This window comes from Rhizobium sp. 10N427 (assembly GCF_056394605.1).
Window position 1 is genome coordinate 1 of record NZ_JBFTID010000010.1, and the last position, 57,671, is coordinate 57,671.

At 61.5% G+C, this 57,671-nt stretch carries 44 protein-coding genes and 1 pseudogene (1 of these 45 running past the window's edge); 25 read left to right on the plus strand and 20 right to left on the minus strand.

Annotated features, from left to right (window positions below; translation table 11 throughout):
• From AC1DIJ_RS20235 to AC1DIJ_RS20245, 3 genes and pseudogenes are all read right to left on the minus strand, one after another.
• Window positions 1-1,609: pseudogene (locus AC1DIJ_RS20235) on the minus strand (hypothetical protein); the annotation flags it as partial.
• A 735-nt stretch (window positions 1,610-2,344) separates the two neighbouring features.
• Window positions 2,345-2,482, minus strand: coding sequence for a hypothetical protein (locus AC1DIJ_RS20240; protein WP_199628999.1), 138 nt, complete (start codon window positions 2,480-2,482; stop codon window positions 2,345-2,347).
• A 137-nt stretch (window positions 2,483-2,619) separates the two neighbouring features.
• On the minus strand, window positions 2,620-4,299 hold the full coding sequence (locus AC1DIJ_RS20245; RefSeq protein WP_112385545.1) for a sulfatase-like hydrolase/transferase: 1,680 nt from the start codon (window positions 4,297-4,299) through the stop codon (window positions 2,620-2,622).
• Between the two features lie 264 nt (window positions 4,300-4,563).
• On the opposite strand from AC1DIJ_RS20245, the gene AC1DIJ_RS20250 reads away from it, so the two are divergent.
• Window positions 4,564-4,761 (plus strand): CrpP-related protein, encoded by a 198-nt coding sequence (locus AC1DIJ_RS20250; RefSeq protein WP_112385546.1) that lies wholly within the window; start codon window positions 4,564-4,566, stop codon window positions 4,759-4,761.
• 177 nt (window positions 4,762-4,938) lie between these two features.
• The gene (locus AC1DIJ_RS20255) at window positions 4,939-5,466 is read left to right on the plus strand and encodes a hypothetical protein (RefSeq protein ID WP_112385547.1); all 528 of its coding nucleotides are present in this window, start codon (window positions 4,939-4,941) and stop codon (window positions 5,464-5,466) included.
• Between the two features lie 5 nt (window positions 5,467-5,471).
• Here the strand turns inward: AC1DIJ_RS20255 and AC1DIJ_RS20260 are convergent, their stop codons facing one another.
• Window positions 5,472-6,161 (minus strand): hypothetical protein, encoded by a 690-nt coding sequence (locus AC1DIJ_RS20260; protein WP_112385548.1) that lies wholly within the window; start codon window positions 6,159-6,161, stop codon window positions 5,472-5,474.
• A 167-nt stretch (window positions 6,162-6,328) separates the two neighbouring features.
• Between AC1DIJ_RS20260 and AC1DIJ_RS20265 the strand changes: the two genes are divergently transcribed.
• Together AC1DIJ_RS20265 and AC1DIJ_RS20270 are read left to right on the plus strand one after the other, a co-directional pair.
• Window positions 6,329-6,886, plus strand: coding sequence for a fused DSP-PTPase phosphatase/NAD kinase-like protein (locus AC1DIJ_RS20265; protein WP_112385549.1), 558 nt, complete (start codon window positions 6,329-6,331; stop codon window positions 6,884-6,886).
• A 60-nt stretch (window positions 6,887-6,946) separates the two neighbouring features.
• Window positions 6,947-7,453 (plus strand): MgtC/SapB family protein, encoded by a 507-nt coding sequence (locus AC1DIJ_RS20270; protein WP_112385550.1) that lies wholly within the window; start codon window positions 6,947-6,949, stop codon window positions 7,451-7,453.
• Window positions 7,454-7,502: 49 nt separating this feature from the next.
• On the opposite strand, the gene AC1DIJ_RS20275 is transcribed toward AC1DIJ_RS20270, so the two are convergent.
• Both AC1DIJ_RS20275 and AC1DIJ_RS20280 read right to left on the minus strand, forming a co-directional pair.
• Window positions 7,503-7,667: a hypothetical protein gene (locus AC1DIJ_RS20275; RefSeq protein ID WP_477831531.1), complete on the minus strand. Its 165-nt coding sequence runs from the start codon at window positions 7,665-7,667 to the stop codon at window positions 7,503-7,505.
• A 61-nt stretch (window positions 7,668-7,728) separates the two neighbouring features.
• Complete coding sequence (locus AC1DIJ_RS20280; protein ID WP_310297013.1) at window positions 7,729-7,965, minus strand: hypothetical protein; 237 nt, start codon at window positions 7,963-7,965, stop codon at window positions 7,729-7,731.
• Window positions 7,966-8,364: 399 nt separating this feature from the next.
• Between AC1DIJ_RS20280 and AC1DIJ_RS20285 the strand changes: the two genes are divergently transcribed.
• Entirely contained in the window at window positions 8,365-9,462 is a 1,098-nt protein-coding gene (locus AC1DIJ_RS20285) for a DUF475 domain-containing protein (RefSeq protein WP_112385552.1), read from the plus strand.
• Between the two features lie 102 nt (window positions 9,463-9,564).
• Here AC1DIJ_RS20285 and AC1DIJ_RS20290 read toward each other — a convergent pair whose 3' ends face one another.
• From AC1DIJ_RS20290 to AC1DIJ_RS20315, 6 genes are all read right to left on the minus strand, one after another.
• Window positions 9,565-9,732: a hypothetical protein gene (locus tag AC1DIJ_RS20290; RefSeq protein WP_310297006.1), complete on the minus strand. Its 168-nt coding sequence runs from the start codon at window positions 9,730-9,732 to the stop codon at window positions 9,565-9,567.
• A 178-nt stretch (window positions 9,733-9,910) separates the two neighbouring features.
• A complete protein-coding gene (locus AC1DIJ_RS20295) occupies window positions 9,911-11,740 on the minus strand; it encodes a HAMP domain-containing methyl-accepting chemotaxis protein (protein ID WP_112446133.1) in 1,830 nt (609 codons plus the stop codon).
• Between the two features lie 273 nt (window positions 11,741-12,013).
• A complete protein-coding gene (locus AC1DIJ_RS20300; RefSeq protein WP_112385554.1) occupies window positions 12,014-13,531 on the minus strand; it encodes a tripartite tricarboxylate transporter permease in 1,518 nt (505 codons plus the stop codon).
• A gap of 12 nt (window positions 13,532-13,543) precedes the next feature.
• Window positions 13,544-14,035 carry a tripartite tricarboxylate transporter TctB family protein gene (locus AC1DIJ_RS20305; RefSeq protein WP_112385555.1) on the minus strand — a complete coding sequence of 164 codons (492 nt, stop codon included), beginning with the start codon at window positions 14,033-14,035 and terminating at the stop codon, window positions 13,544-13,546.
• Complete coding sequence (locus AC1DIJ_RS20310) at window positions 14,032-14,976, minus strand: Bug family tripartite tricarboxylate transporter substrate binding protein (RefSeq protein ID WP_112385556.1); 945 nt, start codon at window positions 14,974-14,976, stop codon at window positions 14,032-14,034. Before AC1DIJ_RS20310 ends, AC1DIJ_RS20305 begins: the two co-directional genes overlap by 4 nt.
• A 314-nt stretch (window positions 14,977-15,290) precedes the next feature.
• Window positions 15,291-17,219: a HAMP domain-containing methyl-accepting chemotaxis protein gene (locus AC1DIJ_RS20315; RefSeq protein ID WP_112385717.1), complete on the minus strand. Its 1,929-nt coding sequence runs from the start codon at window positions 17,217-17,219 to the stop codon at window positions 15,291-15,293.
• A 418-nt stretch (window positions 17,220-17,637) separates the two neighbouring features.
• Here AC1DIJ_RS20315 and AC1DIJ_RS20320 point away from each other — a divergent pair, with 418 nt between their 5' ends.
• Window positions 17,638-18,669, plus strand: a complete 1,032-nt coding sequence (locus AC1DIJ_RS20320; protein ID WP_112385557.1) for an acetylxylan esterase — start codon at window positions 17,638-17,640, stop codon at window positions 18,667-18,669.
• On the opposite strand, the gene AC1DIJ_RS20325 is transcribed toward AC1DIJ_RS20320, so the two are convergent.
• A complete protein-coding gene (locus tag AC1DIJ_RS20325; RefSeq protein WP_112385558.1) occupies window positions 18,584-19,648 on the minus strand; it encodes an ABC transporter substrate-binding protein in 1,065 nt (354 codons plus the stop codon). The two genes, AC1DIJ_RS20320 and AC1DIJ_RS20325, sit on opposite strands and share 86 nt — an antisense overlap.
• Before the next feature lie 134 nt (window positions 19,649-19,782).
• Here AC1DIJ_RS20325 and AC1DIJ_RS20330 point away from each other — a divergent pair, with 134 nt between their 5' ends.
• The 14 genes from AC1DIJ_RS20330 (at window position 19,783) to AC1DIJ_RS20395 (ending at window position 43,786) form a co-directional block, all read left to right on the plus strand.
• The gene (locus AC1DIJ_RS20330) at window positions 19,783-21,648 is read left to right on the plus strand and encodes an adenylate/guanylate cyclase domain-containing protein (RefSeq protein WP_112385559.1); all 1,866 of its coding nucleotides are present in this window, start codon (window positions 19,783-19,785) and stop codon (window positions 21,646-21,648) included.
• 70 nt (window positions 21,649-21,718) lie between these two features.
• A complete protein-coding gene (locus AC1DIJ_RS20335; RefSeq protein WP_112385560.1) occupies window positions 21,719-22,396 on the plus strand; it encodes a response regulator transcription factor in 678 nt (225 codons plus the stop codon).
• Window positions 22,393-23,775: a sensor histidine kinase gene (locus AC1DIJ_RS20340; RefSeq protein ID WP_112385561.1), complete on the plus strand. Its 1,383-nt coding sequence runs from the start codon at window positions 22,393-22,395 to the stop codon at window positions 23,773-23,775. The genes AC1DIJ_RS20335 and AC1DIJ_RS20340 overlap by 4 nt, the downstream gene beginning before the upstream one ends.
• Window positions 23,776-23,884: 109 nt before the next feature.
• Window positions 23,885-27,208, plus strand: coding sequence for a transglutaminase family protein (locus AC1DIJ_RS20345; protein WP_112385562.1), 3,324 nt, complete (start codon window positions 23,885-23,887; stop codon window positions 27,206-27,208).
• Window positions 27,209-27,219: 11 nt separating this feature from the next.
• Window positions 27,220-29,634, plus strand: coding sequence for a circularly permuted type 2 ATP-grasp protein (locus AC1DIJ_RS20350; protein WP_112385563.1), 2,415 nt, complete (start codon window positions 27,220-27,222; stop codon window positions 29,632-29,634).
• 4 nt (window positions 29,635-29,638) lie between these two features.
• Window positions 29,639-30,520: a transglutaminase family protein gene (locus AC1DIJ_RS20355; RefSeq protein ID WP_477831532.1), complete on the plus strand. Its 882-nt coding sequence runs from the start codon at window positions 29,639-29,641 to the stop codon at window positions 30,518-30,520.
• Between the two features lie 195 nt (window positions 30,521-30,715).
• A complete protein-coding gene (locus AC1DIJ_RS20360) occupies window positions 30,716-31,918 on the plus strand; it encodes a TadE/TadG family type IV pilus assembly protein (protein ID WP_112385719.1) in 1,203 nt (400 codons plus the stop codon).
• Window positions 31,919-32,192: 274 nt separating this feature from the next.
• Window positions 32,193-34,655: a glycogen/starch/alpha-glucan phosphorylase gene (locus AC1DIJ_RS20365; RefSeq protein WP_112385564.1), complete on the plus strand. Its 2,463-nt coding sequence runs from the start codon at window positions 32,193-32,195 to the stop codon at window positions 34,653-34,655.
• Window positions 34,652-36,859, plus strand: coding sequence for a 1,4-alpha-glucan branching protein GlgB (gene glgB / locus AC1DIJ_RS20370; protein ID WP_112385565.1), 2,208 nt, complete (start codon window positions 34,652-34,654; stop codon window positions 36,857-36,859). The genes AC1DIJ_RS20365 and glgB overlap by 4 nt, the downstream gene beginning before the upstream one ends.
• Before the next feature lie 22 nt (window positions 36,860-36,881).
• Window positions 36,882-38,144, plus strand: a complete 1,263-nt coding sequence (gene glgC / locus AC1DIJ_RS20375; RefSeq protein ID WP_112385566.1) for a glucose-1-phosphate adenylyltransferase — start codon at window positions 36,882-36,884, stop codon at window positions 38,142-38,144.
• Between the two features lie 4 nt (window positions 38,145-38,148).
• Window positions 38,149-39,591, plus strand: coding sequence for a glycogen synthase GlgA (glgA, locus tag AC1DIJ_RS20380; protein WP_112385567.1), 1,443 nt, complete (start codon window positions 38,149-38,151; stop codon window positions 39,589-39,591).
• A 6-nt stretch (window positions 39,592-39,597) separates the two neighbouring features.
• Window positions 39,598-41,229: an alpha-D-glucose phosphate-specific phosphoglucomutase gene (locus tag AC1DIJ_RS20385; RefSeq protein ID WP_112385568.1), complete on the plus strand. Its 1,632-nt coding sequence runs from the start codon at window positions 39,598-39,600 to the stop codon at window positions 41,227-41,229.
• Between the two features lie 10 nt (window positions 41,230-41,239).
• Window positions 41,240-43,210, plus strand: coding sequence for a glycogen debranching protein GlgX (gene glgX, locus AC1DIJ_RS20390; protein ID WP_112385569.1), 1,971 nt, complete (start codon window positions 41,240-41,242; stop codon window positions 43,208-43,210).
• Window positions 43,211-43,300: 90 nt separating this feature from the next.
• Window positions 43,301-43,786: a MaoC family dehydratase gene (locus tag AC1DIJ_RS20395; RefSeq protein ID WP_112385570.1), complete on the plus strand. Its 486-nt coding sequence runs from the start codon at window positions 43,301-43,303 to the stop codon at window positions 43,784-43,786.
• A gap of 14 nt (window positions 43,787-43,800) precedes the next feature.
• On the opposite strand, the gene AC1DIJ_RS20400 is transcribed toward AC1DIJ_RS20395, so the two are convergent.
• From AC1DIJ_RS20400 to AC1DIJ_RS20425, 6 genes are read right to left on the minus strand one after another with little or no spacing between them, the layout of a single operon-like run.
• Window positions 43,801-44,199, minus strand: coding sequence for a VOC family protein (locus AC1DIJ_RS20400; RefSeq protein WP_112385571.1), 399 nt, complete (start codon window positions 44,197-44,199; stop codon window positions 43,801-43,803).
• A gap of 13 nt (window positions 44,200-44,212) precedes the next feature.
• Window positions 44,213-44,761, minus strand: a complete 549-nt coding sequence (locus AC1DIJ_RS20405; RefSeq protein WP_112385572.1) for a sarcosine oxidase subunit gamma — start codon at window positions 44,759-44,761, stop codon at window positions 44,213-44,215.
• A complete protein-coding gene (locus AC1DIJ_RS20410) occupies window positions 44,754-47,747 on the minus strand; it encodes a sarcosine oxidase subunit alpha (protein ID WP_112385573.1) in 2,994 nt (997 codons plus the stop codon). The genes AC1DIJ_RS20405 and AC1DIJ_RS20410 overlap by 8 nt, the downstream gene beginning before the upstream one ends.
• The gene (locus AC1DIJ_RS20415) at window positions 47,744-48,103 is read right to left on the minus strand and encodes a sarcosine oxidase subunit delta (protein ID WP_112385574.1); all 360 of its coding nucleotides are present in this window, start codon (window positions 48,101-48,103) and stop codon (window positions 47,744-47,746) included. Before AC1DIJ_RS20415 ends, AC1DIJ_RS20410 begins: the two co-directional genes overlap by 4 nt.
• Window positions 48,104-48,115: 12 nt before the next feature.
• On the minus strand, window positions 48,116-48,517 hold the full coding sequence (locus tag AC1DIJ_RS20420; protein ID WP_112385575.1) for a hypothetical protein: 402 nt from the start codon (window positions 48,515-48,517) through the stop codon (window positions 48,116-48,118).
• Window positions 48,517-49,770: a sarcosine oxidase subunit beta family protein gene (locus AC1DIJ_RS20425; protein WP_112385576.1), complete on the minus strand. Its 1,254-nt coding sequence runs from the start codon at window positions 49,768-49,770 to the stop codon at window positions 48,517-48,519. The genes AC1DIJ_RS20420 and AC1DIJ_RS20425 overlap by 1 nt, the downstream gene beginning before the upstream one ends.
• A gap of 244 nt (window positions 49,771-50,014) precedes the next feature.
• Between AC1DIJ_RS20425 and AC1DIJ_RS20430 the strand changes: the two genes are divergently transcribed.
• Complete coding sequence (locus AC1DIJ_RS20430) at window positions 50,015-51,070, plus strand: FecR domain-containing protein (protein ID WP_112385577.1); 1,056 nt, start codon at window positions 50,015-50,017, stop codon at window positions 51,068-51,070.
• Window positions 51,071-51,072: 2 nt separating this feature from the next.
• On the opposite strand, the gene AC1DIJ_RS20435 is transcribed toward AC1DIJ_RS20430, so the two are convergent.
• Window positions 51,073-53,244, minus strand: coding sequence for an adenylate/guanylate cyclase domain-containing protein (locus tag AC1DIJ_RS20435; protein WP_112385720.1), 2,172 nt, complete (start codon window positions 53,242-53,244; stop codon window positions 51,073-51,075).
• 278 nt (window positions 53,245-53,522) lie between these two features.
• On the opposite strand from AC1DIJ_RS20435, the gene rpsU reads away from it, so the two are divergent.
• The 4 genes from rpsU to AC1DIJ_RS20455 all read left to right on the plus strand — a co-directional run.
• Window positions 53,523-53,735, plus strand: coding sequence for a 30S ribosomal protein S21 (rpsU, locus tag AC1DIJ_RS20440; RefSeq protein ID WP_003585885.1), 213 nt, complete (start codon window positions 53,523-53,525; stop codon window positions 53,733-53,735).
• A 137-nt stretch (window positions 53,736-53,872) separates the two neighbouring features.
• Window positions 53,873-54,745 carry a tetratricopeptide repeat protein gene (locus tag AC1DIJ_RS20445; protein WP_112385578.1) on the plus strand — a complete coding sequence of 291 codons (873 nt, stop codon included), beginning with the start codon at window positions 53,873-53,875 and terminating at the stop codon, window positions 54,743-54,745.
• A 24-nt stretch (window positions 54,746-54,769) separates the two neighbouring features.
• Window positions 54,770-55,834: an FAD-dependent oxidoreductase gene (locus tag AC1DIJ_RS20450; protein WP_112385579.1), complete on the plus strand. Its 1,065-nt coding sequence runs from the start codon at window positions 54,770-54,772 to the stop codon at window positions 55,832-55,834.
• 209 nt (window positions 55,835-56,043) lie between these two features.
• Window positions 56,044-57,671, plus strand: the 5' portion of a protein-coding gene (locus AC1DIJ_RS20455; RefSeq protein WP_112385580.1) for a sensor histidine kinase. The gene runs 31 nt beyond the window's last position; only the first 1,628 of its 1,659 coding nucleotides appear in the window; its start codon is at window positions 56,044-56,046; its stop codon lies off the right edge, out of view.

Genomic DNA, 57,671 nt, shown 5'->3' on the forward strand with positions numbered 1-57,671 from the left:
GAGGAGCACCGACCTGGGCCGCCGTCAGTGCGCCAGCCTGAGCAACGCTCAGACCTTCGAGCTGCGTGTCGCTCATGCCGCTGATCTGCGATGCCTTCAGACCGCCGACAGCAGCGTTGCTGAGCTTGCCGATCTGAGCAGCCGAGAGACCGGTGATCTGCGCGTCGGAGAGAGAGCCGACCTGGGCTGCCGTCAGAGCACCCATCTGATCGTCGGTGAACTTGCCGAGCTGGCCAGACGTGAAGGCAGTAACCTGCTTCGGCGTCATCACCTTGATCTGGTCGACGCTGAGCTTGCCGATCTGGCTGTCGCTGAGGACGGCAATCGCTTCGTTCTTCAGGCTCGGGAGAGCCTTCGTGGTCAGGCCAGCAACCGCATCGTCGGTCAGCTTCGTCACGTTCGTGGCGCTGAAGCCCGCAACCTGCGCAGCCGTCAGCAGAGCGCTCTGGCCTGCAGTGATACCGGCAACCTGGTCTGCAGTCATCGCCGTGATCTGCGTGGCCTTGAGACCGGCGACAGCAGCGTTGCTGAGCTTGCCGATCTGACCGGCAGTCAGACCACCAATCTGGTCGTTGGTGAGCGCGCCGACCTGGGCAGCCGACAATGCGCCGATCTGATCATCGGTGAATTTGGCAAGCTGGCCAGACGTGAAGGCAGTGATCTGCTTGGTCGTGACCTGCTTGAGCTGGTCGGTGCTGAGCTTGCCGACCTGGCTTTCGCTGAGAACGGCGATTGCTTCGTTCTTCAGACCAGGGATTGCCTTGGCGGCCAGACCAGCAACTGCATCGTCGGTCAGCTTGGTGATGTTCGTGGCGCTGAAGCCCGCAACCTGCGCGGCGCTCAGCAGAGCGCTCTGACCTGCAGTGATACCGGCAACCTGATCGGCAGTCATCGCCGTGATCTGCGTAGCCTTGAGACCGGCGACAGCAGCGTTGCTGAGCTTGCCGATCTGACCGGCGGTCAGGCCGCCGATCTGATCGTTGGTGAGTGCGCCGACCTGGGCTGCCGACAATGCGCCGATCTGATCATCGGTGAGCTTGGCAAGCTGGCCAGACGTGAAGGCGGTGATCTGCTTGGTCGTGACCTGCTTGAGCTGGTCGGCGCTGAGCTTGCCGATCTGGTCATCGCTGAGCACGGCGATGGCTTCGTTCTTCAGGCCGCCGATTGCCTTTGCGCCGATGGCGCCGACTTCGTCAGCCGAAAACTTTTTGATGTCGTCAGCGCTGATCGAGCCGATCTGCGTCGCGTTCAGGCCCTTGATCTGGTCGGCTGTAAGGCCTTCGATCTGATCAGGGGTAAGAGCAGCAATCTGCGTGGCGCTGAACGCCGCGATCTGGGCGTTTCCGAGAGCACCGATCTTCGTGGCATCGAGTGCAGCGAGCAGTTCCGGCTTCAGGCCTGCGATAGCGGTCGTCGAAATCGCGCCGAGCTGTGTGGAATCGAGCGCTTCGATATCTTCGGCCTCGAGGGCAGATATCTGGTCTTTATTGAAAATCTTGAGCTGATCTGCGGAAAGCGTTGCGACATCCTCAGCCGAGAACGCCTTGATGGTCTTTGCAGACAGAGCTTTGATCTGGGTATTAGAAAGAGAGGAAACGATCGAGGTCATGAAATTGCCCTTGCACTGGCGTTAGCGGTGACGGTGTCTTTCGTCTCGCATCCGGGTAGCAAAAGCTGGCGCGCTCCAAGCCATAGCCGGAGGGTTCGCGCCGTGCACACTGCATGGCCGAGACGCATAGACAAAATATTTCGGAAGACATCGCTCGAGGGAGCTAATGTTTAGGACAAGGCATCATGCGCACGGTGCTTAAAGCAACCGTTTCCTAAACCTCGACATTCGACAGGACCAAACCCGAACATCGTTGAGCCTAGACGAAGGGATTCGTCATTGACCGAGGGAAGAATTATGCTGGAAGCACTAATTATAAGTTAATGTACCATTATTGCCGTTAAGTTATGTGTCGTTTCGAGATACAAGAAAGCGGAAAATCACCCTTTATTCACGGCGCGGTCCCAGAACAGACAGATCGCTGCCGGCAGCAGCTACGAATCAAAACCAGGCAAGACCTTATTCTGCGTGGATTGCTGATGATCTCGGAGAAAAACGCACCGCGCTTACCCGCGAAGCAGCAAATGACTTGAATAACAGCCATTTCAACTATCCGCGGAAGTCTATCGCGCTGTTTGTGAAGGCGCGCCCAAGGCGCGCTTGCAGTGCCGCCAGCGCCACTGAAGAATTGTGCCCGATGCCAGCACAATAAAAACCCACCCCGCAGGGCAGCGTATCATTTACGCCACCACCCTGCATAAAGGCTTGCCCCCAAGCCTGCCCTTTACGCCCAACTCACTTCGTAAGCGATGCGTCTTCGGTTATCGTCGTTGCTGCGGTTTGCAGGTACGGGGTCTCAGGAATGGATGCGATGAAGAACATCGTAAACGCATAGACTGAGAACAGCGTCAGAGCCGCGGTCAATCGAATCATGCACTATCTCCTTATTCACAAGGAGGAGTGTGCGCCACTCTGTGCTTTTCCCAAACAGTTTTCTGAACGGCAGATGAACAAAAACTTGTTATGGGCAATTTTAACGATATTTTTACAACATTAGAGATGAAGAAAACTCACCGCAAAACCAGCATTCCGGCGTTCGCCCGCATGCTGAGATGGGCATCGACAAGGCTTCTTTCCGGGCAGGTATGATACCGCCCGCCACATGTCTTACGCAGCGATTGCAGGTCCCGGATCAATGGCGACGACGGCAATTGCGCTGCTTCTGCAAGCGCTGACGACAGAAAACCGATATCGAGCGGCCGCGCGAACGGCGCCATATCAACGGGCGTGCCGAAGCCGTGAATGCTGACGAAGGTGCGGTAGGCGATCGAGCGGAAGTCGGAGAGCATGGGCTCACCCGCAAGTGATTCTTCGACGAAGGGGCGGGTCGCTTCGGATTGGTGATCGCCATATTCCATAACCACAGTGCCGCGGTTGCCCGGGGAGACGCGCAGACTTTCGATGAACGATGCGACTTCCTTGCGTGCGGCAATGACGCGCCGAACATATTCGTTCGCCTTGGCATCGTCGGAATACTTCGCCTCGGCGACCAGGGAAGACGGCACGATCGGCTTGTCGTAGGGACCATGCGTCATCATCGTCTGAATCGCGATCAGCAGCGGCCGGTCGTCCTTCGCGCGCTCCTCGGCGATGATCTTCCGGGCAAAATCGAAATACGGCCGGTCATCCTCCGCTTCGGCTCTGGTGCCGATCGCCTTCATGTCATAAATATCCTGGAAGCCGATCGACGTCAGGAAGGGTCCTTCGTTGACGAAGTTGTATTCCATCGGCATGACGGTCACGGTGCGGTAGCCGCATTTGGCGAGCGTCTCGGGAAAGCTGCCCTTGATCTTGCCGGCCATCAGCTGCGTCACATAGGATGACTGCCAGCCGAAATCCGTCGCCGAAAGCCCGGTCATCACAGCAAAGTTGGTAACCCAGGTGCCGCCGCCATAGGTCTCGACATAAAGCGGACGAACAACGCCGTCCTGCGAGCGGAACGACGCCAGCGTCTCTGCCGGGGCTTTTATCTGCGGAAAGTTCGCGAGGTCCGTCTGGCTTTCGCTGAGAACCAGAACGACGTCGGGGCGCTTCGTGCCGCAATCCACGGAGGCATCCATCGCCCGCATCTCGGCTGCTTCCACGTGATTGGAAAGCTCAATCCTGCCGAATGGATAGCGGATGTCAGCGAGCGAGATGAAAAAAGACGATGCGTTGTAGCCGGAAATGTAGGGCAGGTAGGCCGGCTGATCGGCGACCGCAGGCGGGAAGGTCAGATAGGTCAAGGGCAGAACCGCCGCCAGACCAGCCGCCCGCCACCTGACCTTCAGCCGTAGAGGCCTGTCTAAAGCAAAGATCAGGGCAAGGCCTGCGATGACCGCGAGAAGGATGCAGATCGCCGAGATCAGAATGCCCGTGTAGTTTGACGCGAGGAAACTCACCGCGGATTTGTCGGCGCCGGTGAAGATCAGATCATAGTAGTGAAGCGCAAAACCTTTGAGGTCGTATTTGACCAGCGAAGCCAGCGCGATCAGCACAACGACCGAACCCGCCGCATAGAGCGAGAATGCATATCGCCGCGAGACCAGAAATAGGGCCGCAGCAATGACGAGCGTCATCGAAAACGTATAAGGCATGAAGCGCCAGCGCGTGTCGAGATAGCGGACCAATGCGAAGAAGAGCGCGGCCGCCATCAGCAGGCAAACCGGGTGCAGGATAAGCCGGACGGCTTTCGCAAATATACCGCGCATCGAAACCCCTCATATAAGCACTCTCGGATTTATAATTGCGGTACGCGCGTGTATCCATTCGATTGTCGCGTTAGGGTTAAATTCGGGAATGAAATAGCTGCCAGAAGTAGCACTGATCCGCTCGCGCGTGCGCATTTCGCGTCAAGAGACCGTCCTGATTAATCCTGTGAATAATGGGGATGACGCTGGCATTTCTGGACATTAGCAAATGGAAATGTTTCCTTAACCCTGTCGGCTGAGGGGCCGGCGGTTGAGGGCGCGCATATGGAAATCGAAGAGCTGCTGAACATGCAGGAGCGTGGCATTCGTGACCGCATCCTGGGCTACAGGCTGAGCGACAACCCTATGTCACACCCGGAATTCATGCCCATTTGGGACGCTGCGGCCCTTGAAGTCTGGTATGCGCGTTATGAGGCGTGGCGTTTCGGCTGGTCGATGGAAGACGCCAACCGGCGGCACTGAGAAGATAAAGAGGGCGGCTGCCGCCAAGGCGCCCCCGCTTCCTGGAACGGGCCGCGATCCCCTGTAGCGGCCCGTTTCACTTTTTGGGGCGCTTCAGGGTTGCGCGCGGCAAAATTCCGACACACAACCATGCCAGTCACAAAGTCTGACCAGCAGCATGACAGGACCCCTGAACTCATGAGACGACTGATTATTGCCGCAGCAGCACTGTCTGCAGCGACCCTTTCTTCTTCAGCCTACGCCCAAACGCAGAACTTCCCGAGCGCCGGTGTGACGACCCTTGCCGGACGATGCTCCAAGCTCGTCGTCGGCAAGCTCGATGTGTCCAAACCCTGCAAGAACGAGCTGGCCGCCGTGGCGCTGCCGAATGGCGATGTCACCTTCATCTTCACGGCGCAGGGCAAGATGCTGGGCTTCCAGGGCGACGGCAAGGCGATCAAGCCGGCCTCCAACGGAAATGCACGAATCCCTTTGACCATGGTGACGACGGGCGTCGGCCAGAAGATGACGGGTGAGGTCAAGGTCGCGGGCAGCTGCACCTTCGGCAATCCCTACGGCGGCAAGCCGGTTGCCATCGAATGCACCGCCGAGAGCAAGGACAGCACCTTCGCTGCGACCTTCCAGACCAATGGCAAGACGCCCGTGCAGCCGGCACCTGCCGCGGCACCCGCAACGCCGCAGCCAAAGCCCGCCAAGCAGAAGTGATCAGATCAGGCGCACCAGGCGCCGTTTGCGCCTGGCTTGCGCGCCAGCCCCTCGGTGGTCAGCTGCGCGCCGAAGGAACGTCCATCGCGTGAGATGACCCTTGGAGCGCCGCCATTGGCGCCCTTGCCGGCCGCGTTCATGGCGAACGGCCCGGCGTTCAAAAGCTTGAAAAGCCGCGATTTGGCAGCAAAGCCGAGGCGCCGCTCGTTTTCGCAGCGCGCCGCCGAAACGTCCGGCAGAACGGCATCGGCAACGACGATCTTCTCGCCCTTGTACCAGAAGACGCCGCCGTCGCCGACGCAATTGACGTGTTCGCCCTGCCCGCAATAGCCGAAGGTGGCACTGCCGTTCAGCACGTCGGCGGGCGATGCCTTGACCGGCTGGGCCGCCGGCACGGGAATGGCTGCCGGTGGCAAGGGACGCTGCGGCTGCACCGTTGTCATCGCCATCTGTTTCGGCTCAGGCTTTGCGGCAGGCGCCTTCGGCGCATCCGGGCGGATCGCCGCCGTGATCATCGAAGCGTCAGGAGCCTTTGCCAGCATCGGCTTGACGCTCTTCCAGTTGTCGTAGGTGGCAATACCACCGACGGCGAGAAGACCGATCACCGCCCATGGCATGATGCCGCCGCCGCGGCTCGCGCCCCTGCCCCGTCCCGAAGGTTTGCGGCTGCGGCCGCGCGTCGCTGTCTTCGCCATAGATCCGAATCCCGTGAGGCCCGGATTATTGGACGGCAATCCTTTCCGAAAGGTTGGCGCCGGGAGCCCGTGGCTTCCACTGCACATTTTTTCCGGGTAGGGTGGCGCCCGTCACATAGAGCCCCCATTTGGATGGTTGGACGGACGCCAGATCGATCGGTGTAAGTATGCGTTATTTTCGTTTTATCGCTTGGCCAGCTTCTGTGGCACTCGGATTGGCAGCCCTGATCGGCGCCCATGCGGCGCTCGGACAGGCAACCGGCAATTTTCACGAGGTCATCGCAGGCGAGCTTTACCGGTCGGCACAGCCAAGCGGCGAAGACATCCAGGCATACGCGTCGCGCTATCACATCCGTACGATCCTCAATCTTCGCAACGAAAAGCGCACTGGCTGGTACCTCGATGAATCGGCCGCCGCCGCAGACCGCGGCATCACGCTGATCGATTTTCCGATGTCATCATCCAAAGAACTGCCGATCGAGGAGGCGCAGAAGCTCGCCAAGATCATGGCAGATGCGCCCAAGCCGCTTCTCATTCACTGCGAACACGGCGCCAACCGCACAGGCCTCGCCTCGGCGATCTATGTCGGCGCGGTCAAGAAGATGAGCGAATCTGCCGCTGAGTTCCAGCTCAGCCCCTACTACGGAAACTTCGCCATCAAGGGCCTCAGCCGCTACGCGATGTATAGCTCCTGGGACAAATACGAAGAAACGATCGGCTTTTGACGCGAACAAAGCAGCGGCGGTTGCGTTAGTCAGCGAATTCACCGCTGGAGAACCGCTTCCATGGACCTCGTCCTCGCCGATATGTTTCCGGAATCCCGCATCCACTACCCCGTCATCTTCGCCCGCCTTTTCGGTGCCATTCTCCTCGGCGGCCTGATCGGCTTCGAACGCGAAGCCCGCGATCACCCGGCCGGCTTTCGAACGCATATTCTCGTCAGCCTTGCGGCCGCTCTCTTTGCGATCATCTCGATCGAGGCTGTGCACATGCCGGGCTTCACCGATGATCCGCAGGTTCGCATCGACCCATTGCGCGTCATCGAGGCGGTCACGGCAGGTGTTGCCTTCCTGGCTGCCGGGATGATCGTATTCTCCCGCGGCCGGGTCAAAGGCCTGACGACGGGTGCCGGCATGTGGCTTTCGGGCGGAATCGGCCTTGCGACGGGTTTCGGCTATTGGCCGATCGCGGTCTTTGCGACGGTTGCCGCCGTCTGTGTGCTCTACGCCTTCGGTAAGATCGAAAAGAAACTTGGAAGTGATCAGGGTTCAAAGAGCAACGGCGAGCAATAAGAACGCAAAAACGCCCGGCAATACCGGGCGTCTGATCGTCTTCCATGAATTATCGCGCGTTTACGGATTCGGAACGCGAGGGTTTCGACTCTGCAAATGCTGCGTTCCAGCTCTTGGATTCACGCTTGCCGTCCTTCTCCGAGGCTGTGCGGACTGCCTGCCATTCTTCTTCGTGCTTGAGCGAAATGTCCTGCGGCACAAGATTTGTCTTCATTCGTGTCTCACCTGTCGTTCTTGAAAACTGTTCGCCAAGTCGCAAATTCCGGTAGCCCGGCCTATTTGTCTTTGGCCTTTGCGGCGTCGGCTGCGATCTCGGGACCGCCGCGCGACAGATCGCTGCCGCTCATATGGGCTGGCACATGAACGTCGTGCCTCGGGGATTGCGGCAGCGTCAGATCGACCTGATGCGGTGGCAGCACCTGCGCCTTTTGCATCCGGTTCGGCTTCGCCCGCTTCATGCGGTCGGCAGCCTCGGTTCGCTTGTCGGGGGAGTGGGTCGAAGTCTGCATCATCGGCCTCCTTTTTGATCGCGCCCGCGATCATCCTGATCGCTCAACCTCATCCAAACGGGCGAGCCTGGGGATGGTTCCAAAGAAAGTCAGGCTGCAATCATCCCCTCCCTCTTGACTGCCTGCATAAGTTGATTACCTAAGCGCTTGTCCGTCGTCGCAGAGATGTGCGTGGTTGCCCCCCATGCGAAAACATCGGCAACGGATAAACACTGGTGCCGGGCCCCTCTGGCGAGAGTTTTTACGGCGCTCTCGTGATGTCGGTACCGCCTGCAAAGAGCCGGCGGATTTTCAATCGATGAAAAAGCTCCCCATGCCTTTCGCGCATGCCCGTTCTGGCATGCCGCGTTCTTCCACCACACCCACGTTCAAAAACGATGTCCGCGCCAAAGAGGTGCGGCCATGAACCAGTCTCCCAGTCAAACTTCGACCCTCGGATATTTCCGCTGGTCCTTCATCGTCACTGCCATCGGCCTGGCACTCGGCGCCATTCTCGGCTGGCAATCGACGGGCACGATCGGCGGCATGGCGACCGTCTTCTTCATCTGCGCGGTGCTTGCCGTGCTGGAGATTTCGCTTTCTTTCGACAACGCCATCGTCAACGCCAACAAGCTGAAGGAAATGACGCCAGAGTGGCAGCATCGCTTCCTGACCTGGGGTATCGTCATTGCCGTCTTCGGCATGCGTATCGTCTTCCCGCTGGCAATCGTCGTCATCGCAGCCGGGATCGGCCCGATCGACGCGATCATCCTCGCGGCCCGCGAACCGGCCGAATATGCCCGCATCATGAATGACGCCCACCTGCCGATCGCAGCCTTCGGCGGCACATTCCTGATGATGGTCGGCCTCTCCTACTTCTTCAATCACGAGAAGGACATCCACTGGATTTCCTCCCTCGAGCGGATGATGTCGCGCGGTGCGGCGATCAAGGGCATCGAGATCGCTGTCGTTCTCCTGCTCATCCTACTCTTCTCGTCGCTTCTGGAAGGCGAGGAAGCCACCACCTTCGTGTATAGCGCGATCTATGGCCTGGTGACCTTCCTGGCTGTCGAAGTCATCGGCGGCCTGCTGGATGCCTCGCAGCGGGCTATGAGCGAAGCCGCCCGCGGCGGTCTCGGCGCCTTCATCTATCTGGAAGTGCTGGATGCGAGCTTCTCGTTCGACGGCGTCATCGGCGCCTTCGCCCTGACGCAGAACCTGTTTATCATCGCCATCGGCCTCGGCATCGGCGCCATGTATGTGCGCTCGATGACCATCATGCTCGTCGAAAAGGGCACGCTGACGGAATACCGCTATCTGGAACACGGCGCATTCTACGCGATCCTGATCCTGGCGGTGATCATGTATGTGCAGACGCTGTATCACATCCCTGAGGTCATCACCGGCCTTGGTGGCGCGACGCTGATCGGCATCTCGCTCTGGTCCTCGATCCGTCACAACCGCAGGGAAGCGGCGGAAGGACATGCTCCCAGCCATCACGCCAAGAGCGTAGAGGCCTGACAGCAGGGCTGCGGCGGGGCATCGGCCGCAGCCATCAAGACAAAAATAAAGCCCGCGACCAACCGGTTGCGGGCTATTTTCATGCGGGGGTTTCAGCGGCTGTTAGCGGCGGATGTGATCGAACACATCGGCATCGATACCGAGCACCTTCAGATGACGGCCCTGCGGACGGCGGCCTGCATCGACTGCGGCGCTGACTGCATTTGCGGCACCGATAACGGCGAAGGCGCGACCGAGGAAACCTTCACGAATGGACTTCACGTAAGACATTGTCTTTCTCGCTTTAGCTTCATTATTGACTACTCACATATGATGCAGCGCAGCATCTACCACAAGTCGCGCAAATTCAGCGCTGCCATGCAAAAACGCCTGAGCAGGGGGCAAAACGCAAAAGCCCGGCCTTGTCAGGACCGGGCTCGCTTCATCTTTAAGCTGTCTTATGAGCGCGTCAGGCGGCGCGGGCGCGCCCAGGCATATAGCCTTGCTGGACGCCTGATTGCCCAAGCTTGAAGCGGGCGATCAGATCGCGAAGGCGGCCGCTTTCATGGGCCAGCGTGGCACCGGCCGCACTCGTTTCCTCGACCATCGCCGCATTCTGCTGCGTGACCTGATCCATCTGGTTGACCGCAGTATTCACTTCCGTGAGGCCAAGCGACTGCTCGCGGGTCGATGTCGCGATCGCTTCCATGTGCTGGTTGATGGTGACGACATAGTCACCGATCGCCGTCAGCGCATTGCCCGTTTCGCGAACCAGACGGACACCTGCTTCGACTTCGCCGGTCGAGGCGCTGATCAGCGCCTTGATCTCTCGCGCGGCCTGCGCCGAGCGCTGCGCCAGTTCACGCACTTCCTGCGCGACAACCGCAAAGCCCTTGCCGGCTTCACCGGCACGCGCCGCTTCGACACCGGCGTTCAGCGCCAGAAGGTTGGTCTGGAAGGCGATATCGTCGATGACGCCGATGATGTTGGAGATCTGGCTCGAAGACTGTTCGATCCGCTCCATCGCATGGACCGCATCCGACACGACGGCGCCGGACTTGGACGCGCTCTGATTTGCCTGAACCGCAACCGCCCTCGCCTCATCCACACGCTTGGACGAGTTGGCAACGTTGGTGGTGATCTCGTCGAGAGCCGCCGCCGTCTCTTCGAGCGACGAAGCCTGACGCTCCGTGCGCTGCGACAGGTCATTGGCGCTTTGGCTGATCTCGCGGCTGCCGCTGTCGATCGACGAGGCGCTGGAGGATACGGAACGCAGCACATCGGCAAGCTGCGTGATCGAGGTGTTGAAGTCCTGACGCAGAGCTTCGAAATCCGGAGCGAAGGGCTGGTCCAGCTGGAACGACAGATCGCCCGCCGCCAGATGCTTGAGACCGTTTCCGAGGCCGGAGGTCGCTTGGCGCATCTGCTCGGCCTTCACACGGTCGCTTTCGGCTGCGCGAAGACGCTGCTCTTCCGTCAGGTGGCGCTGTTGCTCGCCTTCGCGTTCGAGGCGCTTGTTGGCAAGCGCGTTGGTGCGGAACACTTCGACGGCCGACGCCATGTCGCCGATTTCGTCCGAGCGTCCCGAGAAGGGGATGGCCGCCTCATCATTGCCACCCGCGAGAACCTTCATCGACGTCGTAATGGCTTCGATCGGCCGGGCAATGCCGGTAATCGCAAAGATAACGGCCGCAATCAGAATGGCAGCGCATCCAGCGATCAGCGCGAAGGTCATGAACAGAGTCGACTGGAACAGGCTGGCGCCTTCTAGGTGGATTTTTTCCGAGCTCGCGGTGTTGAAGTCGAGAAGGTCGTTCAGGTATCCGGCCGCCTTGGCCATCTTGGCCTGCATATCGCCCGAAAGCAGTGCTTTCGCTTCGCCATCCTTGCCGGCTGCCGAAAGCGCCACCATCTGCTGCGCGGCCTGCTTGTAGTCGGCAATGCCGCCTTCGATCGCCTTGATCAGTTCCGCGCCCTTGGCGGTGGTGATCAGCGGCCGGTATTTGTCGATTTGCTTGGCCAGCGCGTCGTTACGCTCGGCGATCAGCGCCTCGGCTGCCTTCATCTCCTCAGGCGTGCCTGCAAGAATATGTGTCGAATAGGCATTGTCGAGACGGTAGAAAGCGCTCTCGATGCTCTTGCCGGTCGCGATTTTCGGGATCCAGTTGGAAGCGATCACCTCGGTCTGGCCATTCAGCGTGCTCATGCCGCTGATCGACATCCAGGCAAGCAATCCGAACATGAGGGCGATAACAGCGAAGATCGCTGACAATAGCATTTTGATGCGGGGGCGTTTCATCTCGGTATCCTGAAAATTTAAAGTCGCAAGTATTCGATTTGAGCAAGACGCAAAGACGAAGCCGTCATGCATCAAACCCAATACAATTGTCTCTAGATACGCATCGACGGATTAAAGCCCTATTAACCCAACGAAACACTTTTCATCTACTAATTGTAAAAACAACGGATGCGCGAACTTATTAAACACTCCGCATTTCAGCCCGATCAAACGGAAAAACCGGCCCGCTTTCACGGGCCGGCTCGCAGGTAGGGGTTGGATGCCGTCTTTTTGTTAGTCTTCGTTTGCGGCAAGCTGGGAAAGGACCTGCCCCCGTCCGCGCAAGCGAAGGATCAGCGGAATGATGAATGCCGCGGCGGCGACAAGCAGCAGGCCGGCTGCGATCGGCGACATGACGAGGGTCGTCAGATCGCCCTGGCTGATCGCCAAGGCCCGGCGCAACTGCTGCTCGGCAAGCGGCCCGAGGATCAGGCCGACGACGACAGGCGCGATCGGATAGCCGAACAGGCGCATGACGTAGCCGAGGATGCCGAAGGCCAGGAGCATGCCGAGCTCGAACACCGACGGATTGGCGCCGATCGTACCGAGCGTCGCAAACAGCAGGATGCCGGCATAGAGCCATGGCTTCGGGATAGTCAGCAGACGCACCCAGAGGCCGATCAGCGGCAGGTTGAGAACCAGCAGCATGGCATTGGCGAGCAACAGGCTGGCGATAAGACCCCAGACGAGTTGCGGATTGGTGGCAAACAACAGCGGACCCGGCTGCAGACCATACTGCTGGAAACCGGCGAGCATGATCGCGGCGGTCGCCGAAGTCGGCAGGCCGAGCGTCAGCAGCGGCACGAGCGTACCGGCAGCCGAAGCGTTATTGGCGGCCTCAGGACCGGCGACGCCCTCGATGGCACCCTTTCCGAACTCTTCCGGGTTCTTGGAAAGGCGCTTTTCGGTGGCGTAGGACAGAAAAGTCCCGATTTCAGCGCCACCGGCCGGCATCGCGCCGATCGGGAAGCCGATGATCGTCCCGCGCAGCCAAGCCTTCCACGAGCGGCTCCAGTCCTGCGCGGTCATCCAGAGCGAGCCCTTCACGGCCTCGACCTTGTCGGCCACCTTGTCACCCTGAGCGGCGATATAGAGCGTTTCGCCGATGGCAAACATGGCGACAGCAAGCGTCGTCACTTCGATGCCGTCGAGAAGATCCGGGATGCCGAAGGAGAGACGCGCTTGGCCGGTCTGCTGGTCGATGCCGACCATGGCAAGCGCAAAGCCGATGAACAGCGACGTCAAACCGCGCAACGCCGAGTCGCCGAAGGCGGACGAGACGGTGACGAAGGCGAGGATCATCAGCGCGAAATATTCGCGCGGACCGAAGACCAGCGCCAGCTTGACGATATAAGGCGCGATGAAGGCGAGGCCGAGAGTGGCGATCAGGCCGGCGACGAAGGAGCCGATGGCAGCCGTCGCCAGTGCCGGGCCGCCGCGTCCGGCGCGAGCCATCTTGTTGCCCTCGAGCGCGGTGACGATCGACGAGCTTTCGCCCGGCGTGTTGAGAAGGATCGAGGTCGTCGAGCCGCCATACATGCCGCCGTAATAGATGCCGGCGAACATGATCAGCGAGCCGCCCGGATCGAGCTTGTAGGTGGCCGGAAGCAGCAGCGCGACGGTCAGCGCCGGGCCGATGCCCGGCAGAACGCCGACGGCAGTGCCGAGCATGACGCCGATGAAGGCGAAGAGCAGGTTCATCGGCTGAAATGCGACAGCCAGGCCCTGCAGAAGGAATTCGAAAGTGCTCATGGGGGCTGCACCTTAGAAGAACAGATGTTCAAGCCAGCCGGCAGGCAGCGTCAGCTGCAGCAGCTTGGCGAAGATCACCCATACGATGAAACTCAGGATGATGCCGACCGGGATCGAGATCCACAGCTGGCGCTTGCCAAAACCGCGCGCGGTCAAGGCGAAGAGCAGACCCGTCGCGATCGAAAACCCTGCGATACGCAGGAAGATCATCTGACAGGCAAGACCGGCAATCACCCAGAGAACGGGCGGCACTTCCTGCTTTTCGCGCTCGGGAAATTCACCGCGCCAGGCTTCGGCAACGGTCCAGAGACCGAGAGCCGCCAGGCCGAAGGCGACGAATTCCGGCACGGTCGACGGGCCGATACGATCGTACTGCGCGATGGCGCTGAGATGAGAGGCATCCCAGAACATGATGCCAGCAATGGCGAAAAGAAACACGGCAATAGCCAGCGCCGCCCAATCAGGGCGGCGCTTCGTTGCCGAGGGGGTGTTGCCCTCAATCATTTTACCAGTCCGATATCTTTGAGGATGCTTTCGGTCGAAGCGACGTCCTTGTCGAGCTGAGCCTTGAAGTCATCGCCCGAGAGGTAGGTGTCGGCCCAACCCTTGGTCTTCAGCACTTCCTGCCAGGCAGCAGACTTGTGCAGCTTTTCGACGTCAGCCGAAATCGCCTTGACTTCTTCGTCCGTCAGACCGGGAGCCGCGGCAACCATGCGCCAGTTCTGGATGGTCACATCGGTACCGGCTTCCTTCAGCGTCGGTGCATCGATGCCGTCGAGGCGGGCATCGCTCGAAACGGCGAGAAGGCGCAGCGTGCCGGCCTTAACCTGCGATTCGAATTCGCTGTAGCTGGAGATACCGGCGGTGACCTGACCACCGAGGATAGCAGCAAGCGCTTCGCCGCCACCCGAGAAGGCAACGTAGTTGACCTTGGTCGGATCGACGCCCGAAGCCTTGGCGATCAGGCCAGCCGTGATGTGGTCGGTACCACCGGCAGAACCACCGCCCCAAGACACAGCGCCGGGATCGGCCTTCAGCTTAGTGACGAGATCGGCAAGCGTCTTGATGTCAGACGAGGCAGGAACGACGACGGCTTCGTATTCGCCGGTCAGACGGGCGATCGGCGTAACGTCCTTGAGGGTCACGGCCGACTTGTTGGTTAGCAGCGCGCCGACCATGACATAGCCGCCGACGATCAGGGCGTTCGGGTTACCGGCGCTCTGGTTGGCAAACTGCGCGAGGCCGATGGCGCCGCCAGCGCCCGGAACGTTCTGAACCTGAACGTTGCCGGAGATGCCTTCCTGCTGCAGCACGGTCTGCAGCGAACGGGCCGTCTGGTCCCAGCCGCCGCCCGGTGCTGCCGGAGCGATGATGGTGTAATCGGCCGCAGCGGCCGGCAGCGCGATGGCGGCTGCGAAGAGAGTGGCAATAAATGTATGTTTCAAGACGTGTCCTCCTTGAGCGCGGATAGATGCCGCGTCATTGCTGTCAGGGATCGGGGAACACGCCACTGGCGAACGAGCGATCGATCGCGCGTGAACGGCAAGTCCTCCCGAAACTTCCTCCGCCTCCACGGAGAAGAAGTGTCCGAACGCACCACAAGAAGCTGTCATTTAGCTGACACCGGCCACACATCCAGAGGCTGATGACACTTTTTTGCCGCAATTTCGCTCGGCATCGCCGGAAACGAAAGCGGCCGGTCCGCATTTACGCGGACCGGCCGTAAGGTCATCCTGTGCTGAAAATCTGCCTTTGCGTCTTAGAATTCAGACCATTCCTGTTGCACGGCAGCGTTGCCGTGGCTGCGATAGACCGGCGCCGGTGCCCGCGGAGCACTACGAGCCATCGCAGACGCGGTGCGGCGCAAGGCTTCCACGTCCGAAGACGAGGCATGATGGCTTTCGCCCGACAGCTTGAAATTGGCGATCAGGTCGCGAAGGCGCACGGCTTCGGTGGCGAGTGTCGCGCTGGCCGCATTGGTTTCCTCGACCATCGCGGCGTTCTGCTGGGTCACCTGGTCCATCTGGTTGACGGCACTGTTGACTTCGCTCAGTCCGGTGGACTGCTCACGCGAGGACGTCGCGATCGCATCCATGTGCTGGTTGATCGAGACGATCAGGTTCTCGATCGTCTTCAGCGCATCGCCGGTTTCGCGAACCAGCTGAACGCCGCCCTGCACTTCGACCGAAGAATTGCGGATCAGATCCTTGATCTCCTTGGCAGCTTCCGCCGAGCGCTGGGCGAGCTCGCGCACTTCCTGTGCAACGACCGCAAAACCCTTGCCCGCTTCACCGGCACGCGCCGCCTCGACACCGGCATTCAGAGCCAGAAGGTTGGTCTGGAAGGCAATCTCGTCGATGACGCCGATGATGCTGGAGATCTGGTTCGAAGACTGCTCGATCTTCTGCATGGCGTTGACGGCGTTGGCAACCACCTGCCCAGATCGTGCCGCACTCTCGTTCGCCTGGATAGCGACCTGGCGAGCTTCGTCAGCGCGCTTGGAGGAGTTCGAGACATTGACCGTGATCTCGTCGAGTGCAGCAGCGGTTTCTTCGAGCGAGGCGGCCTGCTGTTCGGTGCGCTTCGACAGATCGTCGGCGCCGCTGCCGATTTCGCGGGTGCCCGTGTCGATCGCACCGGCCGACGAAGCGATGGACTTCATTGTGTTTCCGAGCTGCATGACGGCATCGTTCAGATCCTGACGCAGCGGCTCGAAATCAGGCGCGAAGGCGTCATTGAGCTGAAAGCTCAGATCGCCGGCGGCCAGCCGCTTGAGCCCGGAAGCCAGACCGGCAGTCGCCTCGACCAGGCGTGTCTGTGCGGCGGCTTCGGCTTCGCGGGTCAGGCGGGCGCGGTCGGCCTCGGCCTGCACGCGGCTTGCTTCCGCATCGCTCTGCAGCTTGATGTTCTCGATCGCCGCCTGACGGAAAATCTCGACGGCCTTTGCCATCTCGCCGATCTCATCGCCGCGATGGGCATCAGCAATCGTCAGATGCGTGTCGCCATTGGCAAGCGAACGCATCGCGCCGGTGATGCGGCCGATGGCATTGGCGATACCGGCAATGCCGAAATAGGCTGCACCGCAGACGAGCAGCGCGCTGACGCCGAGAATGACGCTGAGCAGCAGAAGCGTGCGGCTGAACTCCGAACGGTTTTCGGCAGCGGCGCTGGCAGCCAGGGCCTGGTTGGACTTCACCACCTTGTCGACGCTTGCCGCCAGTTCGTCGGCGATCGGACCGAGATCCTTGTCGAAGGCATCGATTGCCTTCTGCTTTTCGCCGGCCTTAACGAGAGCGATCAGATTGTCGCCAGCCGCAACATATTTCGAGGACGTATCGTCGATCGAGGTGAAGGCCTCACGCTCGGCGTCGGTATTGACCTGATCCTTGAAGTCGGCGACGGCTTTCAGGAGAGCCGCCTGCTTGGTCTTGATCTTCTTCACGAAGCCATCGGCACCACCTTCCGTACGGCCCATGACGTAATCGCCGTATGAACCACGCAGCGAGTAACGTGCGAGCTGGATGTCGTTTGCCTTGGACACGCCGGGCAGATAGCTGGTCGCAAAATCGTCGGCGTTCTCGTTGAACGTGCTCAGGCTGCGCAGCGAAATATAGCCCGTCAGGGCAAACAGGATGGCGATCAGCGAGAATATGCCGATCATCGATGCTTTGACGTTGGGACGCTTCATGAAAAGAACCTCTGAAAAGGGGAACCGGGCATCCACGATGCATAGCTCCTGGCAGTGTGGTGAGAATTGGCTTGCAGCATCATGCCGCCCGCACGGCCGTTCGGGACGACGCCGCGCCTGTCGTTTCATAGTGAGAATAACCACCGGTTTTCGATTAATTTTCGCTAAATGCCGACTAGAAAATTTGACAATGAAAACAACGAAATTTGTAAAAACAGATGTAAAGAACAGCATTTTCGGATGATTTCAGATGAACTAAGTTTTTCTTACTTCATGAGTAAAATTTTCTTCTGCAGAAACAGCATCAACATTTCATATTTCGAATACTCTCAAGTAGTGTCGAGGCAGCGGAAAGAAGCCTCGCTGCCACAACGAAACCACGCTTGCGCCGCCGCCGCTTTCGGGAAAAGAATGTCGCATGACCATCCCGCGCGCGCACCCGTTTCATTTCGACCCAACCTATGGCGCCACTTTGCCGGCGCTGGAATCGATCCGTCCGCCGGCAGCGCCGGATGGTTTCGATGCGTTCTGGAATGCGCGATACGCAAAGGCGATCAACGCCGATCCCAAACCCTCGCTCTCCCGCAGCGAGCTGCAGCATGCGGACTGGAATGTCCTCGATATCTCCTATGCATCGACGGACGGAGTCGCGATCGGCGGCTGGCTGCTGCTGCCGAAGCGAAGCGCGATCAAGCGCGGCCTGGTGGTTGGCCATGGCTACGGCGGACGCGATCAGCCGGAATTCGACGTGCCTGTGGAAGAGACCGCCGTCCTGTTCTTCTGCGCCCGCGGCATGTCGCGAAGCGCCCACCCGCCAATTCCCTCAGAGGCCAGCGGCCATGTGCTTCATGGCATCGAGAGCCGCGACAGCTATGTGATCGGCGGCTGCGTCGAGGATATCTGGCTGGCCGTCTCGGCGTTGATCGAACTCTATCCTTGGCTGGAAGGCCGCATCGGCTATTCAGGTGTCAGTTTCGGCGGCGGGCTGGGTGCCCTGGCGATCCCGTTCGACACGCGGATCGATCGTGGCTTTCTCGCCGTTCCGACCTTCGGGAATCGCCCGCTCTGGCTGCGGTTGCCGACGGTTGGCAGCGCTGATTCCGTGCAGCAATATCAGCGCAAGCACGGCAGTGTGCTTGAAACGCTGCGCTTCTTCGATGCGGCAACGGCTGCAACACGCATCAAGGTGCCAATGCTGGTCGCCGCAGCGCGTTTCGATCCCGCCGTCGCGCCACCCTGCCAGTTCTCGGTTGCCAATGCCTTGGCTGGATCCAAGGAGATCTTCGTTCTCGATGCCGGTCACTTCGACTATGACGGTGCCGCCGAACAGAACGAAGAGCTGCGCGCCAAGGTCGCCCTATTCTTCACTGCCGGCGCAGAACCTCATTCCAATGCGCAATCAGCCGCGCCCGCTTCACCTGATCGAGATAGACCATCAATCCCGGACTGACAGGAACCGGCTTCAGCTGGGCGCCAAGCAGTTCCTGCATCGTATTGGCGGTATTGTCGCCGGCAACTTCTGGACTGACGGCCGGGATTTGCAGTTCGCGCGCCATGATCGTCTGCCCCTGCTTCGACATGAAGAAGGACAGATATTGCCGCCCAAGTTCCGGATCGGCAGCGGCCTGCGGCACAAGACCGATGCGCGACATGACGACCGTATAGTCCTTCGGCAAAACGATGCCGACATCGGGATGGCGCGCCGCCCAGTCCGCCGCATAGGAGCCGAGGATATTGTACCCGAGCACGAAGCGGCCGTCAGCGACGCGCTCCAGGATCGCCGAGCTTGTGGAATAGAGCTTGACGCCCGCCGCCCCCATCGCCCCGATCACCGACCATATATCACCGAACTGTTCCTGGTCGCGCGCCATGAACAGGAAGCCGACGCCGGAGCGCTCAATGTCATAGGTACCGATCCGGCCATAGACGCTGTTTCCCTTGCGCTTCAGGTAATCGACGAACTCGGCTCGCGAGGATGGCACCGGCTCATGTACGAAACTCGGCTTGTGATAGACGAAGACGGCCGGCTCGAAGGTCAGCGCATAGGCGGTATTGCGCCAGTTCGCCCATTTCGGCCACTGCCCGCTCATCGGCAGGTTGCTCACCTGCGCATAGCCGTCGTTCGACAGCTTTACCTGCAGGTCCATGGCGGACGAGAAGGCAAAGTCGGCAGTCTTCTTGCCGGCATCGGTCTCCCGCACGATGCGATCGTAGATCTCCCCCGTCAGCATGTCCTCATAGCGGATCGCCACATCGGGATTGCCATCCTGGAAGCCTGTGATCATCGGCTTGGCCAAAGGCTCGTCGAGTGACGAATAGACGGTCAGCACCCGCGCATCCGCCTTTCCGGATTTCGACGGGTAGAAGGTCTGGTTGCCATAGGCAAAGCCCGGACAGAGCATCAGTAAAAGTATGAAAAGTCTCCTCATCCGAAAAGGATTGCATGCGTCGAAAGGAGGAGCAAGCGTGAGCCTCGCCGCAGCTCAAGCAAAATTGCCGGCCTACCGCGACAAAAACTATAAAAGAAGTTAAGCTAAATTAGACCGTTTTCATGGAGGGGATATTGGAACGACGGCTGAGCGCAATTCTCGCTGCCGACGTCGTAGGCTACAGCCGTCTGATGGGGGTCGATGAATCCGGAACTCTTCAGGCGCTCAATCGTCACCGCTGTGAACTGATCGATGTCAGGATCTCCGACTACAAGGGCCGGACTTTCAAGCTGACAGGCGACGGAATGCTTGTCGAGTTCCAGAGCGTTGTGAATGCCGTTGCCTGCGCCGTCGAGATCCAGCGAAACATGGCGGCCCGCAATGAGGGCGTGCCGAAGGAACAGCGCATCGAGTTCCGCATCGGCATCAACCTTGGCGACGTCGTTCTCCAGGACGGCGATGTCTTCGGCGATGGTGTCAACGTCGCGGCTAGGCTGGAAAAGCTTGCGCAGCCAGGTGGCATCTGCGTGTCGAGCTCCGTCCGCGACCAGGTCGGCACGCGCCTTAATGTCGGCTTCGACCTGCAGGGCGAGCATGCACTGAAGAACATCAAGCAGCCAGTGCAGGTCTATACCATCGACATCAACAAGGGTGCCGGCAGCAGCCGCGCGGCAACCCAGCGCCGCAACACCTGCTTCATCGCCGTTCTGCCCTTCACCAACATGAGCGGCGATGCCGATCAGGACTATTTCTCCGACGGCATTACCGAGGACATTATCACCGACCTCTCGAAGGTATCGAGCCTGCATGTCGTGTCACGCCACACCGTCTTCACCTACAAGGGGACGTCGGTCCGCATCAAGCAGCTCGCTCAGGAGCTCGGCGTCCGCTATGTGCTAGAGGGAAGCGTGCGGATGGCAGGCAACCGCGTGCGCATCTCCAGCCACCTTATCGACACCAGCAACGGCGACCACCTCTGGGCCGACCGTTACGATCGCAATCTGACGGATATCTTCGCCATCCAGGACGAGATCGCCAATTCGATCGTCGGCCAGCTGAAGATCCGGCTGCTGCCCGAAGAAAAGAAGGCGATCGCCGAAGAGCCGACGGCCAATGTGGAGGCCTATACCTATTACCTGCGCGGCCGGCAGCTCTCCCACACCTGGACGAAATCATATCTGCTGCTTGCCCGCCGCATGTTCGAAAAGGCCGTCGAGCTCGACCCCGATTATGGCCGCGCCTATGCCGGCATCGCCGATTGCGATGCGGCGATCCGCGATTGGGATCCGGGGAAGGTCTCGGTGCAGCAGATCCTGACGGCGAGCGCCCGGGCACTCGAGCTCAACCCCGACCTTGCCGAAGCCCATGCCTCGCGCGGCCTTGCGCTGCACCAGAACGGTCAGCGGGAACAGGCAATCGAAGCTTTCGAGCGAGCCTTGAGCCTGGATCCGAACCTCTATGAGGCGAACTTCCACTATGCCCGCTTCTTCTTCATGCATGGCGACTATGCCAACGCCGCGCATTATTTCACCCGCGCCGCCCATATCCGGACCGACGATTACGTCTCGCCGATCCACCTGATGAGCGTCTACCGGTCGATGGGGCGTCCTGCCGATACTGAGAACTGGGCGAAGCTCGGCATTCTCCGGGCCGAACGCGCCGTCAGCCTCAATCCGGAGAATTCCGGCCCGTCGCATCGCGGCGCGCTCGCGCTCGCCCATCTAGGCGACAGGGCACGCGCCCGCAACTGGGCAGCGCGCGCGATTGCCATCGATCCGAACGACATCGTCGCGCAATACAATCTCGCCTGCGTCTATTCCGTCCTTGGCGATACCGACGAGGCCCTTGCCCTGCTGGAAAAGCTGCTGCCGCGCAGTTCGGTCTATCACATCATGTGGTTCGAGAACGATTCCGACCTCGACAACATCCGCTCGGACCCGCGATTCCACCGGCTGCTGGATGCCGCCCGCAAGGAGCAGGAGGCTGCACGTACAGCGTGAGAATGAGCACGGCCGATGATGACAGCGGCGCACCCGCCCTGTAATCTCGTTTGCCAACAAGGAAACATCCGTGCGCATCCTGCTGACCGAAGACAATGTCGCGCTTGCCGATGGCCTGTCTGCGATCTTGCGCGGGACCGGTCATGCCGTCGATGTCGTGCATGACGGCGCGTCTGCGAATGCCGTCATCGCCGCCGAAAATTTTGATCTGGTGATTCTCGATCTCAACCTTCCCGAGATGGACGGGCTCGAAGTGCTGCGAAACATGCGCGCCCGGCAGAGCAAGGCCGCCGTGCTAATCCTGACGGCCCGCGGCACGCCGGAAGAGCGGGTCCGCGGCCTCGATCTCGGCGCTGACGACTATCTGATCAAACCCTTCGACATCGCCGAATTCGAGGCCCGTGTTCGTGTCCTGCTGCGCCGTCAGGCAGGGCTGCATTCGGCAACCGTCATGTACGGCCCTGTTTCCTTCGATCTCAATTCCCGCACGTTTTCCGCAGCCGGCATCCAGATCGATATCCCCGCCCGCGAACTCGGCCTGCTCGAAATCCTCTTCATGCGCGCCGGCAAGGTGGTTGCCAAGGAAGCGATCATCCAGTCGCTGACCGCCTTCGACGACGACATCTCGGCCAATGCCATCGAGCAATATGTCAGCCGTCTGCGCAAGCGGCTCGCGCCTTACAGTCTGACGGTGAAGACCGCCCGCGGTATCGGCTACTATCTCGACAAACTGACCGAGGCTGCATGAGGGCCGCCTATTCGCTGCGCCGCAGGCTGCTCTTCTGGTTGCTGATCTCCACCGCCATCATCGGCACGCTGGCGCTCGCCGACACCTATCGGGAAGCAATCCAGACATCCAATATCGTCTCCGACCGCGTGCTCGCAGGTTCCGCACTGGCAATCGCCGAACGCGTCGTCGTGGCCGAAGACGGTACGCTTGAGGTCGATATCCCCTATGTGGCCCTGGAAATGCTGACCTCGGCCGCCCAGGACCGCGTTTTCTACCGAGTCGATGGACCACCCGGCGAGTTCATCACCGGCTATCAAGCCTTGCCCGCACTCGCCGATACGCAAGGCGAGGTCGCGGGCTTTGCAGACGACACGTTCCGCGGCGAGCCGATCCGCGTCGCCACCTTGAGGCGGTCGGCCTCCACCGGCATCCGCTCCGTTCCCTTCTCGGTGACGGTTGCTGAAACCACCATCGCCCGCCGCCAGCTTGCCCGCGCCATCCTGTTCCGCTCGGCGCTGCGCCTTCTCTTCATGATCGCGGGCGCCGCCGTCATCGTCTGGATTTCGGTCACCGTCGCGCTCCGCCCGCTCTACAAGCTCCGCGATGCGATCGGCGAGCGCAGCCCCGACGACCTGCACCCAATCGAGCAACTGGTACCGAGCGAAGTCGAACCGCTGGTCGATACCGTCAACAGCTTCATGGTCCGCTTGCAATCGGCGCTCGAAGCCCTGCGCAATTTCACCGGCAATGCCAGTCACCAGCTGCGCACGCCGCTGGCGATCATCCGCACCCAGCTTGCGCTCTCGGTGCGCGCTGTAACGCTTGACGAGGCCCATCGATCGGCCCTGAAGGGCGATCAAGCCGTCGCTCACGCCGAACGCATTCTTGCCCAGCTGCTGCTGATGGCAAAGATCGACGCAGCGGCAGCAAAAGAAGCACTCACGGCCACGGCCATCGATCTCACCGCGCTCGCTCAGGAAATCACCGGCGAACTGATCCCGACCGCCGCCGAAACCGGTATCGACCTGGGCTTCGAGGGTGACGGCGCTGCGGTGATCCGGGCAGAGCCCCTGTTGATCGGCGAACTCTTGCGCAACCTCGCCGGCAATGCCATCGCCTATTCCGGCAAGGGCGCTGAAGTCACCGTCCGCGTTTCCCGGGGCGGCGATACCGTCACGCTTGAAGTCGAGGACAACGGCCCCGGTATTCCGGCGGAGAAGCTGGATGCCGTGCGCCAGCGCTTTTCGCGCGGCAACGAATCGGGCGCGCCGGGCGCTGGCCTCGGCCTGCCGATCGTCGAGGAGATCGCCAATCTCTTCAACGCCAGCCTGACGCTCGCCAACGGCCCTGATGGAAAGGGCCTCAAGGCTTCAGTCGCTTTCGCAAAACTGTCGTAAAGCCTTTCAGCCGTTAACCTTTGCGCCTTGCATTCTTTCGCTGCATTGCACACTATCCCCTTGGGAACAGCAAAGCCGTGCAACGACGCGGCGCCGGATAAGGCGAAATATGTCGATCAAGGCCAGCATCTATCATTTGACGCACTATAAATATGACAAGCCGGTCCGCCTCGGGCCGCAGGTCATCCGCCTCAAACCGGCCTCGCATTCGAAGACCCGCGTCCTCAGTCATTCGCTGAAGGTTACGCCTTCGAACCATTTCGTGAACCTGCAGCAGGACCCATACGGCAACTATCTGGCTCGCTACGTTTTTCCGGACCCGGTCACCGAATTCAAGATCGAAGTCGACCTCGTCGCCGACATGACCGTTTACAATCCCTTCGACTTCTTCGTCGAAGAGGAAGCGACGAAGTGGCCTTTCGACTATCCGGAAACGCTGCGCGAAGATCTCTCGATCTACATGAAGCCGGAAGAGCCCGGGCAGCGGCTGAAGGCCTTTCTGGAAACGCTCGACTATACGCCCGGCCAGCCGACGGTCGATATGGTCGTTGGCCTCAATGCCCGCCTGCAGCAGCAGATCGGCTATGTCATTCGCATGGAAACCGGGGTGCAGACGCCCGAGGAAACGCTTGGAAGCGCGCTTGGCTCCTGCCGCGACACCAGCTGGCTGCTCGTACAGATCCTGCGCCATCTCGGCCTCGCCGCCCGCTTCGTCTCCGGCTATCTGATCCAGCTGGCGCCTGATCTGAAGGCGCTGGACGGCCCGTCCGGAACCGAAGTCGATTTCACCGATCTTCATGCCTGGGCGGAGGTCTACCTCCCCGGCGCCGGCTGGGTGGGCCTCGACCCGACCTCGGGATTGCTGACCGGCGAAAGTCATATCCCTCTGGCCGCGACACCGCATTTCCGCAATGCCGCGCCAATCTCCGGCGGCTATTTCGGCGAGGCCAACACCGAATTCGGCTTCGACATGAACGTGTCCCGCGTTGCCGAGCATCCGCGCATCACCAAGCCTTTCTCCGATGAAAGCTGGGACGAGCTGAACGCGCTCGGCGAGACAATCGACCGCGTCCTTCAGGCGCAGGACGTTCGCCTGACCATGGGCGGAGAGCCGACCTTCGTCTCCATCGACGATTTCGAATCCGAAGAATGGAATACCGACGCCGTCGGGCCGACCAAGCGCGAAAAGGCCGATGTGCTGATCCGCAAGCTCCGCGAGCGCTTCGCCCCCGGCGGCTTCCTGCACTATGGCCAGGGCAAGTGGTATCCGGGCGAGAGCCTGCCGCGCTGGACCTTCTCGCTCTACTGGCGCAAGGACGGCCTGCCGATCTGGCAAAATCCCGATCTCATCGCAACCGAAGGCATGGATGCCGGCGTCACCGCCGACGACGCCGGAAAGCTTCTGACGGCGATCGCCCGGGAACTGGCGATCGAACCGGAGATGGTTCTGCCCGCTTACGAGGACCCGGCCGAATGGATCGTCAAGGAGGGCAGYCTCCCCGAAAATGTCGATCCGTCCAATTCCAAGCTCAAGGACCCCGAAGAACGCAACCGCATCGCCCGCGTCTTCGAACGCGGCCTGACGGTCGCGACCGGCTACATTCTCCCGGTTCAGGCCTGGAATTCCAAGGCATCGGGCCAGCGCTGGGTCAGCGAAAAGTGGCGCACCCGCCGCGGCAAGATCTTCCTCGTCCCGGGTGACAGCCCGGTCGGCTACCGGCTGCCGCTCGGCACCCTGCCCTACGTTCCGCCGTCACGCTATCCCTATATCCACACCGCCGACCCCTCGATTCCACGCCAGCCGCTGGCAGATGTCGTGGTGCCCGCCGGCCGGGCAATGCCGGAAGCCTCGCGCCAGACGGATGACAGCAGCCAGGCACGCGTCGAGCAGACGATCGGCGAGATCGGCGGCGCAGTGCGCACCGCCATGTCGGTCGAACCGCGCGACGGCAGGCTTTGCGTCTTCATGCCGCCGGTCGAGCGCATCGAGGATTATCTCGAACTGATCGCCGCGGCGGAAAATGCCGCCCGCGACTTGAACCTGCCTGTTCATATCGAGGGTTACTCGCCGCCGCAGGACGAACGCATCAACGTCATCCGCGTCGCCCCTGACCCTGGTGTCATCGAGGTCAACATTCATCCGGCCGCGAACTGGCAGGATTGCGTCGACATCACCACCGCCGTCTACGAGGAAGCGCGCACCACAAGGCTTGGCGCCGACAAGTTCATGATCGACGGCCGCCACACCGGCACGGGTGGCGGCAACCATGTCGTGGTCGGCGGCGCGAACCCCGGCGACAGCCCGTTCCTGCGCCGTCCCGATCTGCTGAAAAGCCTGGTCCTGCACTGGCAGCGGCATCCCTCGCTGTCCTACCTCTTCTCCGGCATGTTCATCGGCCCGACCAGCCAGGCGCCGCGCATCGACGAGGCCCGCCACGACAGCCTCTACGAACTCGAAATCGCCATGGCGCAGGTGCCGATGCCGGGCCACGGCGTTACGCCGCGGCCATGGCTGGTCGATCGCCTCTTCCGCAACCTGCTGATCGACGTCACCGGCAATACCCATCGCGCCGAAATCTGCATCGACAAGATGTTTTCGCCCGACGGCCCCACGGGGCGGCTCGGCCTCGTCGAGTTCCGCGGTTTCGAGATGCCGCCGAACGCCCGCATGTCGCTTGCCCAGCAGCTGCTGGTCCGCGCCCTGATCGCCCGCTTCTGGAAGAACCCGGCCGATGGCGGCTTCGTGCGCTGGGGCACCTCGCTGCACGATCGCTTCATGCTGCCGCATTTCGTCTGGGCCGACTTCATGGATGTGCTGGCGGATCTGAGAGAAAACGGCTTCGATCTCAGCTCTGAATGGTTCAAAGCGCAGCTCGAGTTCCGCTTCCCCTTCTGCGGCGAGGTGGAATACGAAGGCTCGAAGCTCGAAGTTCGCCAGGCGCTGGAGCCGTGGCACGTGATGGGCGAAGAAGGCGCGATCGGCGGCACGGTCCGCTATGTCGATAGCTCGGTCGAGCGTCTGCAGGTTCGTCTCGAAACCAGCAACAGCGCCCGCTACGCCGTGACCTGCAACGGCCGCACCCTGCCGCTGACGCCAACCGGCACGTCGGGTGTTTCCGTCGCTGGTGTCCGCTACAAGGCCTGGCAGCCGTCGTCGGGCCTGCATCCTGTATTGCCGGTCAATACGCCGCTGACCTTCGACATTTATGATACATGGTCGAAGCGTTCGATCGGCGGCTGTATCTACCATGTTGCCCATCCGGGCGGCCGCAACTATGACACCTTCCCAGTCAACGGCAACGAAGCGGAAGCACGGCGGCTTGCCCGGTTCGAGCCGTGGGGACATACCGCAGGCGGCTTCATTCCGCGTGCCGAAACGGGTTCGCAAGAATTCCCTCTGACGCTGGATCTCCGGCGTCCGGCAGGGCTTTAGGCTAGGTTTTAATGGGCAAGAAACCGGCAACGGAACGCAAGGCAATCGATCCCCGCAGCGCCAGCGATGCGGCTCTCGACTATGCGCCATTGCCTGGTGTTGCCGACGAGATGGTCGACAACACCGGTGCGATCCGCCCCGTCTGGCAGCGCTTCCTCTCCGCCTTCGGGCGCGTGCCCAAGCCCGAACTCGCCGAACGCTTCGCCCGTGCCGACCGCTATCTGCGCGATGCCGGCGTCTTCTACCGGGCCTATGGCAGCAAGGGCACCGGCGAACGCTCCTGGCCGCTGTCGCATATTCCTGTACTCATCGACGAACGCGAATGGCAGCAATTGTCCGCGGGCCTCGTCCAGCGCGCAGATCTGCTGGAAGCAATCGTTGCGGATATCTACGGCAAGAACACGCTGGTGCAGGAAGGCTTCCTGCCGCCCAGCCTGATTGCCTCGAACCCGGAATTCCAGCGGCCGCTGGCGGGTGTGAAGCCGGCCACCGGCCACTACCTGCATTTCTGCGCCTTCGAAATCGGCCGCGGCCCGGATGGAAACTGGTGGGTGCTGGCAGACCGCACGCAGGCGCCGTCAGGCGCCGGCTTTGCGCTGGAAAACCGTGTTGCGACGACCCGCGCCTTCTCCGACGTCTATGCCGAAACGCCGGTGCACCGCCTGGCCTCGTTCTTCGGCGCCTTCCGCGACACGCTGCAGACGATGAAACATTCCGGCGACGACCGCATCGCGGTCCTGACGCCGGGCCCGGCAAACGAGACCTACTACGAGCACGCCTATATCGCCCGCTATCTCGGCTTCATGCTACTTGAAGGCGAGGACCTGACCGTCGTTAACGGCCGGATCATGGTACGCACCGTCGCCGGGCTGAAGCCGATCGGCGTGCTCTGGCGCCGCCTCGACAGCGCCTATGCCGATCCGCTCGAACTGAACCAGAATTCGCATATCGGTACGCCCGGGTTGCTCGATGCCCTGCGTGCCGAAACGGTGACGATCGTCAACGGCCTCGGCACCGGCATTCTTGAAACCCGCGCGCTGCTGGCCTTCATGCCCACCATCTGTCGCCGGATCCTCGGTGAGGACCTGCAGCTGCCGTCGATTGCCACCTGGTGGTGCGGGCAGAAAAGCGAGCAGGAGCATGTGGCCAAGCATCTCGAAAAGATGGTCATCGGCCCTGCCTTCTCGCGCGCCCCCTTCTTCGACGACGACGGCGAATCCGTGCTGGGGTCATCCCTGCGCGCGACGGCGAAGGATTCGATCTCCGACTGGCTGAGCACCGATGGCCCGAAGCTCGTCGGCCAGGAAGTCGTCACGCTCTCCACCACGCCGGCCTGGGTCGGCGGCAAGCTGACGCCGCGGCCTATGTCGCTGCGCGTCTTTGCGGCACGCACCGCAAACGGCTGGCAGATCATGCCCGGCGGCTTTGCCCGCATCGGCGCCAGCGACGATGTCGCCGCCATTGCCATGCAATCCGGCGGTGCGGCCGCCGACGTGTGGATCGTCAGCGACAAGCCGGTCGAGCGCCACACGCTGCTGCCCGCCGAAGGCAGCTTCACACGCAACATGCCGGGCAGCCTGCCGAGCCGCGCGGCCGACAATCTCTTCTGGCTCGGACGCTATATCGAGCGCGCCGAAGGGGCGCTGCGCATCCTGCGCGCCTGGCACGCCCGCTACGCCGAAGCTGCCGACCCGGACCAGCCGCTGCTGGCCGACGTCTCGGAATATCTGGCGGCACTCGACATCGACACCGAGGAACCGGTGCCGGAAACGCTGCTGCGCAACATCGACAGCGCCGTCTATTCCGCCAGCAACATCCGCGACCGTTTCTCGCCGGACGGCTGGCTGGCGCTGAACGACCTCGCAAAAACCGCCCGCCGCTTCCGCATGACCGTTGCCGCCGGCGACGACGCCAGCCACGCCATGACCATCCTGCTGCGCAAGCTCGCGGGCTTTGCCGGTCTGGTGCACGAAAACATGTACCGCTTCACCGGCTGGCGCTTCCTGTCGCTCGGCCGCTACATCGAGCGCGGCCTGCATCTGACCCGGCTGCTCGGCCACATGTCCGGCCCCGAAGCGCCCGACGGCGCGCTCGACATGCTGCTTGAGATCGGCGACAGTGTCATGACCCATCGCCGCCGCTACAACGTCAACACCGCGCGGCTGACTGTCACTGACCTTCTGGCGCTCGATCCGCTCAACCCACGCTCGATCCTCTTCCAGGTGAACGAGATCCACCGCGAAGTGGAGCAGCTGCCGAATGCCTTCATCAACGGCCAGATGTCGCCTTTCTACCGCGAAGCGATGCGCCTCCATTCCGGTCTTGCCGTGATGACGCCGGAGACGATGAACGGCGACGTCTACAAGAAGCTCGAGCGCGAGCTAGAAGCGCTCTCCGATCTTCTCGCACAAACCTATCTGGGGTGACGCCGTGCTTTACGACCTCACGCTTCACATGGGTTACAGCTACGACAGCCCGGCCTCCGGCGCCCGCCACATCATGCGCCTGATGCCCCTGTCGCTGCCCGACCGGCAGCGCCTGATCGCCGGCTCGATCACCATCTCTCCGTCGCCGGACGAGCAATCGCATTTCACCGATTTCTTCCGCCATCCGTCGACCTCCTTCCTGCTGCGCTCGCCGCATGAGACACTGGATATCCGCATGCAGGCCCGCGTGCAGGTGGAGAGCCATTCGATCTCGGCCGATTTCTCGCCGACGCTGTCAGGCCTGCCGGAAGAAGTTGCCGGCATCTGGTCCATCGAACCGGAATCCCCCCATCATTTCCTGGGCGACAGTCCGCGTCTGACGGCAACCCGCGCGATCTCCGACTATGCCCGCGAGAGTGCAGCGCCAGAGCGCACCGTGCTGCAGATCGCCACGGCGCTCTGCGCACGCATCAACAAGGATTTCACCTACGACACCGAAGCCACAACGGTGGACTCGACGCCGCTCGATGCCTTCAAGCTGAAACGCGGCGTCTGCCAGGACTTCTCCCATGTGATGATCCTGGCGCTCCGCAGCCTCGGCATCCCCGCAGGCTACGTCTCCGGCTTCCTGCGCACCATCCCTCCCGCAGGCAAGGAGCGGCTGGAAGGCGCCGATGCCATGCATGCCTGGGTGCGTGTCTGGTGTGGCGAAACGCTCGGCTGGGTCGAACTCGACCCCACCAACAACATCCCCGCCAGCACCGACCACATCGTCGTCGCCTACGGCCGCGATTACAGCGACGTGGCGCCCGTGATCGGCGTGCTGAAGAGCTATGGCGGGCAGAGGGCGTTGCAGGCGGTCGATGTAGTGCCGCTGAAGCAATGAGATCCGCCGACCGCCACAGATGTTAATGGGCGGAAGTCACGAAAGCCTTGTCCCCAATATCGACAATGCATTGAAGCGCGCAAATTCTGTGCCGAAATCGTGAGTTGTATAAAATTTTACAATTTCACTTAAGGAGTACGGTAACAATCGGGCTGTAAACCTTCATGTTAACGCAACCCCTTTGCAGGTGACATGATGTCTCCCAAATCTCATTTTTTGAGCCACGTGACGCGCCTGCTGCACGACCGCTCCGGTAATTTTGGCATATTCACGGCGATCCTCGTTCCGATCCTCATCGGATCGGCGGGTGTCGCCATCGACGTTTCAAACATGGTCGCTTCACAGCGGCAGCTTCAGGAAGCTTCGGATTCTGCCGCACTCGCGGCCGCAAGCGCGCTTGCAGACGGAAAGGTCGCGGATGCCACCGCCGCCCAGCAACTCGCTAAGGACTTCGTTGCAGGCCAGATGGCGAACTACCTCAGCGCAAGCGACGCAGCCTATTTGAAAAACAACGTCACCGTGAACGTCGTGACGACGACGACGGCCACCGGCAAAAGCTACAAGGTCAATGTCAGCGCGGCTTATAACATGGGCCTTACACCGCTGATGAGCGTCTTCGGAAAGAAGAGCGTTTCTCTTGCTAGCAACAGCGCGACGACAAGCGGCACCAACGACACAAAGACCGCGTTGTCGATGGAACTGGTTCTCGATCAGTCCGGATCGATGGGCTACGACACGACGACATGCGCGAAATACAAAAGCGACAACAAGACTTGCAAGACCTATGTGATCAAGATTGACGCGCTGAAGGCCGCCGCCGGCAAGCTCTTCGATGCCCTGGATAAGGCCGATCCGCAGCATGCGCTGGTTCGCACTGGCGTCGTTTCCTACAACAACGGCATCCTGCGCGACTCCTCAAACAAGATCATTGGCGTCAGCCCAATGAATTGGGGAACATCCGTTGGACGCACCTATGTTTCGACCCTGCAGGCGACAGGCGGAACTGACGCAACGGAGCCAGTGCAGGTCTCAACCGCTGCGATCCAGAAGAGCACCGACGGCTCGGACGCAGAAAGCAAGGAACACGCCAAGAAAGGCAACACCACGGTCGATCGCTACATCGTGCTTATGACCGACGGAGAAATGACCGGCAACAGCAGCACATGGAACAGCACCAAAGACAAGAATGTCCGCGATGCTTGCGATGCTTCCAAGAAGGCAGGCGTTCAGATCTTCACCGTCGCCTTCATGGCGCCGGACAAGGGCAAGAGCCTGCTGCAATACTGCGCATCATCGAGCAACACTTACTTCGAAGCCGAGACGATGGAAGACCTCGTCGATGACTTCGATAGCATTGCTCAGACAGCGACGAGAGCCCTGACGCTGCTCACCAACTAACCAGCCAATTACCCCAAAACAAAAGCCGCTCCGGAACAAACCGGGGCGGCTTTTCGTTGTGTGCTAATCCCCTGTATCAAATCGGGAAAATCGATTGAAATCAAGTCCCGGGGTGAGGGCGAAGGTGAAGGTTCCGCAAATTTTTGCTTTGGTTAAATCCTTTGTTGCAAGTGCTTGGTAACGGTGCATAAACTGACAGTATTCGTGTGTGCGACAAAGCGATTACCTCAGGCATAACATACTGAAATCAAATCAAAATTGGCGAGACCTGACGATGACAACAGCTTCCAAGCCGACCATCCCCTCCCCCGCTCCTCGCAGCTCCCGGCCTGAAATTCTTGCGGAAGAAATTATTGAGCGCCTCACCTACCGCATCGGCAAGGATGCCAAAGTTGCCAAGCCGCACGACTGGCTGACCGCCACCATCCTCGTCGTCCGTGACCGGATCATCGACAAGTGGATGGAATCCACGCGCAAGGTCTATTCCACCGGCGACAAGCGCGTTTACTACCTATCCCTGGAATTTCTGATCGGCCGCCTGATGCGCGATGCCATCTCCAACATGGGATTGATGGAGGAAGTCAGCGACGCGCTGACCTCGCTCGGCGTCGATGTCAACGTCATTGCAGGACTGGAACCGGATGCAGCACTCGGCAACGGCGGCCTCGGCCGTCTCGCCGCATGTTTCATGGAAAGCATGGCAACGGTCGATGTCCCTGCCTATGGCTACGGCATTCGCTATGTCCACGGCCTGTTCCGCCAGCAGCTTGCAGATGGCTGGCAGGTCGAGCTTCCGGAAAGCTGGCTCGCCCACGGCAATCCGTGGGAGTTCGAGCGCCGTGAAAGCGCTTACGAAATCGGCTTCGGCGGCACCGTTGACGTCGTCGGCGATCATGACGGCGAGCCGCGTTATGTCTGGAAGCCGGCAGAGCGTGTCATCGCCGCCGCCTTCGACACGCCTGTTGTCGGCTGGCGCGGAAAGCGCGTCAACACGCTGCGCCTCTGGTCGGCCCAACCGATCGACCCGATCCTGCTCGATGCCTTCAATGCTGGCGATCACATCGGCGCGCTCCGTGAAAGCAACAAGGCCGAAAGCCTGACCCGTGTTCTCTACCCGGCCGATGGCACGCCGGCAGGACAGGAGCTGCGCCTGCGCCAGGAGTTCTTCTTCTCCTCCGCTTCGCTGCAGGATATCCTGCGCCGCCATCTTCAGCAGTACGACGACTTCACGTCGCTGCCGGACAAGGTGGCGATTCAGCTGAACGACACGCACCCTGCCGTCTCGGTGGCTGAGCTGACGCGTCTGCTTTGCGATGTGCATGGCCTCGATTTCGAGCAGGCTTTCGAGATCGTCCGCGGCACGATTTCCTACACCAACCACACGCTGCTGCCGGAGGCTCTGGAAACCTGGCCGATCCCGCTCTTCGAGCGCCTTCTGCCGCGCCACATGCAGCTGATCTACGCAATCAACGCCAAGGTTCTTCGCGAAGCCCGCCGCGAGAAGAATTTCTCCGACACGGAAATCCGCTCGATCTCGCTGATCGACGAAAGCGGCGACCGCCGCGTGCGCATGGGCAACCTTGCCTTCGTCGGCTCGCACTCGATCAACGGCGTCTCGGCCCTGCATACCGACCTGATGAAGGTCACGGTCTTCGCAGACCTGCACAAGCTCTACCCTGACCGTATCAACAACAAGACAAACGGCATTACGCCGCGCCGCTGGCTGCAGCAGTGCAACCCGGGTCTGACGGGCCTGATCCGCGAAGCGATCGGCGACGAGTTCCTGGACGATGCCGAGAAGCTGAAGCCACTCGAGAAGTTTGCCAGCGATCCGGCATTCCAGCAAAAGTTCGCGGCCGTCAAGCGCGCCAACAAGGTGGCTCTGTCCAACCTCGTCGCCAGCCGCATGGGCGTGAAGCTCGACCCGTCTGCGATGTTCGACATCCAGATCAAGCGCATCCACGAGTACAAGCGCCAGCTGCTCAACGTCATCGAAGCCGTGGCGCTCTACGACCAGATCCGATCGCATCCCGAGATGGACTGGACCCCACGCGTCAAGCTCTTCGCCGGCAAGGCGGCGCCGAGCTATCACAACGCCAAACTGATCATCAAGCTGATCAACGACGTCGCCCGCACGATCAACAACGACCCGGCAGTCCGCGGCCTGCTGAAGGTCGTGTTCGTGCCGAACTACAACGTCTCGCTGGCCGAAGTCATGGTTCCCGCGGCCGATCTGTCCGAGCAGATCTCGACCGCCGGCATGGAAGCCTCCGGCACCGGCAACATGAAGTTCGGCCTCAACGGCGCGCTGACGATCGGCACGCTTGACGGCGCCAATGTCGAAATGCGCGACAATGTCGGCGAAGACAATATCGTGATCTTCGGCCTGCAGGCCGATGAAGTGGCGAAGGTGCGCAGCGACGGCCACAATCCGCGTGCGATCATCGAAAGCTCGCGCGAGCTGTCGCAGGCGCTTGCTTCGATTGCCGGCGGCGTGTTCTCGCCGGACGACCGGAACCGATATGCCCAGTTGATCGACGGCATCTATTCGCACGACTGGTTCATGGTCGCTGCCGATTTTGATGCCTATGCAGCCGCTCAGCGCGAGGTGGACCAGATCTGGAACAACAAGTCCTCCTGGTACACCAAGACGATCAACAATACGGCGCGGATGGGTTGGTTCTCGTCTGACCGCACGATTCGGCAATATGCCGAGGAAATCTGGAGAGCTGGATGAAAACGCCGAAAACTGCCCCTGAGGTAAAGCGTCCCTGGGAAATTTCGGCAGACGAAATCGCGGCGATCCTCGCTGGTTCGCACGCAAATCCATTCGCCGCGCTCGGCGTCCATCAGGCCGGCGATGGTTTCGCAGCCCGTTGCTTCATTCCCGGTGCGGAAGAAGTGACGGCGATGACACTCGACGGCACCGCCGTCGGCGATCTCAAGCAGCTTCATCCGGACGGCTTCTTCGCCGGACCGGTGAAGCTCACCAAGCAGCAACCGGTCCGCTACCGCGCCCGCCGCGGCGATGCCGAATGGGCGGTGACCGATCCTTACAGCTTCGGTCCCGTGCTCGGGCCGATGGACGATTATTATGTCCGCGAAGGCTCACATCTGAGACTTTTCGACAAGATGGGCGCGCATTGGATCAAGCATGAAGGCGCGCAGGGCATCCACTTCGCGGTCTGGGCACCGAATGCGCAGCGCGTCTCCGTCGTCGGCGATTTCAACAACTGGGACGGCCGGCGCCACGTCATGCGCTTCCGCTCAGGCGCCGGCATCTGGGAAATCTTTGCGCCCGACGTACCGACAGGCGTTCCCTACAAGTTCGAAATCCGCGGCAACGACGGCGTATTGCTGCCGCTGAAAGCTGACCCCTTCGCACGCCGCAGCGAGCTGCGTCCGAAGACGGCCTCCGTCACCGCCCCTGAGCTGCTTCAGGATTGGGACGACGAAGCCCATCTCAAGCACTGGCGCGAAACCGACAAGCGCCGCCAGCCGATCTCCATTTACGAGGTGCATGCCGGTTCATGGCAGCTTCGCCAAGACGGCACGTTCCTGTCCTGGGACGAGCTTGCTAACACCCTGATCCCCTATGTCGTCGATATGGGCTTCACCCATATCGAATTCCTGCCGATCACCGAACATCCCTATGACCCCTCGTGGGGCTACCAGACGACCGGTCTCTATGCGCCCAGCGCCCGCTTCGGCGAGCCCGAAGGCTTTGCCCGCTTCGTCAACGGCTGCCACAAGGTCGGCATCGGCGTCATCCTGGATTGGGTGCCGGCCCATTTCCCGACCGACGAACATGGCCTTGGCTGGTTCGACGGCACGGCGCTCTACGAGCATGAGGATCCGCGCAAGGGCTTCCATCCGGACTGGAACACGGCGATCTACAATTTTGGCCGCACCGAAGTCCTGTCCTATCTCGTCAACAATGCACTTTATTGGGCCGAGAAGTTCCATCTCGACGGCCTGCGCGTCGATGCCGTCGCCTCGATGCTGTACCTCGACTATTCGCGCAAGCATGGCGAATGGATTCCCAACGAATATGGTGGCAACGAAAACCTCGAGGCGGTTCGCTTCCTCCAGGATATGAACACCCGCATCTATGCCGAACATCCAGGCGTCATGACCATCGCCGAGGAGTCCACCTCCTGGCCAAAAGTCTCCCAGCCTGTCCATGAGGGCGGCCTCGGCTTCGGGTTCAAGTGGAACATGGGCTTCATGCACGACACGCTGAGCTACATGAAGCGCGAGCCGGTTCATCGCCAGTTCCACCACAACGAGCTGACCTTCGGCCTGCTCTATGCCTATTCCGAAAATTTCGTCCTGCCGCTGTCGCATGACGAAGTGGTGCACGGCAAAGGCTCGCTGATCGCCAAGATGCCGGGCGACGACTGGCAGAAGTTCGCGAACCTGCGCGCCTACTACGCCTTCATGTGGGGATATCCCGGCAAGAAGCTGTTGTTCATGGGCCAGGAATTCGCGCAGTGGAGCGAATGGAGCGAGGCGACGTCGCTCGACTGGAATCTCCTGCAGTACCGCATGCACGAAGGTATGCGCCGCCTCGTCCGCGATCTCAACTTTACCTACCGCTCGAAGCCGGCGCTGCATGCCCGCGATTGCGAAGGCGAAGGTTTCGAGTGGCTGATCGCCGACGACCAGGAAAATTCGGTCTTCGCCTGGCTGCGAAAGGCGCCGGGACAGAAGCCTGTTGCTGTGATCACCAACTTCACACCCGTTTATCGCGAGAACTACGCTATCCGCCTGCCGCTCGAGGGCCGCTGGCGGGAAGTTCTGAACACCGATGCCGACATCTACGGCGGCAGCGGCAAGGGCAATGGCGGGCGCGTGCAAGCCGTCAATGCCGGCGGCACCATCGCCGCCACGATCACCTTGCCGCCATTGGCGACGATCATGCTTGAACCTGAGACTTGAAGACTGGTGGGAGGAGTAGACTATGGTAGAAAAGCGCATTCAGCCACTTGCCCGCGATGCAATGGCTTACGTTCTGGCGGGCGGTAGAGGAAGCCGTCTTAAGGAACTCACCGACCGCCGCGCCAAGCCCGCGGTTTATTTCGGCGGCAAGGCCCGTATTATCGACTTCGCGCTGTCGAATGCGCTGAATTCAGGTATCCGCCGCATCGGCGTCGCCACCCAGTACAAGGCGCATTCGCTGATCCGCCACATGCAGCGCGGCTGGAACTTCTTCCGCCCGGAACGCAACGAGAGCTTCGACATCCTGCCGGCTTCCCAGCGCGTTTCCGAGACGCAGTGGTATGAAGGCACGGCGGACGCCGTCTACCAGAACATCGACATCATCCAGGATTACGGCGTTGAGTACATGGTCATCCTCGCCGGCGACCATATCTACAAGATGGACTACGAATACATGCTGCAGCAGCATGTGGATTCAGGCGCCGACGTGACCATCGGCTGCCTTGAAGTGCCGCGCATGGAAGCCACCGGCTTCGGCGTCGTGCATGTCGACGAGACCGACCGGATCATCGACTTCGTCGAAAAGCCCGCCGATCCGCCAGCCATTCCCGGCAAGCCGGATAGCTCGTTTGCCTCGATGGGCATCTATGTCTTCCACACGAAGTTCCTGATCGATGCTCTCAAGCGCGATGCGGCCGATCCGAATTCCAGCAAGGATTTCGGCAAGGACATCATCCCCTACATCGTCAAGAACGGTAAGGCCGTCGCCCATCGCTTCGCCAATTCCTGCGTCCGCTCAGACTTCGAGAACGAGCCCTATTGGCGTGACGTCGGAACGATCGAAGCCTACTGGCAGGCCAATATCGACCTGACGGCGATCGTTCCCGATCTCGATATCTACGACAAGTCCTGGCCGATCTGGACCTATGCGGAAATCACCCCGCCGGCGAAGTTCGTCCATGACGACGAGAACCGCCGCGGCTCGGCAACCTCCTCGGTGGTTGCGGGCGACTGCATCATCTCCGGTGCCAGCCTCAACAAGAGCCTTCTCTTCACAGGCGTGCGCGCTAACTCCTATTCGAAACTCGAGGGTGCCGTCGTTCTGCCGAGCGTCAAGATCGGCCGCCGCGCGCAGCTGAAGAATGTCGTGATCGACCATGGCGTCGTCATTCCGGAAGGCCTCATCGTCGGTGAGGATCCGATCCTGGATGCCAAGCGTTTCCGGCGCACCGAGAGCGGCATTTGCCTGATTACGCAGCCTATGATCGATAAGTTGGATCTTTAAACATATGAAAGTCCTTTCGGTTTCGTCCGAAGTCTTCCCTTTGATCAAGACAGGGGGGCTCGCCGATGTGGCGGGCGCCCTTCCCATCGCCCTCAAGCGGTACGGCGTCGAAACGAAAACCCTCATGCCCGGCTACCCCGCCGTCATGAAGGCCATTCGCGATCCCGTCGTCCGCCTGCAGTTCGATGATCTCCTGGGAGAGCCAGCGACGGTTCTGGAAGTGCAGCACGAGGGTCTCGATATCCTCGTGCTCGACGCTCCCGCTTATTACGATCGCCCGGGTGGTCCCTATCTGGACCAGACCGGCAAGGACTACACCGACAACTGGCGGCGCTTCGCCGCCCTGTCTCTGGCCGGCGCCGAGATCGCCGCCGGCCTGATGCCGGACTGGCGTCCCGATCTCGTCCACGCCCATGACTGGCAGGCGGCGCTGACGCCCGTCTACATGCGCTACTACCCGACACCCGAACTGCCGAGTGTCCTGACCGTTCACAATATCGCCTTCCAGGGCCAGTTCGGCGCAGAAGTCTTCCCCGGCCTCCGCCTGCCGCCGCATGCGTTCTCGACCGAGAGCATCGAGTATTACGGTCATCTCGGCTACCTGAAGGGCGGGCTGCAGACCGCCTGGGCGATCACCACGGTGAGCCCGTCCTATGCCGACGAAATCCTGACGCCGGAATTCGGCATGGGGCTCGAGGGCGTCATCGCCAGCCGCCGCGATGCGCTGCACGGTATCGTCAACGGCATCGACGCCGACATCTGGAACCCCGCCACCGATCCCGTCGTCCACACCCACTATGGCCCGACGACACTGAAGAACCGCGAAGAGAACCGCAAGTCGATCGCCGAATTCTTCCGGCTGCATGACGACGGCGCGCCGATCTTCTGCATCATCAGCCGCCTCACCTGGCAAAAGGGCATGGATCTCATCGCCGCAACGGCAGACGAAATCGTCGCACTCGGCGGCAAGCTCGCGATTCTCGGTTCCGGCGATCCGGCGCTTGAAGGCTCGCTTCTGGCCGCCGCCGCCCGCCATCCCGGCCGCATCGGCATCTCGATCGGCTATAATGAGCCAATGTCGCATCTCATGCAGGCCGGTTGCGACGCCATCATCATTCCGTCGCGATTCGAGCCTTGCGGCCTGACGCAGCTCTACGGCCTGCGCTACGGCTGCGTGCCGATCGTTGCGCGCACAGGCGGCCTCAACGACACGGTAATCGATGCTAACCATGCCGCGATTGCCGCTAAAGCTGCGACAGGAATACAGTTTTCTCCCGTCACGGCTGAGGGTATGCTACAGGCCATCCGCCGCGCGATGACACTCTATGCGGATCAAAAAGTCTGGACCCAACTGCAAAAGCAGGGCATGAAATCGGATGTCTCGTGGGAGAAGAGCGCCGAACGCTACGCTGCCCTGTATTCAAGCCTCGCCCCGAAAGGCAAGTGACAGAAAATGAACAAGTCCGTATCCACCACGCCCTTCCAGGATCAGAAACCCGGCACCTCGGGTCTCCGCAAGAAGGTCCCGGTCTTCCAGCAGCCGAACTATGCTGAGAACTTCATCCAGTCGATCTTCGATTCGCTGGAGGGATACCAGGGCAAGAGCCTCGTCATCGGTGGTGACGGACGTTACTACAATCGCGAAGTCATCCAGAAGGCGATCAAGCTCGCTGCTGCCAATGGCTTCGGCAAAGTCATCGTCGGCAAGGGCGGCATTCTCTCGACACCTGCGGCGTCCCACATCATCCGCAAGTACAAGGCTTTCGGCGGCATCATTCTCTCCGCCAGCCACAATCCCGGCGGTCCGACCGAAGACTTCGGCATCAAATACAACGTCAACAATGGTGGCCCGGCGCCCGAAAAGATCACCGACGCGATCTATGCCCGCACCAAGGTGATCGACAGCTACAAGATCGCCGACTTCGGCGACGTCAATATCGACCGCATCGGCAAGGAAGAGCTTCCGGGTGGCATGATTCTCTCGGTCATCGATTCGGTCGAAGACTATGCTGCGATGATGGAAGAGCTGTTCGATTTCGGCGCCATCCGCAATCTGATCAGCCTCGGTTTTCGGATCGCCTTCGATGCGATGAGCGCCGTCACCGGCCCCTACGCCAAGGAAATCTTCGAAAACCGTCTCGGCGCGCCGTTGGGCTCGGTCCGCAATTTCATGCCGCTTCCCGATTTCGGCGGCCACCATCCGGACCCGAACCCGGTTCACTGCAAGGAACTCTACGACGAGATGATGGGCGACGATGCGCCCGATTTCGGCGCGGCATCCGACGGTGACGGCGACCGCAACCTCATTGTCGGCCGCGGTATCTTCGTGACGCCGTCAGACAGCCTGGCGATCCTCGCTGCCAACGCGCATCTGGCGCCCGGTTACTCCGGCGGCCTCGCCGGTATCGCCCGCTCGATGCCGACATCGGGCGCGGCTGACCGCGTTGCCGAAAAGCGCGGCATCGGCATGTATGAAACGCCGACCGGCTGGAAGTTCTTCGGCAACCTGCTCGACGCAGGCATGGCGACGATCTGCGGCGAAGAGAGCGCCGGCACCGGTTCCAACCATGTTCGCGAAAAGGATGGCCTGTGGGCCGTGCTGCTCTGGCTGAACATCCTCGCTGTGCGCGGTGAAAGCGTTCAGGACGTCGTCACCCAGCATTGGCAGACATACGGCCGCAACTACTATTCGCGCCACGACTATGAAGCCGTGGATACCGATGCCGCAAATGGCCTGATCGACAATCTGCGCGCCCAGCTTCCTACCTTGCCCGGCAAGGTCTTCGGCAGCCTGACTGCCGAGAAGGCCGACGATTTTGCCTATCACGATCCGGTCGACAAGTCGGTCAGCGAGCATCAGGGAATCCGTATCCTGTTCAAGGGCGGCTCCCGCGTCGTCTTCCGTCTCTCCGGCACTGGTACGTCTGGCGCAACCCTGCGCGTCTATATCGAACGTTACGAGCCGGATTCGAGCCGGCACAACATCGAAACGCAGGAGGCGCTGGCCGACCTGATCGCCGCCGCGGAAGCCATCGCAGACATCCGCAAACGCACGGGCCGGGACGCACCTTCCGTCATCACCTGACCGGGGGCACATGCGGGCGGACAACAGGGCAAAAGGCGGCGCCGTTCTTTTCGAGACCGGCGTCGAGTTCACAGTCTGGTCGCAACATGCCGCAGAGATCCAGCTCTGCCTCTTCGACAAGAGCGGCAACAAGCAGGTCGCGCGCCTGCCGATGGCGCGCGAGGATGGCTACATCCACCGCCTCTTCGTCGATAATCTGAAGGAAGGCGCACGCTACGGCCTGCGCGCCGACGGCATCTATGCGCCCGACAACGGCCTGTGGTTCGACCCGTCGAAACTGCTCGTCGATCCCTACGCCAAGGAGCTCGACCGTCCGTTCCGCCATGATCCGCGCCTCGGCACCTTTGGTGAAGAGACCCAGGACTTGATGCCCAAGGCGATCGTCACACGCGATCAGAAGGCAAAGCCCGGAAAACCGCTGTTCCGTCCCGGCGGCTTCATCTATGAAGTCGCGGTCAAGCCCTTCACCATGCTGCATCCGGATGTGCCTGAGAAGCAGCGCGGCACCGTTGCCGCCCTCGCCCACCCGTCCATTATTGCGCATCTCAAGCGGATCGGCGTCGATGCCATCGAGCTAATGCCGATCACCGCCTGGATCGACGAACGCCACCTGCCGCCGCTCGGACTGACCAACGGCTGGGGCTACAATCCCGTCGCCTTCATGGCGCTCGATCCCCGCCTCTGCCCCGGCGGCATGGCCGAGCTGCGTGACGCCGTCGCCAGGCTGCATGCCGAAGGCATCGCCGTCATCCTCGATCTCGTCTTCAATCACACCGGCGAAAGCGACCGATACGGCACGACGCTGTCGATGCGCGGGCTCGACAACCTCTCCTTCTACCGCCACCTGCCGGGCCGCCCGGGCGAGCTCGTCAACGATACTGGAACCGGCAACACAGTCGCCTGCGATCACCCCTATATCCGCCAGCTGATCATCGACAGCCTCAGGCATTTCGTTCTCGGCGCTGCAATCGATGGCTTCCGCTTCGATCTCGCTCCCGTGCTCGGCCGCACGGCCTCCGGCTTCGAAGGTCACGGTGAGACACTGTCGGCGATCCTAGCCGACGACGTGCTCGCTGATCGCGTCATGATCGCCGAGCCCTGGGATATCGGTCCCGGCGGCTACCAGCTCGGCAATTTTCCGGCACCCTTCCTCGAATGGAACGACCGCGTCCGCGACGATATCCGCTGCTACTGGCGTGGCGACGACTGGAAGACCGGACCACTGGCAACCGCACTTGCAGGCTCGTCCGACATCTTCGGCCGCGACGGCCGTCAGGCAACCCGCACCGTCAACTTCCTCGCCGCCCATGACGGCTTCACGCTGAAAGACCTCGTCTCGTATAATGGCAAGCACAACGAGGCGAACGGCGAGGACAATCGCGACGGCCACAATGAGAACCATTCCTGGAACAACGGCGTCGAAGGCGAGACGAAATATCCTGATATTATCGCAAGGCGCCGCGCCGACCTGATGGCGCTGATTGCGACGCTGTTTGCCAGCCGCGGCAGCATCATGCTGACCGCCGGTGACGAAGGCGGCCGCAGCCAGCGCGGCAACAACAACGCCTACTGCCAGGACAACGAGATCACCTGGGTGGATTGGAAAACGCTCGATGACGAGTTGATCGCCCACACCGCCTTTGTCTCCGCTCTCAGAAAGCGTTTCGTGGTCTTCTCCGAAAGCAGCTTTTTCACCGGCAACGGTGACGTCATCTGGCTGTCTCCTTCAGGTCAGCCGATGACCACAGGAGAATGGGAGTCGCCGAACCTCTCGTCTTTCGGCATGATGGTTGCGACCCGCGACGGCACCGCGCGAAAGACCACCCGGCTTTCAGTGCTGTTCAACCGCGCAAGCGCGCCCGTATCGTTCACACTTCCAGCCGGAGCGGCATGGCGCGAACTGACCCGTTCCGGCAGCAAAAAAGTCGATCAGACGGTATCGCTTCCTGCCCGTAGCGCTATGTTCTATCTGGAAAATTGAGCTGGCCGGTCATCAGGCGCGAATCCTTGTCGCAACCGTCACAAAGGCGCGATAAGGCTTGATGCTCGCGGCTGTTTTGACGAGGATTGTATGGGTAAGGAAATTGCGCTCGCCGACGTGAAAGGTCTCGTCGGCACCAAGACCGGTATCTCCGATTGGATCACGGTCGACCAGACGATGATCGATGCCTTTGCCGGCGCCACCAACGACCACCAGTTCATCCACACCGATCCCGAACGCGCAGCCGCCGAAAGTCCCTACGGCGGAACGATCGCTCATGGCTTCCTGACGCTGTCACTGCTCTCGGCGATGAACTTCGACGCTCTGCCAAAGATCCGCGAACAGACGATGGGCATCAACTACGGCTTCGACAAGATCCGCTTCATGTCGCCGGTGAAGACCGGCGCGCGCATCCGCGGCCATTTCACCCTCGCCGACGCGCGCCTGCGCGGCGCAGCGATGATGATGACGACCTACGAAGTATCGGTCGAAATCGAAAACGAGAAGAAACCGGCGCTGACGGCCAACTGGATCACCATTGCCCAGTTTGACCCGAAAGACCGGCCGGCGGCATGAGACTGGCGCGGTTCTTAATCCGCTGAATTCAATACGGCTTCCAAATGATGGCCATCAGGGTCGACGATAAAGGCTGCATAGTAATGCTCGCCATAGTCGGGTCTGAGGCCAGGGCGTCCGTTGTCGCTGCCTCCGTTCGCCAAGGCCGCCGCGTGAAATAGCGCGACGGCGTTGCGATCGGGTGCTGCAACCGCCAAGTGGAAGCCTGGACCAGGAGGACGCTGCCGTTCGGAGACATGCTTCAGCGCCAACTTGTCGCCACCACCCGGCACACCGTAGCCAACCGCCTGCCCAGCCTCTCCCGGCCGGAGATCTTCCCAAACCCGAACGTAGCCGAGCGGCTGAAGAACAGCATCATAAAATGCCGCCGAACGTTCGATGTCCGAAACGCCGAGGGAGATATGATGCAGCATCGACAATCCGCCCCTAGTGCCCAGCGTCCTCGGCACCTTCGCTGAGAAGACCGAAGACAAAGGTCGCAAAAGAGCGCCAGCATTCGACACGGAACGTATCGTCTTCCGTGCGGAAGAGGATGATTTCGGCCTTGCCGAAGATGGTGCGCGAGCAGGCTCCAACAGGGAAGGTTGCGAGCGACAGGTCCTGAGGGCAGCCGGAGGCGAGAGCCAGCTCGGCACCCGGACCCGAGACGATAATGCCGACATTGCGGTGCGAGACGTCGGTTGCCGAATGCATCTCAGAGACACCGGACAGAGCGGCCATCAGGTCGGCACCGCTTTCGTCGATGACAAGCCATTCGTCCGGGCCGATCCACAGCACCGAGCGTCCACCGGAACGGCCGGATGTCTTCGGCACGTTCGGGATGGTCACGCCAAGCGCTGCCGACAGCGCCTGAAGCGAAGCCTGCGGTGCCCGCAGCGCCACCCGCGTTCCGGGTGCCGCCGAGGTCAACCGGACGGCCGAGGAGCCGCCATGACGGCCAGCGAGAACGGATCTACGAATTGCGGTCTCAGCCATTGATCCGGCCTCCTTCCTTGTCAAAGAACACCATATCCGTCACCTCGACGGCAATAGTCTTGTCGGGCATCGGTATGTAGAGCGTCTCGCCCATCCGCGCCCTGCCGCCGGCAACGAGCGCGAAGGCGATCGAGCGGCCGCAATTTTCCGACCAGTAGGACGAGGTGACATGCCCGAGCATGGTCATCGGCTTCGGTTCGTTCGGATTGGCAACGACCTGCGCACCTTCCTCGAGAACAACGTTCGGATCCTTTGTCACGAGACCGACCAGCTGCTTGCGGCCTTCCTTCGTGAGATCGATGCGCTTCAGGCCGCGGATGCCGACGAAATCGGTCTTCTTCTTGGAAACTGCCCAGGAAAGACCGGCATCGTCAGGGCTAACAGTGCCGTCGGTATCCTGGCCGACGATGATGTAGCCCTTTTCTGCGCGCAGCACGTGCATGGTTTCCGTACCGTAGGCGCAGGCACCGAGCGGCTCGGCATTGGCCCAGATGGCTTCGAGCACGGCCTGACCGTAATCGGCAGGAACGTTGATTTCGAAACCGGCCTCACCGGTGAACGAAACGCGGAACAGACGTGCCGGAACACCCATGACCGTGCACTCGGCAACGCTCATATGCGGGAAGGCTTCGTTGGAGATATCGACGCCCTCGACGAGCGGCGCGATGATCTCGCGGGCCTTCGGTCCCTGAACCGCGATGACCGCCCACTGTTCGGTGACCGAGGTCAGCCAGACGTTCAGATGCGGGAATTCCGTTTGCAGGTAGTCTTCCATATGGTTGAGAACGCGCGGCGCACCACCCGTCGTCGTCGTCACATGGAAGCGATCCTCGCTCAGGCGGCCGACGACGCCGTCGTCGTAAACGAAACCGTCTTCGCGGGTCATGATGCCATAGCGGCACTTGCCGGGCTTCAGCGTATCCCAGGCGTTGGTATACATCAGGTTCATGAACTGGGCGGCGTCAGGGCCGACGACCTCGATCTTGCCGAGGGTCGAAGCGTCGAATACGCCCGCGACTTCACGCGCCGTCTTGCACTCGCGCGAAACGGCCTGATGCATGGTCTCGCCCGCACGCGGATAGAACCAGGCGCGCTTCCAGTTGCCGACATCCTCGAACACCGCACCCTGCGCCTCTTCCCACTGGTGCAGCGGCGTCTTGCGCGTCGGGTCGAAAAGCTCGCCGCGCGAATGCGCGATCAGCGTACCGTAGGTGACGGGCGTATAGGGCGCACGGAAAGTCGTGAGACCGACCTGCGGGATATCCTTGCCCAGCATTTCGGCTGCGACCGCCAGACCGTGCATGTTGGACAGCTTGCCCTGGTCGGATGCCATGCCATTCGTCGTGAAGCGCTTGATGTGCTCGATCGAATGCATGCCTTCGCGAACGGCAAGGCGGATGTCCTTGGCGCAGACGTCGTGCTGGAAATCGATGAAGGCCTTGGCACTGGTATCGGGGCCGGCACCTTCAGCGGCGCCGATCATGCCGCCGGTCCACTGGAAGGCCTGCTCGGCAGCGATGCTGATCTTGCCGCTGCCCTGCTTGCCGGATGCCTGCGCCATCAGTTCACCGGCGGCAAGCGATTCTTCGATCGTCTGCTGCAGATCGTCGGTGCCGTTACAGGCGCCGACCGAGAGGCATTCCTGCGCATAGGTGCCCGGCAGGAAGCGCTCGGTTTCCACATCGAACTTCACCTTGCCGCGAGACTGCGAGAACAGATGCACCGAGGGCGTCCAGCCGGCGGACACCAGCAGCGCGTCGATGGCGATCTTGCGCGGCGAGCTGCCGCCGTTGCGCGCAACGGTCATCGAGGAGACGCGCAGCTTGCCGGCGGTATCGAGCACCGCATGGCCTGCCAGGACCTCGATGCCGAGCGAACGGGCTTCGGCCAGAACGGCGGCACCCGGCTGCGGGCGGCAATCGACAATCGCCGCGATCGCGACACCGGCGCGCTTCAGATCGAAAGCAGCCTCATAGGCCGAGTCATGCGCGGTGTAGACGCCGACCTTCGCACCGACGGCCACGCCGTACTGGTTGAGATACATGCGCGCGGCAGATGCCAGCATGATGCCCGGGCGGTCGTTGTTCGGGAACACCATATGGCGCTCGATCGCACCGTTGGCGAGGATCACCCGCTTGGCACGCACCTGCCACAGACGCTCGCGCGGCAATTCGCGGCCGGGGTTGGAAACGTGGTCGGTAACGCGCTCGGCAAGCGCCACGAAATTGTGGTTGTAGTAGCCGAAGGCGGTCGTGCGGGTCAGCACCTGGACATTGTCCATCGCCCGGAGCTTGGCAGCCGTCTGCTGCGCCCAGCTATAGCCATCCACGCCGTCGATCTTGACGCCGCTGTCATAGCGCAGCGCGCCACCGACATCCGCCTGCTCGTCGCAGAGGATGACGTTTGCGCCGGCTTCGGCTGCAGCAAGAGCTGCCGAAAGACCGGCAACGCCGGCACCGGCGACCAGCACGTCGCAATGCGCGTAGCGGCTGGCATAGTGATCGGGATCGGCTTCGGTCGGCGCGACACCCAGACCGGCAGCCCGGCGGATCATCGGCTCGTAGACATGCTTCCAGGCAGCCTTCGGCCACATGAAGGTCTTGTAGTAGAAGCCGGCCGCGAAGAACGGCGACATCAGATTGTTGACGCCGCCGATATCGAAGGCGAGCGACGGGAAACGGTTCTGCGACTTGACGATCATGCCGTCGAAGACTTCCTGAACCGTTGCGCGCACGTTCGGCTGCTTGCGGGCACTGTCACGCGCAACGTCGATCAGCGCATTCGGCTCTTCCGCACCGGCAGACAGGATGCCGCGCGGACGGTGGTACTTGAAGGAACGGCCGACCAGATGCACGCCGTTGGCAATCAGTGCCGAAGCAACGGTGTCGCCCTCAAGCGCCGTGTAACTCTTGCCGTCGAAGGTGAAGCGGGCGGTCTTGGCAGGCGTCAGACGCCCCTTGCCTACAATACGGTTCGCGCCGCTCATTTCGCGTCTCCCTCTCGGTTGTCTTCGACAACCACGGCTTCATAGGTTTCGACGGGGGCGTGCGGAACGGCGGCAGCGCCGATCTCAGGCTTCGGCTCGCCTGCCTTGTACGTCTTGATGAATTTGTCGCTGATCGTGTCGCGCGCCGCATTGAAGAAGCGGCCGCAACCGTTCATGTGCCGCCAGCGCTCGAAGATCAGCCCCTTCGGATTGTTGCGCAGGAAGAAATACTCTTCAAACGCCTCGTCGGAGATCGACGCGATGTCGGTTGGGCGGGCGATATGCGCATCGCCGGCGCCGCGGAATTCGAGCTCGGAGCGCTCTTCCTGACAGTAAGGGCAGTAGATCAGTAGCATGTGATACCTGTCTTAGAGTTCCGATCCGGAAACGATGGTTCCGGGAGGTTGATTGCAAAGCCGCCTGCCAAGCGCGACATAGGGGCCGATCCGTTTGAGCAGCTGCTCGAAATTCTCATAGGGCTTCAACACATCCGTTATGCCGATATTCGCGAAAGCCATTCCGTATAAATCCGTATCGATCACATAAGCCCTGTCTTTCGAACCGCCCTCTGACGGCAGGAAATAGACGGCCGGCTGGTGGAAAACGAAGGCGCAGGCCAGCATTCCGCTATCCGCCACAAAGGGCCAGTCCTTCTCGCCCCCTGCCCGCTCGATCTTCTGAAGCCGGAAATCCCCGGTTTCCGGCACGACATTGCCAGCGGGCACCGCCCCCATGACAAGTCCCGCCGAAAGAAGGACTTCCGCAATCATCAGTGCGCCACGGCGGCAGCCGCTGCCTCGTCAATGAGGCGGCCGGTCCGGAAGCGGTCAAGCGTCAGCCCGGCATTGAACTTGTGCGCCTCGTCGCGAGCAATAAGATGCGCAAACAGGTTCGCCGAACCCGGCGTCGCCTTGAAGCCGCCCGTACCCCAGCCGCAATTGACGTAGAGCCCCGGTACCGGCGTCTTCGACTGGATCGCCGAACGATCCGGCGTGTTGTCGACGATACCGCCCCACTGGCGCATCATCTTGACGCGGCGGAACATCGGGAAGAGCTCGCAGATGGCATCGAGCGTATGCGTGATGATCTGCAGGCCACCGGTCTGCGAGTAGGAATTGTACTGGTCGGTGCCGGCGCCGATAACCAGCTCGCCCTTGTCCGACTGCGAAATATAGGCGTGCACGGTGTTCGACATGACGACGCAGGGGAAGATCGGCTTCAGCGGCTCGGAAACCAGCGCCTGAAGCGGGCTCGACTGCAGGGGAACGCGGACATCGGCCATGTTCATCACGACGGTAGAGTGGCCGGCGGCAGAAACGCCGATCTTCTTCGCGCCAATGTAGCCACGGTTGGTCTCGACACCGGTGACGCGGCCATCGGGACCGCGGCGGATGCCGGTGACTTCACAATTCTGGATGATATGGACGCCGCGGTCCGAGGCGGCGCGCGCATAGCCCCAGGCAACCGCATCGTGACGGGCCGTACCGCCGCGGCGCTGCAGGGCGGCGCCGTTGATCGGGTAGCGGGCGCTCGCCGAAATATCGAGCGGTGGGCAATAGGCCTTGGCCTGCTCCGGCGTCAGCCATTCATTGTCGATGCCATAGAGACGGTTCGCATGGATGTGCCGCTTGAAGGACTGCTGGTCGTGAACATTGTGCGAGAGCATCATCACACCGCGTGGCGAATACATCACATTGTAGTTGAGGTCCTGGGAAAGGTTCTCCCAGAGCTTCATCGAATGCTCGTAGATGTGCATGCTCTCTTCATAGAGATAGTTCGACCGGATGATGGTCGTGTTGCGGCCGGTATTGCCGCCGCCGAGCCAGCCCTTCTCGAGCACCGCGACATTGGTGATACCGTGCTCCTTCGCGAGATAATAGGCGGCACCGAGACCATGACCGCCGCCGCCGATGATGATGACGTCGTATTCCGCGCGCGGTTCCGGCGAAGTCCACTGCTTCTCCCAGCCCTTGTGGGCTCGGAGGGCTTCTCTCGCAACGGCAAAGACCGAGTATTTCCGCATCCGCCATCATCTCCTTAGGGACAGGCATTCTTCTTCGTGGCCATACAAATCGCAAATCCAAAAGCGGCACAACGTTTCTTTTGCGACGTGGAACGGCTTTTGTTTGACATGCGCGAGATCGTGCCGCGCGCCTGAGACCGTCCAGTTCCGCGTAAATGCAGTCCCTGCCTGGGGTTAACCCAAGAGGGCAGGCAGACCGCGCGGCGAAGCACATGCTAATATCCATATATGTGAGGGATATTTCATGTGGTTTTTGCGATGTGCCGCAATTGCGGCACTCGGTTTTGCGTCATTGATCCCGGTAACGGCCGCGGCGGCGGAAGCCGTGGGCGAAGCTGTGGAGATCAAGACCGCAGTGACCGGCGAACAGGGGCCACTCGAAGTCAACTCCGCCGTCTATCGCGACGATCGCATCCGCACCTCGCAATCGGGCCTGGGGCAGTTCGTCTTCCGCGATGGAACCAAGCTTGCTGTCGGCTGGGGCTCATCGGTCGTCATCGACCGCTACGTCTTCGACGACAGCGATTCCGTGAAGCGTCTCAGCATCAAGGCTGCAAAAGGCACGTTCCGCTGGATCAGCGGCAGCTCCAAGTCCTCGGCCTACCAGATCCTAACCCCTGCCGGAACGATCGGCGTCAGGGGCACCGCCTTCGATTTCTTCGTCGGCCCGGATGGCACGACGGCCGTCGTGCTTCTGAACGGCGCGGCGCAATTCTGCGGGCCCGGCGGCTGCCGGCAGCTGACGCGGCGCTGCGACTGCGTGATCGCCGATCGCAGCGGCGGCATGACCGACGTCAAGCATGTCGATCGCAGCGTGCTGCAGACGCTCGGCACCAATCGCGCCCTTCCGTTTCTGTCCGGCAGTCAGCGTCTCTCGGGCATGCTGGGCACCAGCTGCGGCATGAGCGCCGCATTGCAGGACCGGCGCGACCCGGTGCCCCCCGCTCCGCGCCTGGCGCCGCCGCCACCGCCTCCGCCGGTTCCACCGGAGAAACCGTCAAAACCGGATAAGCCTCACAAGCCCCATAAGCCGGACAAGCCGGATAGGCCCCACAAACCGGACAAGCCTGACAAACCGCACCGGCCGGACAGACCCGACAGACCTGATAGGCCAGACAGACCTGATAGACCTAGACCGGATCGACCGGATAGCCCGGATAGCCCGGGTGGTCACGATCATGGCGGAGATGATCACGGTCACGGCCGCGGACACGGTACCCGCGACCATGATGGCGATCGCGGTGACAGGGGCGGCAACCGGGACGGAAGGGATCGCGGTAACTGGAGCCGCGGCCGTTAGGATTAGATGATCTGCCGTGTATGCGAAGCCGGTGGCGCATCACGGAAATGATCCGCACGGCGGGCGAGCTTGCGATAAAAATCCGGCAGGTGCGGCGACACGGCTCTGGCTTTCAGCCTGATGGCACCAGCAATCCGCCGGAGCGCTGGCGAGCGGCTCCGCAACGCCGAGAGCAGTTCCGCATGCAGCAGTCGCAATTCGGTGAACTCGGCCGACCCGGCAAGTGTCGGGCCGCCGACGACGGCGAAGAGTTCGGTCCGCGTGCTTTTCCCCTTCAGCCCCACCGCGCCAGCCTCCAGCAGCGCCATCTCGCGCTGGCGCTTGGCGGTTTCCTCCGAAATCAGAATGTCGAAACCGACCTCCTTGCAGGAGGATTCGATACGCGCCGCGACATTGACCGCGTCGCCGACGGCCGAATAGTTGAAGCGTGTTTCCGCCCCCATGTTGCCGACGCAGGCGACACCGGTGTGGATGCCGATGCCTATCCCGACTTTCTGATCCGGACCGAAACCGAAGGCATCGTCGGCGTTCAGCCGGGCCAGCGTCTCGCGCATCGCCAGCGCTGCACGCACCGCCTTCGCCTCGTGATCAGCCACATCGACGGGCGCATTCCAGAAGGCCATGATCGAATCGCCGATGAACTTGTCGAGCGTGCCTTCGTTTGCGATCACGTGGTGGCTCAAGGCATCGAGCAGCGTATTCAGAAAGTGGACTACAGCGGTCGGCGGAAGCCGCTCGCTGATCTCGGTGAAGTCGCGCACATCGACGAACATCACGGTCAACTCCCGGTCGTCGCCACCGAGGCGCAGCGCATCACGCGTGTGTTCTATTCTATAAAGCAGCGACGGCGAGAGATAATGACCGAAGGCGCGGCGCACCTCCCGCCTCTCCCGGTCGATGACGAGAATACGGAACGATGTCGCCGCGAAATGCGTGATCGAGCCGCCGAGAATCGGCGCCAGCGGATCAAGCAGCAGGCCGAGCGCCGAGAAGCAGAACCAGGACGCGACCAGCGCCAGCGCCGTGATCGCCAGCCCGCAGGCGAGCGCAACGGCCGGGCTGACGAAGGTGGTTATGAATACCAGCAGCGTCCCGAGTATGGCGATCGCCAGGATCTCCAACCCGTCAGCCCAATCCGGCCGCGACAGGAAGTGACCAGAGAGGATCTGCTCCACCGTCTGCGCATGCAGCGAGACGCCCGGCACATTTTCTCCGAGTGCCGTGGTGCGGATATCCTGCAGGCCGGCAGCAGATGTGCCGATGAAAAGAATGCTGCCGTTGATCGCCTCGGCCACGGCGGGCGGCGGCCCGGTGCCATCGAGGATCAGCCGCGCGGAGATATAGCGTTCTGCCCTGTCGGACGTGACGTAAAGCCAGAGCTCGCCTGCGGCCGTCACCGGGACGACGAAATCACCGATCTTCGCCGAGGTCATCACCCCGGCAACCCCGGGAGCGCCGGCCAGCACATAGGTCGATGCGCCCTGCGCCACCCGCAACGCTTCCATGGCGAGATTGGGATAGAACTGGCTGCCATCGCTGAGGAACAGCGGGACGGCCCTCACCACCGGCGAAGGATTGCCCGGATTGAGGCTGATGTGGCCGATCCCGGCGGCATTCTTCTCCAGCCCCGGCCGAAGCGGCGTTGCCGCCGCAAGATGCGGAAGTGCCGCCGCCGGATCTTCACCGGTAAAGGCAAAACCAGCCTTCACCGGCGGACGGTAGTCACCTTCGTTGGAGAGACCGAAGCCGAGCACGACGGGCCTGGAAGCGATCGAAGCGGCGAAGATCTGGTCGTTGTCGGGCAATTTCGCGATCACGGCCGGGTCGATGCCTTCGGCGTCCGCGGCGATCGCCCGCGGTGAAAGCCGGTCCGGCTCGGCAAACAGCATGTCGAAAGCGATCGCGGCGGCACCCATTTCGGAAAGACGCTCGACCAGATGCGCGAGCCGGTCGCGCGGCCAGGGCCATTGCCCGAACTCCTTGAGCGACGCCTCGTCGATATCGATCACGTGCACAGGCACCGGCTCGAATGGCCGCGGCGCGATCCGCTGATACTCATCGAAAGTGACATCCCGCGCCTGCCGCAGCAGCGAAGGGTCGCCCGCCCGAAGGGCCGTCAGCGCCGCGACGATCAACAGACCGATGAGAACGCCGATTTGCTGCGTACGCGTCATGAACATGCAGCGCTCTTGAGATTGAGCCACGCGGCGGCAGCGAATTTACGACGCTTTCGCATCAATGGCCACTCGCCCTTATGGATGGGTAGGCGGTGCGGCTGGCGGCCCTATCCGCCATTTTTTCCACACCAGTCCACATCCCGGCTGGACTTCCAGAAAGCGATCTGATATCCCGCATCACCAATCGCAAGGCTCTCGCCGCGCGAACGTTATGTTTTTGCCTCTGGCGCTGCGTCGCCTCATGGCGCAACCAAAACCAAAGGAACGTGATTCTCGTGCAGGTACTCGTCCGCGATAACAATGTTGACCAGGCTCTCCGCGCTCTCAAGAAGAAGATGCAGCGCGAAGGTATTTTCCGCGAAATGAAGATGCGCGATTACTACGAAAAGCCGTCGCAGAAGCGCGCTCGCGAAAAGGCAGAAGCCGTTCGCCGCGTTCGCAAGCTGGCTCGCAAGCGGGCACAGCGCGAAGGTCTGGTTGCACGCTAAGGCGTGTCCGTCGTTATTTCGACGTTTTCAGATGCATGTTGGCGGGGGCGATTGGTGTCGCCGCCGCCTTTTTAATTTGCCGCTGAAGATCGCATGTCCGTTCGCCCTCGGACATGACGCATGGGGAAAGCGCACGAATGGCTGATTTCTTGTTCTCTTCGTCCCGGTCCTTGCGCGCGCCCAAGGCGCCGCTTCTGCCGATGTTGGCGGTTCTTGCCGCGGTCGGCCTTGCCGGCTGCCAGACCGAAAACACCTCCGATGCCGTTATCCGCATCGACAAGGCCCAGGGCTCGGAAGGGAACATCGCCTCGTTGACTTCGGTCATCAACGCCAATCCGCGCGATCCGGAAGGCTACAACGTCCGTGGTTCGGCCTATGGCCGCGCCGGCCAGTTCAAGGCTGCGCTGAACGACTTCAACACGGCCCTGCAGATCAACCCGCGCTTCTTCCAGGCCTATGCCAACCGCGCGCTTGTCTATCGCAACATGGGCCAGCAGCAGCAGGCGATCGGCGACTACAATGCCGCCCTGCAGATCAACCCGAATTACGACGTCGCCTATATCGGCCGCGGCAATGTCTACCGCCAGGCAGGCCAGGACGATCCGGCTTTCAACGACTTCTCGAAGGCGATCCAGCTCGGCACCACCGACGGGCGCGCCTATCACAATCGCGGCCTGATCTTCCAGAAGCGCAATCAGCAGGACAAGGCGATCGACGACTTCTCGAAGGCGATCTCGCTTTCGCCGAATTCACCGGAGCCGTATAACGGCCGCGGTATCTCCTATATCGCGCTGAACGACGACGATAACGCGTTTGCCGATTTCAACCACGCGATCGAGCTCAACGGCAATGTTGCCGAATCCTGGGCCAATCAAGCGTTGGTCTACGAACGCCGCGGCGACAAGGACAAGGCGATGCGCAGCTATCGCCACGCTGTCGGCCTCGACCCGAAATACCAGCCGGCGCGAGACGGCATGGCCCGGCTCGGCGCTCCCAGCAGCAACGGCTGATCCTGAAGCATCGGAGACGGCACCATGGCGGCGAAACAGCATGTGATCGTCGCCGGTGCCGGCATCATCGGCGCCTCCATTGCCTGGCATCTCACCCGCGACGGCGCCGACGTCACCGTGATCGCCGAAGACACCGGCGGTGTTGCAACACCCAATTCCTTCGCCTGGATCAATGCCAGCTGGGGCAATCCCGAATTCTATTTCCGCTTCCGCCGCCGCTCGATGACAGAGTGGAAGCGTCTGGCCACCGAACTACCCGGCCTGCCGCTTGCCTGGTGTGGCGGCATATGCTGGGATCTGCCTGAAGACGAGCTGCGCGCCTATGAGACCCAGCATATGCAGTGGGGCTATGGCATCGAGCGAATCGGCAAAGCCGGGATCGCCGCGCGCGAACCCTTACTGACACAGGTGCCCGAGACCGCGCTCCATATTGCCGAAGAAGGCGCCGTCGAGCCGGTCGCGGCCGCCCGCCTGATGCTGGCTGATGCCGGGGCGCGCGGCGCAAAATTCGTCACGGCCGCCGTCCGCGGTCTCCTGAGACGTGGTGAAGGCATTGCCGGCGTCGTCACATCTGCAGGGATCGTCGAGGCCGACCACGTGGTTCTAGCCGCCGGAGCAGGCGCTGTCCCGATCGCGGCTTCGGCGGGCATCACGCTGCCGGTCGATGCACCTGCAGGATTGATCGTTCATTCCCGGCCATTCGAAAAGCGCCTGAACGGCCTGGTCATCGCGCCCGAGCTCCACATACGCCAGACCGCCGAGGGCCGCATCATCGCCGGCAGCGACTTCGGCGGCAGCGAGCCCGGCGCAGACCACAAGGCGACCGCTGCCGCATTGTTCGCCAAGGTGAAAGCCAATCTCGCCGGCAGCGAAAACCTGACCATGGAATTCTTCACCGTCGGCTACCGCCCGACGCCAAAGGATGGTTTTCCGATCATCGGCAACGGCGGCTGCCCGGGGCTCTACGTGGCCGTCATGCATTCGGGCGTGACCTTGGCACCGCTTGCCGGGCTGCTGGCAGCAAGCGAAATTTTCACCGGCGAGACCGAAAGCGACCTTGAACCGTTCCGCCTGGCGCGTTTTGCGTGAGCGTTGGTACGAAATGCGACAAAGCCGTCACCTTCATTTAGGAGGTTGCAACCCCATCCCCCACCCCCTAACATGACCCTGCATCGATAGCAGGCTATCGGGAATCAGAACGCGTTCAGGGCGATGGCGGTAATGCAGTTTTCTGCTTTCCTATCTGTTGGAAAAAGTTCCGGATTCCGTGTGTGCCGGCTAGGTGGAAGAGCCTGCCGATGAGCCTGCGTTCCCGCATGTTTCCAAAGGCCACGATCGGAACCTACCTGGTTGCGATGGCCGTCGCCATCGCCGTGCCGATCTTCGCGTTCGTGACGCTTCTGCTGCTGCAGCTCGAGGACAACCAGCGCGACACGCTGCGCCGCGAGACGGCGCAGGATGCGCTCGCCCTCTCCCGCTCCGTCGACCGGCAATTGCAGGATATGGCCACCACGCTCCGCCTGCTCGCCACCTCGCCGGAGCTTGAGCACAGCGACTACGCATCATTCCACCAGCGCACCGAAACGGCGCTGCGCGGCGATACGCTTTATGTCATCGCCACCGACAAGGACGGCCAGCAGCTGCTGAATACCCGCCGCGATTTTGGCACGCAGCTCGGCAAGATGAGCAATCTCACGGCGCTCAAATACGCCATGGATAGCGGCCGGATCGAGGCCTCCAACGTTTTCCAGGGCAGCACCAGCGGCGAGTGGGTCTATAACGTCACCATGCCGGTCCAGACCGGCAACGCAGCGGCGCTGATCATCACCCAGAACGCCAAGGACCTGGCGAAGATGCTGCAGCCGGAAGGCCTTGCGGCCGGATGGTCGGCAGCCGTCATCGACCAGTCCGGGCACGTCGTCGCCTCGGGCGGGCCCTTCGCCATCGAACCAGGCACCGCCTTCGATCCTCGCATCCTGCCTTCGCTCATCGCGTCCCGCGGCGTCTTCGAGGACCGCAAGATCCTGCCCGACCAGTTGCTCGGCTACGCGCAGATCCCCGGCTGGTCATGGAAGACGGTAATCTGGGGGCCGATCTCCACAGCACAGGCATCCATCCTGACGACCTGGCGCTTTCTGATCATCGGCGGCATTGCCCTCCTCGCCGTCGCCGTTTTCGCCGCCTATGCCGTGGCCCGTCAGGTGCGCACGACAATCCGCGATATCGCCGAGATGGCAAACCGCATGGGCGAGGGCCACATCGTCGCGCCGATCGATACCAGCGTCGTCGAGGCCAACCAGGTGGCCGTCGCGCTGTCCAACGCCTCCTTCGATCGCAGCCAGACCGAGGACCGGCTGCATTTCGTGATGAACGAACTGGTTCATCGCACCAAGAACCTGCTGACGCTCGCCCAGGCGATGATGCGCCAGCTTGCGAAGCAGGCCGACAGCGTCGAGGGTTTTCAGGCAGCCGTTGCCGAGCGGCTGGATGGCCTTGTGCGGTCGATCGAGCTCCTTACCAGCGAACAATGGGCCGGCGCCTCGCTGCGGCGGGTGGTGGATATCCATCTCGACGCCTTTCCGCAGGCCGTCGAGCAGATCGAGATCGTCGGCAAGGACTTCATGCTGAAGCCCGAAGCCGTCCAGAATCTCGGCCTGACGCTGCATGAGCTGGCGACCAACTCGGTGAAATACGGCGCATTGTCGATCCCCGAGGGACGCGTGACCTTCTCCTGGGAGGAGGTCGAAGTGGAAAACCAGACGGAACCGATGCTGCGGTTCATCTGGCGGGAACTGAGCGGACCGGCGGTGAAAGTGCCGGAGCGCTCCGGATTCGGCACGACGGTTATCAAGATGCATGCGGCAGCTGCCTTCCGCGGCACCGTTCAGGTCGATTACCTGGCGGAAGGCCTGCTCTGGGTGCTGAC

Bases quoted from the DNA above. Each gene is read 5' to 3' on its own strand.
- AC1DIJ_RS20240 (WP_199628999.1), bottom strand. From the start codon at position 2,482: ATGATTCGATTGACCGCGGCTCTGACGCTGTTCTCAGTCTATGCGTTT.
- AC1DIJ_RS20245 (WP_112385545.1), bottom strand. From the start codon at position 4,299: ATGCGCGGTATATTTGCGAAAGCCGTCCGGCTTATCCTGCACCCGGTT.
- AC1DIJ_RS20250 (WP_112385546.1), top strand. From the start codon at position 4,564: ATGGAAATCGAAGAGCTGCTGAACATGCAGGAGCGTGGCATTCGTGAC.
- AC1DIJ_RS20255 (WP_112385547.1), top strand. From the start codon at position 4,939: ATGAGACGACTGATTATTGCCGCAGCAGCACTGTCTGCAGCGACCCTT.
- AC1DIJ_RS20260 (WP_112385548.1), bottom strand. From the start codon at position 6,161: ATGGCGAAGACAGCGACGCGCGGCCGCAGCCGCAAACCTTCGGGACGG.
- AC1DIJ_RS20265 (WP_112385549.1), top strand. From the start codon at position 6,329: ATGCGTTATTTTCGTTTTATCGCTTGGCCAGCTTCTGTGGCACTCGGA.
- AC1DIJ_RS20270 (WP_112385550.1), top strand. From the start codon at position 6,947: ATGGACCTCGTCCTCGCCGATATGTTTCCGGAATCCCGCATCCACTAC.
- AC1DIJ_RS20275 (WP_477831531.1), bottom strand. From the start codon at position 7,667: ATGAAGACAAATCTTGTGCCGCAGGACATTTCGCTCAAGCACGAAGAA.
- AC1DIJ_RS20280 (WP_310297013.1), bottom strand. From the start codon at position 7,965: ATGATGCAGACTTCGACCCACTCCCCCGACAAGCGAACCGAGGCTGCC.
- AC1DIJ_RS20285 (WP_112385552.1), top strand. From the start codon at position 8,365: ATGAACCAGTCTCCCAGTCAAACTTCGACCCTCGGATATTTCCGCTGG.
- AC1DIJ_RS20290 (WP_310297006.1), bottom strand. From the start codon at position 9,732: ATGTCTTACGTGAAGTCCATTCGTGAAGGTTTCCTCGGTCGCGCCTTC.
- AC1DIJ_RS20295 (WP_112446133.1), bottom strand. From the start codon at position 11,740: ATGAAACGCCCCCGCATCAAAATGCTATTGTCAGCGATCTTCGCTGTT.
- AC1DIJ_RS20300 (WP_112385554.1), bottom strand. From the start codon at position 13,531: ATGAGCACTTTCGAATTCCTTCTGCAGGGCCTGGCTGTCGCATTTCAG.
- AC1DIJ_RS20305 (WP_112385555.1), bottom strand. From the start codon at position 14,035: ATGATTGAGGGCAACACCCCCTCGGCAACGAAGCGCCGCCCTGATTGG.
- AC1DIJ_RS20315 (WP_112385717.1), bottom strand. From the start codon at position 17,219: ATGAAGCGTCCCAACGTCAAAGCATCGATGATCGGCATATTCTCGCTG.
- AC1DIJ_RS20320 (WP_112385557.1), top strand. From the start codon at position 17,638: ATGACCATCCCGCGCGCGCACCCGTTTCATTTCGACCCAACCTATGGC.
- AC1DIJ_RS20325 (WP_112385558.1), bottom strand. From the start codon at position 19,648: ATGAGGAGACTTTTCATACTTTTACTGATGCTCTGTCCGGGCTTTGCC.
- AC1DIJ_RS20340 (WP_112385561.1), top strand. From the start codon at position 22,393: ATGAGGGCCGCCTATTCGCTGCGCCGCAGGCTGCTCTTCTGGTTGCTG.
- AC1DIJ_RS20350 (WP_112385563.1), top strand. From the start codon at position 27,220: ATGGGCAAGAAACCGGCAACGGAACGCAAGGCAATCGATCCCCGCAGC.
- AC1DIJ_RS20360 (WP_112385719.1), top strand. From the start codon at position 30,716: ATGTCTCCCAAATCTCATTTTTTGAGCCACGTGACGCGCCTGCTGCAC.
- AC1DIJ_RS20365 (WP_112385564.1), top strand. From the start codon at position 32,193: ATGACAACAGCTTCCAAGCCGACCATCCCCTCCCCCGCTCCTCGCAGC.
- glgB (WP_112385565.1), top strand. From the start codon at position 34,652: ATGAAAACGCCGAAAACTGCCCCTGAGGTAAAGCGTCCCTGGGAAATT.
- glgC (WP_112385566.1), top strand. From the start codon at position 36,882: ATGGTAGAAAAGCGCATTCAGCCACTTGCCCGCGATGCAATGGCTTAC.
- glgA (WP_112385567.1), top strand. From the start codon at position 38,149: ATGAAAGTCCTTTCGGTTTCGTCCGAAGTCTTCCCTTTGATCAAGACA.
- AC1DIJ_RS20385 (WP_112385568.1), top strand. From the start codon at position 39,598: ATGAACAAGTCCGTATCCACCACGCCCTTCCAGGATCAGAAACCCGGC.
- glgX (WP_112385569.1), top strand. From the start codon at position 41,240: ATGCGGGCGGACAACAGGGCAAAAGGCGGCGCCGTTCTTTTCGAGACC.
- AC1DIJ_RS20395 (WP_112385570.1), top strand. From the start codon at position 43,301: ATGGGTAAGGAAATTGCGCTCGCCGACGTGAAAGGTCTCGTCGGCACC.
- AC1DIJ_RS20400 (WP_112385571.1), bottom strand. From the start codon at position 44,199: ATGCTGCATCATATCTCCCTCGGCGTTTCGGACATCGAACGTTCGGCG.
- AC1DIJ_RS20405 (WP_112385572.1), bottom strand. From the start codon at position 44,761: ATGGCTGAGACCGCAATTCGTAGATCCGTTCTCGCTGGCCGTCATGGC.
- AC1DIJ_RS20410 (WP_112385573.1), bottom strand. From the start codon at position 47,747: ATGAGCGGCGCGAACCGTATTGTAGGCAAGGGGCGTCTGACGCCTGCC.
- AC1DIJ_RS20415 (WP_112385574.1), bottom strand. From the start codon at position 48,103: ATGCTACTGATCTACTGCCCTTACTGTCAGGAAGAGCGCTCCGAGCTC.
- AC1DIJ_RS20420 (WP_112385575.1), bottom strand. From the start codon at position 48,517: ATGATTGCGGAAGTCCTTCTTTCGGCGGGACTTGTCATGGGGGCGGTG.
- AC1DIJ_RS20425 (WP_112385576.1), bottom strand. From the start codon at position 49,770: ATGCGGAAATACTCGGTCTTTGCCGTTGCGAGAGAAGCCCTCCGAGCC.
- AC1DIJ_RS20430 (WP_112385577.1), top strand. From the start codon at position 50,015: ATGTGGTTTTTGCGATGTGCCGCAATTGCGGCACTCGGTTTTGCGTCA.
- AC1DIJ_RS20435 (WP_112385720.1), bottom strand. From the start codon at position 53,244: ATGACGCGTACGCAGCAAATCGGCGTTCTCATCGGTCTGTTGATCGTC.
- AC1DIJ_RS20445 (WP_112385578.1), top strand. From the start codon at position 53,873: ATGGCTGATTTCTTGTTCTCTTCGTCCCGGTCCTTGCGCGCGCCCAAG.
- AC1DIJ_RS20450 (WP_112385579.1), top strand. From the start codon at position 54,770: ATGGCGGCGAAACAGCATGTGATCGTCGCCGGTGCCGGCATCATCGGC.